This window comes from uncultured Roseobacter sp. (assembly GCF_947495275.1).
In the GTDB taxonomy this organism is placed as follows: Bacteria; Pseudomonadota; Alphaproteobacteria; order Rhodobacterales; family Rhodobacteraceae; genus Roseobacter.
Genome location: NZ_CANLYL010000010.1, coordinates 55,785 through 111,074, shown reverse-complemented (window position 1 = coordinate 111,074; position 55,290 = coordinate 55,785). Strand labels below are relative to the sequence as shown.

General features: G+C 56.4%; 60 protein-coding genes (1 of these 60 cut by a window edge). 28 read left to right on the top strand and 32 right to left on the bottom strand.

The window, feature by feature from the left end:
* Positions 1 to 258: 258 nt before the first annotated feature.
* Positions 259 to 504, bottom strand: a complete 246-nt coding sequence (locus Q0802_RS17700) for an accessory factor UbiK family protein (RefSeq protein ID WP_298920719.1) — start codon at positions 502 to 504, stop codon at positions 259 to 261.
* 94 nt (positions 505 to 598) lie between these two features.
* On the opposite strand from Q0802_RS17700, the gene lgt reads away from it, so the two are divergent.
* The 5 genes from lgt to Q0802_RS17675 all read left to right on the top strand — a co-directional run bounded on the left by lgt (position 599) and on the right by Q0802_RS17675 (position 4,806).
* Complete coding sequence (lgt, locus tag Q0802_RS17695; protein ID WP_298920717.1) at positions 599 to 1,483, top strand: prolipoprotein diacylglyceryl transferase; 885 nt, start codon at positions 599 to 601, stop codon at positions 1,481 to 1,483.
* Entirely contained in the window at positions 1,480 to 2,538 is a 1,059-nt protein-coding gene (locus Q0802_RS17690; RefSeq protein WP_298920846.1) for an SAM-dependent methyltransferase, read from the top strand. Before lgt ends, Q0802_RS17690 begins: the two co-directional genes overlap by 4 nt.
* On the top strand, positions 2,535 to 3,290 hold the full coding sequence (pgeF, locus tag Q0802_RS17685; protein WP_298920714.1) for a peptidoglycan editing factor PgeF: 756 nt from the start codon (positions 2,535 to 2,537) through the stop codon (positions 3,288 to 3,290). Before Q0802_RS17690 ends, pgeF begins: the two co-directional genes overlap by 4 nt.
* Positions 3,291 to 3,586: 296 nt before the next feature.
* Positions 3,587 to 3,733 (top strand): hypothetical protein, encoded by a 147-nt coding sequence (locus tag Q0802_RS17680; protein ID WP_298920712.1) that lies wholly within the window; start codon positions 3,587 to 3,589, stop codon positions 3,731 to 3,733.
* Positions 3,734 to 4,035: 302 nt separating this feature from the next.
* On the top strand, positions 4,036 to 4,806 hold the full coding sequence (locus tag Q0802_RS17675; protein WP_298920711.1) for a Hint domain-containing protein: 771 nt from the start codon (positions 4,036 to 4,038) through the stop codon (positions 4,804 to 4,806).
* Between the two features lie 10 nt (positions 4,807 to 4,816).
* Here the strand turns inward: Q0802_RS17675 and Q0802_RS17670 are convergent, their stop codons facing one another.
* A complete protein-coding gene (locus Q0802_RS17670; RefSeq protein ID WP_298920710.1) occupies positions 4,817 to 5,317 on the bottom strand; it encodes an Lrp/AsnC family transcriptional regulator in 501 nt (166 codons plus the stop codon).
* A gap of 197 nt (positions 5,318 to 5,514) precedes the next feature.
* Between Q0802_RS17670 and trxB the strand changes: the two genes are divergently transcribed.
* Both trxB and Q0802_RS17660 read left to right on the top strand, forming a co-directional pair.
* Positions 5,515 to 6,498: a thioredoxin-disulfide reductase gene (gene trxB / locus Q0802_RS17665; RefSeq protein WP_298920708.1), complete on the top strand. Its 984-nt coding sequence runs from the start codon at positions 5,515 to 5,517 to the stop codon at positions 6,496 to 6,498.
* Between the two features lie 172 nt (positions 6,499 to 6,670).
* Positions 6,671 to 7,990 (top strand): cytochrome P450, encoded by a 1,320-nt coding sequence (locus tag Q0802_RS17660; RefSeq protein WP_298920707.1) that lies wholly within the window; start codon positions 6,671 to 6,673, stop codon positions 7,988 to 7,990.
* A gap of 42 nt (positions 7,991 to 8,032) precedes the next feature.
* Here Q0802_RS17660 and Q0802_RS17655 read toward each other — a convergent pair whose 3' ends face one another.
* The 3 genes from Q0802_RS17655 to Q0802_RS17645 all read right to left on the bottom strand — a co-directional run bounded on the left by Q0802_RS17655 (position 8,033) and on the right by Q0802_RS17645 (position 9,632).
* Positions 8,033 to 8,914: a PhzF family phenazine biosynthesis protein gene (locus Q0802_RS17655; RefSeq protein ID WP_298920706.1), complete on the bottom strand. Its 882-nt coding sequence runs from the start codon at positions 8,912 to 8,914 to the stop codon at positions 8,033 to 8,035.
* A gap of 75 nt (positions 8,915 to 8,989) precedes the next feature.
* Positions 8,990 to 9,214, bottom strand: a complete 225-nt coding sequence (locus tag Q0802_RS17650) for a DUF1150 family protein (RefSeq protein ID WP_298920703.1) — start codon at positions 9,212 to 9,214, stop codon at positions 8,990 to 8,992.
* A 4-nt stretch (positions 9,215 to 9,218) separates the two neighbouring features.
* Positions 9,219 to 9,632, bottom strand: coding sequence for an Hsp20 family protein (locus tag Q0802_RS17645; protein ID WP_298920701.1), 414 nt, complete (start codon positions 9,630 to 9,632; stop codon positions 9,219 to 9,221).
* 159 nt (positions 9,633 to 9,791) lie between these two features.
* Here Q0802_RS17645 and Q0802_RS17640 point away from each other — a divergent pair, with 159 nt between their 5' ends.
* The 3 genes from Q0802_RS17640 to Q0802_RS17630 all read left to right on the top strand — a co-directional run bounded on the left by Q0802_RS17640 (position 9,792) and on the right by Q0802_RS17630 (position 11,656).
* Positions 9,792 to 10,016, top strand: coding sequence for a DUF465 domain-containing protein (locus tag Q0802_RS17640; RefSeq protein ID WP_298920699.1), 225 nt, complete (start codon positions 9,792 to 9,794; stop codon positions 10,014 to 10,016).
* Between the two features lie 91 nt (positions 10,017 to 10,107).
* Positions 10,108 to 10,596 carry a 5-(carboxyamino)imidazole ribonucleotide mutase gene (gene purE / locus Q0802_RS17635; protein ID WP_298920697.1) on the top strand — a complete coding sequence of 163 codons (489 nt, stop codon included), beginning with the start codon at positions 10,108 to 10,110 and terminating at the stop codon, positions 10,594 to 10,596.
* Positions 10,589 to 11,656, top strand: coding sequence for a 5-(carboxyamino)imidazole ribonucleotide synthase (locus Q0802_RS17630; protein ID WP_298920695.1), 1,068 nt, complete (start codon positions 10,589 to 10,591; stop codon positions 11,654 to 11,656). Before purE ends, Q0802_RS17630 begins: the two co-directional genes overlap by 8 nt.
* An 8-nt stretch (positions 11,657 to 11,664) precedes the next feature.
* Here Q0802_RS17630 and Q0802_RS17625 read toward each other — a convergent pair whose 3' ends face one another.
* Together Q0802_RS17625 and Q0802_RS17620 are read right to left on the bottom strand one after the other, a co-directional pair.
* Positions 11,665 to 12,810: an alpha-D-ribose 1-methylphosphonate 5-triphosphate diphosphatase gene (locus Q0802_RS17625; RefSeq protein WP_298920844.1), complete on the bottom strand. Its 1,146-nt coding sequence runs from the start codon at positions 12,808 to 12,810 to the stop codon at positions 11,665 to 11,667.
* Positions 12,791 to 13,582, bottom strand: coding sequence for an alpha/beta fold hydrolase (locus Q0802_RS17620; protein WP_298920693.1), 792 nt, complete (start codon positions 13,580 to 13,582; stop codon positions 12,791 to 12,793). The genes Q0802_RS17625 and Q0802_RS17620 overlap by 20 nt, the downstream gene beginning before the upstream one ends.
* A gap of 72 nt (positions 13,583 to 13,654) precedes the next feature.
* Here Q0802_RS17620 and Q0802_RS17615 point away from each other — a divergent pair, with 72 nt between their 5' ends.
* Positions 13,655 to 14,110: an NUDIX hydrolase gene (locus Q0802_RS17615; RefSeq protein WP_298920692.1), complete on the top strand. Its 456-nt coding sequence runs from the start codon at positions 13,655 to 13,657 to the stop codon at positions 14,108 to 14,110.
* Here Q0802_RS17615 and Q0802_RS17610 read toward each other — a convergent pair.
* The 5 genes from Q0802_RS17610 to Q0802_RS17590 form a co-directional block, all read right to left on the bottom strand.
* Positions 14,076 to 14,924, bottom strand: a complete 849-nt coding sequence (locus Q0802_RS17610; protein WP_298920690.1) for a DMT family transporter — start codon at positions 14,922 to 14,924, stop codon at positions 14,076 to 14,078. The two genes, Q0802_RS17615 and Q0802_RS17610, sit on opposite strands and share 35 nt — an antisense overlap.
* A 179-nt stretch (positions 14,925 to 15,103) precedes the next feature.
* A complete protein-coding gene (locus tag Q0802_RS17605) occupies positions 15,104 to 15,589 on the bottom strand; it encodes a response regulator (RefSeq protein ID WP_298920689.1) in 486 nt (161 codons plus the stop codon).
* Positions 15,590 to 15,671: 82 nt separating this feature from the next.
* Complete coding sequence (locus Q0802_RS17600) at positions 15,672 to 16,415, bottom strand: ATP-binding protein (protein ID WP_298920687.1); 744 nt, start codon at positions 16,413 to 16,415, stop codon at positions 15,672 to 15,674.
* A 78-nt stretch (positions 16,416 to 16,493) separates the two neighbouring features.
* Complete coding sequence (locus Q0802_RS17595) at positions 16,494 to 17,984, bottom strand: extracellular solute-binding protein (RefSeq protein WP_298920685.1); 1,491 nt, start codon at positions 17,982 to 17,984, stop codon at positions 16,494 to 16,496.
* Positions 17,985 to 18,085: 101 nt separating this feature from the next.
* Positions 18,086 to 18,391, bottom strand: a complete 306-nt coding sequence (locus Q0802_RS17590; RefSeq protein ID WP_298920684.1) for a hypothetical protein — start codon at positions 18,389 to 18,391, stop codon at positions 18,086 to 18,088.
* Positions 18,392 to 18,460: 69 nt separating this feature from the next.
* Here Q0802_RS17590 and Q0802_RS17585 point away from each other — a divergent pair, with 69 nt between their 5' ends.
* Positions 18,461 to 20,038: an ATP-binding protein gene (locus Q0802_RS17585; RefSeq protein ID WP_298920683.1), complete on the top strand. Its 1,578-nt coding sequence runs from the start codon at positions 18,461 to 18,463 to the stop codon at positions 20,036 to 20,038.
* A gap of 41 nt (positions 20,039 to 20,079) precedes the next feature.
* Complete coding sequence (locus Q0802_RS17580; RefSeq protein WP_298920682.1) at positions 20,080 to 20,514, top strand: response regulator; 435 nt, start codon at positions 20,080 to 20,082, stop codon at positions 20,512 to 20,514.
* 136 nt (positions 20,515 to 20,650) lie between these two features.
* On the opposite strand, the gene groL is transcribed toward Q0802_RS17580, so the two are convergent.
* The 3 genes from groL to Q0802_RS17565 form a co-directional block, all read right to left on the bottom strand.
* The gene (groL, locus tag Q0802_RS17575; protein WP_298920680.1) at positions 20,651 to 22,294 is read right to left on the bottom strand and encodes a chaperonin GroEL; all 1,644 of its coding nucleotides are present in this window, start codon (positions 22,292 to 22,294) and stop codon (positions 20,651 to 20,653) included.
* Between the two features lie 67 nt (positions 22,295 to 22,361).
* Positions 22,362 to 22,649 carry a co-chaperone GroES gene (locus Q0802_RS17570; RefSeq protein WP_298920679.1) on the bottom strand — a complete coding sequence of 96 codons (288 nt, stop codon included), beginning with the start codon at positions 22,647 to 22,649 and terminating at the stop codon, positions 22,362 to 22,364.
* A 191-nt stretch (positions 22,650 to 22,840) separates the two neighbouring features.
* Positions 22,841 to 23,518, bottom strand: coding sequence for a DUF2161 domain-containing phosphodiesterase (locus Q0802_RS17565; protein WP_298920677.1), 678 nt, complete (start codon positions 23,516 to 23,518; stop codon positions 22,841 to 22,843).
* Positions 23,519 to 23,614: 96 nt separating this feature from the next.
* Here Q0802_RS17565 and Q0802_RS17560 point away from each other — a divergent pair, with 96 nt between their 5' ends.
* From Q0802_RS17560 to Q0802_RS17530, 7 genes are all read left to right on the top strand, one after another.
* Positions 23,615 to 23,968: an MmcQ/YjbR family DNA-binding protein gene (locus tag Q0802_RS17560; RefSeq protein ID WP_298920675.1), complete on the top strand. Its 354-nt coding sequence runs from the start codon at positions 23,615 to 23,617 to the stop codon at positions 23,966 to 23,968.
* An 89-nt stretch (positions 23,969 to 24,057) separates the two neighbouring features.
* Complete coding sequence (locus Q0802_RS17555; RefSeq protein ID WP_298920672.1) at positions 24,058 to 24,978, top strand: manganese-dependent inorganic pyrophosphatase; 921 nt, start codon at positions 24,058 to 24,060, stop codon at positions 24,976 to 24,978.
* Positions 24,979 to 25,077: 99 nt separating this feature from the next.
* The gene (locus Q0802_RS17550) at positions 25,078 to 25,950 is read left to right on the top strand and encodes a TIGR01459 family HAD-type hydrolase (RefSeq protein WP_298920670.1); all 873 of its coding nucleotides are present in this window, start codon (positions 25,078 to 25,080) and stop codon (positions 25,948 to 25,950) included.
* A gap of 90 nt (positions 25,951 to 26,040) precedes the next feature.
* Positions 26,041 to 26,484 (top strand): MaoC family dehydratase, encoded by a 444-nt coding sequence (locus Q0802_RS17545; protein WP_298920669.1) that lies wholly within the window; start codon positions 26,041 to 26,043, stop codon positions 26,482 to 26,484.
* Positions 26,485 to 26,561: 77 nt separating this feature from the next.
* Entirely contained in the window at positions 26,562 to 27,494 is a 933-nt protein-coding gene (locus Q0802_RS17540; protein ID WP_298920667.1) for a bifunctional riboflavin kinase/FAD synthetase, read from the top strand.
* On the top strand, positions 27,491 to 27,961 hold the full coding sequence (locus tag Q0802_RS17535) for a YcgN family cysteine cluster protein (protein ID WP_298920665.1): 471 nt from the start codon (positions 27,491 to 27,493) through the stop codon (positions 27,959 to 27,961). Before Q0802_RS17540 ends, Q0802_RS17535 begins: the two co-directional genes overlap by 4 nt.
* Positions 27,961 to 28,995, top strand: a complete 1,035-nt coding sequence (locus tag Q0802_RS17530) for a beta-eliminating lyase-related protein (RefSeq protein WP_298920663.1) — start codon at positions 27,961 to 27,963, stop codon at positions 28,993 to 28,995. Before Q0802_RS17535 ends, Q0802_RS17530 begins: the two co-directional genes overlap by 1 nt.
* Here the strand turns inward: Q0802_RS17530 and Q0802_RS17525 are convergent.
* Together Q0802_RS17525 and Q0802_RS17520 are read right to left on the bottom strand one after the other, a co-directional pair.
* Entirely contained in the window at positions 28,981 to 29,775 is a 795-nt protein-coding gene (locus Q0802_RS17525) for an alpha/beta hydrolase (RefSeq protein ID WP_298920661.1), read from the bottom strand. The two genes, Q0802_RS17530 and Q0802_RS17525, sit on opposite strands and share 15 nt — an antisense overlap.
* Entirely contained in the window at positions 29,772 to 30,371 is a 600-nt protein-coding gene (locus Q0802_RS17520; RefSeq protein ID WP_298920660.1) for a 2-hydroxychromene-2-carboxylate isomerase, read from the bottom strand. Before Q0802_RS17520 ends, Q0802_RS17525 begins: the two co-directional genes overlap by 4 nt.
* A 114-nt stretch (positions 30,372 to 30,485) precedes the next feature.
* Between Q0802_RS17520 and Q0802_RS17515 the strand changes: the two genes are divergently transcribed.
* Positions 30,486 to 31,505: a ribose-phosphate pyrophosphokinase gene (locus tag Q0802_RS17515; protein WP_298920659.1), complete on the top strand. Its 1,020-nt coding sequence runs from the start codon at positions 30,486 to 30,488 to the stop codon at positions 31,503 to 31,505.
* A gap of 159 nt (positions 31,506 to 31,664) precedes the next feature.
* Here the strand turns inward: Q0802_RS17515 and Q0802_RS17510 are convergent, their stop codons facing one another.
* The 6 genes from Q0802_RS17510 to Q0802_RS17485 all read right to left on the bottom strand — a co-directional run bounded on the left by Q0802_RS17510 (position 31,665) and on the right by Q0802_RS17485 (position 37,575).
* Positions 31,665 to 32,081: a F0F1 ATP synthase subunit epsilon gene (locus tag Q0802_RS17510; protein ID WP_298920658.1), complete on the bottom strand. Its 417-nt coding sequence runs from the start codon at positions 32,079 to 32,081 to the stop codon at positions 31,665 to 31,667.
* A gap of 12 nt (positions 32,082 to 32,093) precedes the next feature.
* Positions 32,094 to 33,518: a F0F1 ATP synthase subunit beta gene (atpD, locus tag Q0802_RS17505; RefSeq protein WP_298920657.1), complete on the bottom strand. Its 1,425-nt coding sequence runs from the start codon at positions 33,516 to 33,518 to the stop codon at positions 32,094 to 32,096.
* A gap of 19 nt (positions 33,519 to 33,537) precedes the next feature.
* Positions 33,538 to 34,413: a F0F1 ATP synthase subunit gamma gene (locus Q0802_RS17500; RefSeq protein WP_298920656.1), complete on the bottom strand. Its 876-nt coding sequence runs from the start codon at positions 34,411 to 34,413 to the stop codon at positions 33,538 to 33,540.
* Between the two features lie 11 nt (positions 34,414 to 34,424).
* Positions 34,425 to 35,963 carry a F0F1 ATP synthase subunit alpha gene (atpA, locus tag Q0802_RS17495; protein WP_298920655.1) on the bottom strand — a complete coding sequence of 513 codons (1,539 nt, stop codon included), beginning with the start codon at positions 35,961 to 35,963 and terminating at the stop codon, positions 34,425 to 34,427.
* Positions 35,964 to 36,524, bottom strand: coding sequence for a F0F1 ATP synthase subunit delta (locus Q0802_RS17490; protein WP_298920654.1), 561 nt, complete (start codon positions 36,522 to 36,524; stop codon positions 35,964 to 35,966). It lies immediately after the preceding gene.
* A gap of 316 nt (positions 36,525 to 36,840) precedes the next feature.
* Positions 36,841 to 37,575, bottom strand: coding sequence for a class I SAM-dependent methyltransferase (locus Q0802_RS17485; protein ID WP_298920652.1), 735 nt, complete (start codon positions 37,573 to 37,575; stop codon positions 36,841 to 36,843).
* 62 nt (positions 37,576 to 37,637) lie between these two features.
* On the opposite strand from Q0802_RS17485, the gene gloB reads away from it, so the two are divergent.
* A complete protein-coding gene (gene gloB, locus Q0802_RS17480) occupies positions 37,638 to 38,405 on the top strand; it encodes a hydroxyacylglutathione hydrolase (RefSeq protein ID WP_298920651.1) in 768 nt (255 codons plus the stop codon).
* Between the two features lie 175 nt (positions 38,406 to 38,580).
* Positions 38,581 to 40,902: an ATP-dependent Clp protease ATP-binding subunit ClpA gene (gene clpA, locus Q0802_RS17475; protein WP_298920650.1), complete on the top strand. Its 2,322-nt coding sequence runs from the start codon at positions 38,581 to 38,583 to the stop codon at positions 40,900 to 40,902.
* A 127-nt stretch (positions 40,903 to 41,029) separates the two neighbouring features.
* On the opposite strand, the gene Q0802_RS17470 is transcribed toward clpA, so the two are convergent.
* The 3 genes from Q0802_RS17470 to Q0802_RS17460 form a co-directional block, all read right to left on the bottom strand.
* Complete coding sequence (locus Q0802_RS17470; RefSeq protein ID WP_298920648.1) at positions 41,030 to 42,967, bottom strand: peptidoglycan -binding protein; 1,938 nt, start codon at positions 42,965 to 42,967, stop codon at positions 41,030 to 41,032.
* A 2-nt stretch (positions 42,968 to 42,969) separates the two neighbouring features.
* A complete protein-coding gene (locus Q0802_RS17465) occupies positions 42,970 to 44,154 on the bottom strand; it encodes a biopolymer transporter ExbB (protein WP_298920646.1) in 1,185 nt (394 codons plus the stop codon).
* A gap of 75 nt (positions 44,155 to 44,229) precedes the next feature.
* Complete coding sequence (locus tag Q0802_RS17460; RefSeq protein WP_298920644.1) at positions 44,230 to 44,760, bottom strand: gamma-glutamylcyclotransferase; 531 nt, start codon at positions 44,758 to 44,760, stop codon at positions 44,230 to 44,232.
* Between the two features lie 65 nt (positions 44,761 to 44,825).
* Between Q0802_RS17460 and Q0802_RS17455 the strand changes: the two genes are divergently transcribed.
* Positions 44,826 to 45,830, top strand: a complete 1,005-nt coding sequence (locus Q0802_RS17455; protein ID WP_298920641.1) for a DUF2125 domain-containing protein — start codon at positions 44,826 to 44,828, stop codon at positions 45,828 to 45,830.
* On the opposite strand, the gene Q0802_RS17450 is transcribed toward Q0802_RS17455, so the two are convergent.
* The 6 genes from Q0802_RS17450 to Q0802_RS17425 form a co-directional block, all read right to left on the bottom strand.
* Entirely contained in the window at positions 45,827 to 46,624 is a 798-nt protein-coding gene (locus tag Q0802_RS17450; RefSeq protein WP_298920639.1) for an extensin family protein, read from the bottom strand. The genes Q0802_RS17455 and Q0802_RS17450 overlap by 4 nt on opposite strands.
* The gene (locus Q0802_RS17445) at positions 46,621 to 47,541 is read right to left on the bottom strand and encodes a prephenate/arogenate dehydrogenase family protein (RefSeq protein WP_298920637.1); all 921 of its coding nucleotides are present in this window, start codon (positions 47,539 to 47,541) and stop codon (positions 46,621 to 46,623) included. The genes Q0802_RS17450 and Q0802_RS17445 overlap by 4 nt, the downstream gene beginning before the upstream one ends.
* Positions 47,538 to 48,623 carry a histidinol-phosphate transaminase gene (hisC, locus tag Q0802_RS17440; RefSeq protein ID WP_298920635.1) on the bottom strand — a complete coding sequence of 362 codons (1,086 nt, stop codon included), beginning with the start codon at positions 48,621 to 48,623 and terminating at the stop codon, positions 47,538 to 47,540. The genes Q0802_RS17445 and hisC overlap by 4 nt, the downstream gene beginning before the upstream one ends.
* 71 nt (positions 48,624 to 48,694) lie before the next feature.
* Positions 48,695 to 50,113, bottom strand: coding sequence for a saccharopine dehydrogenase NADP-binding domain-containing protein (locus Q0802_RS17435; RefSeq protein ID WP_298920633.1), 1,419 nt, complete (start codon positions 50,111 to 50,113; stop codon positions 48,695 to 48,697).
* A 75-nt stretch (positions 50,114 to 50,188) separates the two neighbouring features.
* A complete protein-coding gene (rpsD, locus tag Q0802_RS17430) occupies positions 50,189 to 50,809 on the bottom strand; it encodes a 30S ribosomal protein S4 (RefSeq protein ID WP_298920631.1) in 621 nt (206 codons plus the stop codon).
* A 131-nt stretch (positions 50,810 to 50,940) separates the two neighbouring features.
* Positions 50,941 to 51,525, bottom strand: coding sequence for a DNA-3-methyladenine glycosylase I (locus tag Q0802_RS17425; RefSeq protein ID WP_298920629.1), 585 nt, complete (start codon positions 51,523 to 51,525; stop codon positions 50,941 to 50,943).
* Positions 51,526 to 51,656: 131 nt separating this feature from the next.
* On the opposite strand from Q0802_RS17425, the gene Q0802_RS17420 reads away from it, so the two are divergent.
* The 4 genes from Q0802_RS17420 to Q0802_RS17405 form a co-directional block, all read left to right on the top strand.
* Positions 51,657 to 52,499, top strand: a complete 843-nt coding sequence (locus Q0802_RS17420; protein WP_298920627.1) for an EAL domain-containing protein — start codon at positions 51,657 to 51,659, stop codon at positions 52,497 to 52,499.
* A 161-nt stretch (positions 52,500 to 52,660) separates the two neighbouring features.
* Entirely contained in the window at positions 52,661 to 53,836 is a 1,176-nt protein-coding gene (locus Q0802_RS17415; protein ID WP_298920625.1) for an acetyl-CoA C-acetyltransferase, read from the top strand.
* Positions 53,837 to 53,964: 128 nt separating this feature from the next.
* A complete protein-coding gene (phbB, locus tag Q0802_RS17410) occupies positions 53,965 to 54,687 on the top strand; it encodes an acetoacetyl-CoA reductase (RefSeq protein WP_298920623.1) in 723 nt (240 codons plus the stop codon).
* Between the two features lie 290 nt (positions 54,688 to 54,977).
* Positions 54,978 to 55,290 carry the beginning of a transcriptional regulator GcvA gene (locus Q0802_RS17405; RefSeq protein ID WP_298920842.1) on the top strand. 629 nt of this gene lie beyond the right edge of the window, so only the first 313 of its 942 coding nucleotides appear in the window; its start codon is at positions 54,978 to 54,980; its stop codon lies off the right edge, out of view.

Genomic DNA, 55,290 nt, shown 5'->3' with positions numbered 1-55,290 from the left:
CGACGGCCCCCAATGCTAGGTGCCTACTCTACAGACCGGGGCGAGCCCCCGTGCCTATACAAGATATGGTGAGGTCAGAAGCGGATCATGGCAACCCTTTTCTTGTGGGTAACCGCAATAAGTTGTGGATGAAGCGAGTACCCACCCCAAAATGTTACCATTCTTAACAAATGGTGAACAAATCCGGCGAGAATGGCCGACTTTTGCGCCTAGAAGTTAACGCGCAGCCGCCCTCGGTGAAGAATAAGTAATGGGGTCTTAATCTGGTTTGCTCTCAAGCGCATCAAGCCGGGCCTTCAGAGCTTCATTCTCTTCACGTGCTTTTTGCGCCATCGCGCGAACCGCATCGAATTCCTCTCGGGTGACGAAATCACGATCAGCAAGCCAGCGATCCATCATGCTCTTCATCGCTGTTTCTGCTTCATCACGTGCGCCCTGAGCCACGCCCATCGCATTCGTCATCAATTGAGAGATATCGTCGAAAATCTTATTGCGCGTTTGCATCTGTCGCCTCCGGCTGTTCACAAGTGCTATATGGTGCCAAAAGCCTGCTCCTGCAAGGTTGACTTCCCCATGATGCCGCAGGCAAGGATGCGGCATGCGTGCCCTGCTGCCTTTCCCCGATATCTCACCGGAGATCTTCTCGATCTCCATCTTCGGATTTGAGCTGGCGCTGCGCTGGTACGCGCTGGCCTACATCGTTGGCATTCTGATCGGCTGGCGCCTGGCTGTTCTCGCGGTAAAGACGCCCCGCCTGTGGCGAAACGACACCGTTGTCATGACCCCGACCCAGATCGAGGATTTGCTGACCTGGGTGATCGTGGGCGTCATTCTCGGGGGACGATTGGGATATGTTGCCTTCTACCAACCCGCCTATTACGCGCAAAATCCCGGTGAAATTCTCGCTGTATGGCAAGGGGGAATGTCATTTCATGGCGGTTTGCTCGGTGTCATTCTGGCCGGCTTTCTCTTTACACAACGGCATCGCATTCCACGTTTAAGCGCGGCAGATGTCATGGCGCTTGGTGTGCCGCCTGGGCTTTTGTTGGGACGCCTTGCAAATTTCATCAATGCGGAGCTATGGGGACGACCCACTGATCTGCCGTGGGGCGTTGCCTTTCCAACGGAGGCGGCACAGCATTGCCCCGCCGTGGCGGGGGTCTGCGCACGACATCCATCTCAGCTTTACGAAGCAGGACTGGAGGGCCTGTTGTTAGGCGCCATTCTGATCTGGCTGGTGTGGCGCCTTGGTGCGCTGAAAACGCCGGGCTTCGTCGCTGGCGTTTTCTTTGCAGGTTATGGCTGTGCCCGACTTGCCGTCGAATTCGTTCGTCAACCCGATGCGCAGTTCATCACGGATGGCAATCCTCTGGGGCTGGTCTGGCACCTTTCAGGATGGGGGCTCACAATGGGCCAAATCTTGTCTCTCCCCATGATACTCCTTGGGATATGGCTGATCACAAACGCGCGCCGCAGCTCATGAACCTGCGCGATGTCCTTCTGATGCGCATCGCACAAAACGGACCCATCAGCCTTGCCGACTATATGGCTGAGTGCCTGTTACACCCAACCCATGGGTATTACACCTGTCATATGCCTTTCGGTGTCGAGGGCGATTTCATTACCGCCCCGGAAGTTAGTCAAATGTTTGGCGAGTTGATCGGTCTTTGCCTCGCGCGATGCTGGATGGAACAAGGACGTCCCCAGCAATTCACGCTCGCCGAACTTGGCCCCGGCAGAGGCACGCTGATGGCCGACGCACTTCGTGCGACACGCGGGATCGACGGGTTTCATGAAGCGGCACGTATCACTCTGATTGAAGCATCGCCCCGGTTGAAGGTGCTTCAACAGCAAATGCTCTCAGACTATGAGATTGACACTCTCGGCTCCGTTACCGATCTGCCGGACAGGCCGCTGTTTGCGATCGCCAATGAGTTCTTCGACGCTCTGCCCATCCGGCAATTTTCCCGTTCCGAGACAAATTGGCGTGAAACCCAAGTCGGCGCTCAGAATGATCAACTCGTCATGGGCTACGGCCCTGAACTGCCGCAGCCTGCCCTCGCCCATCGCCTTGCGGAGACCAAACCAGGAGATGTGGTCGAAGATTCGCCCGCCGCAGCTCCGGTGATCCATGAGGTTGGCGGCAGGATCGCCCAACATGGCGGGGCGGCCCTGATCATTGACTATGGCGCATGGCGCAGCCTTGGGGACACGTTCCAGGCCGTCAGGGCGCACCAGCCTGCCGACCCCCTTGTCGATCCCGGTCAGGCAGATCTCACAGCCCATGTTGACTTCGAAGCGCTGGCTGAGGCGGCCCCTTGCGCGCATACACGGCTAACACCTCAAGGCGTTTTCCTGGAGCGCCTGGGCATTACCCAAAGGGCGCAATCGCTTGCAGAGCACCTTAGCGGTCCGGCGCTTGAGACCCACATCGCAAGACATCGACGCTTGACGCATCCAGATGAAATGGGAAACCTGTTCAAAGTGATGGGCTTGTTTCCGAATGACGGCCCTCCCCCACCCGGGTTGGAAAAATGACACTAGAGATTCTCACTTCCGATAGCCTGTCGCCGCTGAAACATGGATTCTTCACGCGGCGCGGCGGGGCGTCGTCGGGTGTTTTTTCAGGCCTCAACTGCGGACAGGGAAGTTCCGATCAATCGGAGATCGTCGCTATCAACCGCGCGCGTGTTGCAGAAGCGATGGGTGTGACACCGGATAACCTGTTGGGTGTCCACCAGATACATTCGGCCGAGGCAATAACCGTATCGGCTCCCTTTTCCGAAAAACCGCGTGCCGATGCGTTGGTGACCGATCAACCGGGGCTGGCTCTTTCGGTCCTCACCGCAGACTGCCAGCCGGTTCTTTTCGCAGACCCCCAAAAGCGTGTGATCGGCGCGGCACATGCCGGCTGGCGCGGCGCGCTGGATGGCATCCTGGAAGCAACCATTGATGCAATGTGTGCCCTGGGCGCCGAACGCTGGAATATCTCTGCAGTGATTGGCCCCTCCATTTCGCAATCAGCCTATGAAGTTGGTCCGGAGTTCTTCGATACGTTCATGTCCGAGGATCCTGCCCATGCCCAGTTTTTTGCGCAAGGCCAGGGCGATAAGCTCCAGTTCGATCTCCCGGCATTTGGGTTGTCCCGTCTGCGTCAGGCAGGCATTGGCAGAGCCGAATGGACGCGACACTGCACCTATTCTGATGCAGACCGCTTCTTTTCCTACCGGCGTGCGACCCATGCAAAAGAGGCTGACTACGGGCGCCTGATCGCAGCCATCTCTTTGTAAACTTGACGCAAAATGGCAGAAATGTGGCCCAATGAGCCACCAAGCCGCCCCAGTTGCCGTGGACAATCCTCCAGATCAGAGGGGATTGGCAACGCTTTATCAACTTCAATGCGCAAGAATCATAACGAAATCACGCGAAACCCAAGATTAAGGCATTTCGTCCATATTCGCGGAGAATATGAAGATCATTTTGCTAAATTTTTTGCGGTCTTGCCAAAAACCAGCCCAATTGATCGGGCAATTTGAGGGTCGAGAAGAGGCAGTTACCTAGTTACAAAAATACGCAGGATCAAATCATGAAAACCAATGCAAAATTCGTCCAATCGATCATCAAAACGGCCGCTGAAGCCGAAGTAACAATGCCATGGACACGCGGCCCCCGTAGGGCCGCGTTTGTCGCAAAACGTGACGAGGCAGAAAAGGAGCGCCGCCAGATCGGATGATCGCGCGCCCTGCAAACGAACACCAGAACACTTACACCTCCAAATGCGACTGCCCCCTGACGACGAATCGTTGGGGGGCGGTTTTTTTTAGAATATGGCGGCACGATCGGCATTTCTGGAAACAAACCTATTAATCTGAAACGATTGCCGTTGTTCAAATGCCAATAGGCCAGCCCTTTTGACAGGAAGTGCCATGAACAGCGACACTTCTTTCTCACAAACACGAAAGCACAGGATTTGTCCTTTCCGTGCTCGTCGGTGGGGGCCGATACGGGACGTGATCTGCCTGAGAAGGTGAGCGCATGACCAAGACCCACCCCGTCAACGGCCTTCAAATTGGCCCGCAGGATCAAGATTTGACGGCCGCTATCCCAAACAGGGCGATCAAACCATCATCTCTTGGCGTGCGCATGGTCGAAATCAAAGCGCTTCGCACCGATGGAAGCATCGTCGTTGGGCAACGCAAGATACCGATGCTCCCGCAGTTTGACACCGCATTTTCAGCCTTCTCGCGCGGAACTTTACTGCAAACCGAAACAGGTGTTGTGGCCGTCGAAGACCTCTGCCCCGGTGACCGCGTAATGACGGCGGAAGGCAAGGCAAGCCAAATCACCTGGATTGGCTCCGCGACTTTTTCCGGAACGGATCAAAACCAACCTCTGTCACTCACGCGCATCATGGCCGGCAGTTTCGGGGTCACGCGACCAGACAGCTTTCTCAGCCTGGGCCCGTCCGCGCGATTGCTACAGACGCCCCCACATCTGCGCGGCGATGTAGCCAGCAAATCCATGATGACACCCGCGAACACGTTCGTCGAAGGTGTAAATGTGATCGATGTAACACCGCCATCGCCGATCCGGTTGTTCCATTTGGGTCTACAGCAACATACCGCGGTAATTGCGAGTGGCCTGGAAATCGAGAGCTTTCATCCGGGCCCCCATCCGCTCCGCGCTCTTTCGCACACATTAAGAGAGGTCTATATGTCTCTCTTCCCGCACCTGTCACAGATCAATGACTTCGGTCCCATGCGATATGCGCGTGCGGCAGATTCACTTGACCAAAACGCCGCCTGAGCTTTCAGGTTCAGGCAGAGTTGCTCAAGCGCTCTTCCAGCACATCAAAGGGAACGCCGGGTTCATCTTTGGCGCCGCGGATAACCAATGATGTCTTGACGCTGGCAACATTGGGTGTCGTCAACAGTTCACCCGTCAGGAACCGCTGGAAACTGGACAGATCGGGGGCAGCGCATTTGAGGATAAAATCCACCTCTCCGTTCAGCATATGGCACTCTCGCACGAGCGGCCAAGCACGACATTTGTTTTCAAAAACCGTCAAATCGGCTTCCGCCTGACTGGCCAATCCGACCATCGCGAAGACCTGAACCTCAAAGCCAAGCTCGCGCGCATCGACATCCGCGTGATACCCTTTGATATAGCCAGCCTCTTCCAGGGTGCGCACCCGCCTCAAGCAGGGGGGGGCCGATATGCCGACACGTTTTGCCAATTCCACATTGGTCATTCGGCCGTCGGCTTGCAGTTCCGCCAAAATTTTACGATCAATCGAATCCAGACCAGTTCCAGCCATTGAGTCCCCAGATTTTTCGGTTGTTATACCACCACCCGAGTAGTGCGCAATAATGTTTCGCAAATGCGCAAGATTCTTTCCCAGCATCCAGTCCGCTGCAAGGCAGAGTTGCGGCAAACGCCGTCACGCAAGGGGTTTAAGAGCGGTCTGCGTCTCTATATATCCGGTATTGCCGGCATGATTTCTAGGGGAACCAAATGACCGATACAAGACAAACACGCGTCCTTATTATCGGGTCCGGGCCCGCAGGATATACCGCAGGGGTCTATGCCAGTCGCGCCATGCTGAACCCGATACTGGTTCAGGGGATTGAGCCCGGCGGGCAGCTGACGACAACCACCGAAGTGGAAAACTGGCCCGGCGACACCGAAGTTCAGGGGCCGGACCTCATGATCCGCATGCAGGAACATGCCAAGGCGATGGGTACGGAAATTATCGGTGACATCATCACCGACCTGGATCTTACGAAAAGACCTTTTGTCGCCCGAGGCGACAGCGGCACCACCTATGAAGCCGATGCGGTGATTCTGGCAACGGGTGCACGTGCCAAGTGGCTGGGGTTGCCTTCGGAAGAGAAGTTCAAGGGCTTTGGCGTATCGGCTTGTGCGACTTGTGACGGGTTCTTTTACCGAGGCCAGGAGATCGTCGTCATCGGAGGGGGCAATACCGCCGTTGAAGAGGCGCTGTTTTTGACCAACTTCGCATCAAAGGTCACATTGGTCCACCGGCGCGATGAGTTGCGCGCCGAAAAGATTCTGATCGACCGTCTGATGAAAAACCCAAAGATCGAGCCTCTCTGGTTTCACGAGTTGGACGAAGTTGTTGGCACAGAAAACCCCTTGGGGGTCGAAGCCGTCCGAGTGAAGCATACCAAGACAGGTGACATTACCGAAATCCCCGCAAAGGGGGTTTTCGTGGCCATTGGTCATGCGCCTTCCAACGAGCTGGTCAAAGACGTTCTTGAGACCCATATGGGCGGCTATGTAGTCACCAAACCTGACAGTACAGAAACCTCGATCCCCGGTGTTTTTGCAGCGGGTGATTTGACAGACCACAAATACAGGCAGGCTGTGACATCAGCGGGCATGGGGTGCATGGCAGCGCTCGAAGCGGAGCGTTTTCTGGCGGAACAGGAAGATGCGCAAGAGGCAGCCCCGCTTAGCTATAGCGCAGCCGAGTAAACATCTTCTGGCCGCGCGCCGCCAGAGGGCGAAGCTCGACCAGATTTCGCCGCCGTCCCGTAGCCGTTGCGTGCGTACGGTAGGTTAAGGCACCACAAACCTCGCGACAGGATAAATCATCAGGCATCCGCCCCGGGTGCATTGAAGATTTTCCTGCTCCGCGAGGTTTCTCATGCCCACCAAAGCCGCCCTGTCGCATATTCCCGGACCGCCGACACCGCCCATTGTCGGCCACACGCTCACCATCGCGCGCGACAGCTACGGCACGCAGCAGGACTACATTCAACGCTACGGGCCCGTCTACAAGACCAATATGCTGGGAGTTTGGCGGGTTAATCTCTGTGGTCCCGATGCTTTGGAAATGGTGCTGATGGATCGTGAGCGCATTTTTTCCTCTGAAGGCGGGTGGGACGCGCTCAAACGAATTTACCCCGGTGGCCTGCTGCTTCAGGATTTCGACCATCACCGACGCAATCGGCGGATCATGACAGCCGCCTTTCGCGCATCTGCCATCAAAGACTACAGACTGCGTATGACCGAAGCGATGGACAGCTTGTTGGCGGCCTGGCCCATCGGGACCCCCTTTTGCTTTTACACCGCGATCAAGGATCTCACCTTGCGCATGGGAGGGGCTGTTTTCATGGGGCTGCCGCTGGACGGTGATCTGGCCAAAGACGTCAATCGCGCCATCCGCGATGAAATCCGCGCCTCTCTCGCGGTAATCCGCCAGCCCCTGCCTTTCACCCCAATGTGGCGCGGCGTGCGCGGACGTGACTTTCTGCGGCGAACCTTCCGCGCGCTGATCCCGGAGAGGCGCGCGAATGGAGGCGATGACTTTTTTTCGCAGATGTGTCTTGCCCGGGACGAAAACGGCCAAAGCTGGAGCGAGGACGAAATTCTGGATCAGTTCAATCTGCTGATCATGGCGGCCCATGACACCACGGCGACCACGCTTTCTGTCATGATAGCAGCATTGGGAGAACACCCGGAGTGGCAGGCCAAGCTGGCACATGAGGTCGCGTCATTAGGCAAGGGCGAACTGGACGAAGATGCTCTTTCGAAAATGACCCAGACCAACAATGTCTTTCGCGAAGCGCTGCGCCTTGTCCCGCCCGTTCCGTTTATTCCGCGTCTTGCAACACGCGATTTTCACTGGAACGGCTATGACATTCCCGCGGGGACTTCGCTGGCGCTGAACCCCGGGGTGACAATGCTGTCGCCGGAGCTTTACACCAACCCCACCAAATTTGATCCTGATCGCTTTGGACCAAAACGTGTCGAGGACCGGAGCCACAAGTTTGCCTGGACGCCATTCGGCGGCGGCGCCCACAAGTGCATCGGCATGCATTTCTCGACGCTTCAGGTAAAGCTCTTCATGGCCACTTTGCTGCGAAAAAACAGAATTCATCTGCCAGGTCGTGCACCGGTCTGGCAACGCATGCCCATTCCAAAACCCAAAGGGGGTTTGCCAATCATACTGGAGCGCGTGTGAGCACTGGCAAGCCGCGTGAGGCTTCAATCTGCACAGCAAGGACTACGACACGGTCGGCAAAAACACTTGGCCAGACATCACGATGGTACCCTGCCCCGATACCTCAACACCCCTGATATCATCTCGCGAGCCCAAGATACGGACGGTGGCCATACCCGGTCGACCCATACCATGCCCTTGTTCGGCAACGAATTCCCGGTCGGGGAGCAGACCATTTGCCCATAGATAACAAGCCATTGCGCCGGTCGCAGAACCAGTGAAGGCGTCTTCTGGCGGGCTGGGCGGGGCCAGTAACAATCTGGCGAAGGTATCCCCATGCGACGTCGCACCCGACAAGGTGACCCAGAAAGGCTCCATCGCATCAACGTCTGGCGCGCCGACATGAGCCGCGTACCGCTTCATGGCGTCGGTATCGAGACGTAGCCCTGCCAGTGTCTCGACATCCCTCACGACCGTGACGCAAAAGGGCAAGCCCGTTGAAACGATCTGCGGCGTGCCCAGGATATCACCCGGTTCCAGCGCGCCAACGGGAGCCACAATCTCAGCAGGCACATGCGCGCCAAATACCGGTGCTACCTGCGTCATTGTCACCCGGCCATCTGACACATTGACCGGAATGATCCCTGCCTGAGTCTCCAGTTTCAGATCGCCATCAGCAATCAAACCGCGGGCATGCAATGCGACAACGGTGGCAACTGTGGGGTGTCCAGCAAAGGGGATTTCGCGGCTGGCCAGAAAATATCGCACGCGAAAGTCCGCAACTTCGGAAGGACCCGTAAAGGTGCATTCGACCAGAGACGTCTCGCGCACATAAGCCATGCATGTTGCGTTGGATAGCGCGGCGCCGCCATGAACCACCGCACATCCGTTGCCACCAAATATCTTGTCAGTGAATGCGTCCACCCAATCGAATTGGAAGTCCATTGTCTCTCCCGCCCATCAAAAAAGGCCGCAGGTTTCTGCGGCCTCATCCAAGGATTTCACTTCATCTGGCGCAGGTCAATGCACCGCGACGGGCGCGTAGTCATGTTGCCGGGCCAGCTGAAAGGCAAGTTTGCGGTTAGCAACCAGGGCCAACTGCTGACCATCGCTGTCGTGCACCGCATAGAGCTGATCAAGATCACCGGCCTGATCTCTAACCTCAGAGGGCAGTTCGGTCACATCTACCGCTTTGACGTAAACGATCCGATTGTCAGCCGGTGCTGTTTCAAATGGTTGTTCCATGTCTTTACCCTTTCTTGATGCTGATCGTCTGGACGACCGTTTGCGGTTTGGCGCGCGTCAAATCGACGTGTAGCAGACCATTCTCCATCACGGCTTCGCCGACATCAACGCCATCGGCCAGAACGAAACTCCGCTGGAACTGACGCGCGGCGATGCCTCGGTGCAGAAATACACGACCTTCGCTGTCATCCGCTTGGCGTCCCCGGATCACTAATTGGCGATCTTCCACCGTGATCGACAGATCACTTTCAGCAAAACCCGCCACGGCGAGGGTAATGCGATAGGAGTAGTCGGAAGTTTGTTCGATATTGAAGGGGGGGTATCCTTCATTTCCGGATTTCGCGGTGCGTTCCAGAAGCCTTTCAAGCTGTTCAAACCCCAACATATGGGGATAGGAAGCCAGAGTCATTTTCGTCATGCGACACGTCCTCATCAGCCAAGCGACAGTCAGGTTCGGGCCCCGGATCGGCAACCCGTGTTATAAATATGGGTAGCAATCGGCTTCGACGCAAGGGCTAGGCGGTAGGATGGTGAATGCTTATTATAGAAAGCAGGAAAGCAACGGAATCACGCCATCATGAATGCCCCCACCGATCTGTCGATGAAAACCGACGAAGTGCTGCGCGTCGAACTTGAAGTATTCAGACGCGAACACAGGGATCTTGATGAAGCCATCCAAGCGCTCGTGGAAAAGGGTATGGGCGATCAACTCACCCTGCAACGCCTCAAAAAACGAAAACTGCGTCTGAAGGATCTGATCGCTCAGATAGAAGATCGCCTCACACCGGACATCATTGCCTGAGCGGATTTTTCAGGCAACTTACCCGCATTGCCATAGGCCTGCGTTTGGCTATAGTGCCGCTTCCAGAATTCGGGCTGAGGGGGCCTTTCACATGACCAGACCCGCTGTGGGGATCATCATGGGCAGCCAATCCGATTGGTCCACCATGCGAGAGGCTGCCGACCTTCTCGACAGTCTGGATGTGAGCTATGAGACGCGGATTGTCTCGGCTCACCGCACACCGGACCGGTTGTGGGACTATGGAATGACCGCCGTGGAACGGGGATTGCAAGTCATCATCGCAGGAGCGGGCGGGGCCGCGCATTTGCCTGGAATGATGGCGTCAAAAACCCGCGTGCCCGTCATTGGGGTTCCGGTTCAGACCAAGGCGCTTTCCGGTGTGGACTCGCTCTATTCCATCTTGCAAATGCCACGCGGATATCCGGTTGCCACCATGGCCATCGGTGCCGCCGGTGCCACAAACGCCGGTTTGATGGCTGCAGGTATCCTGTCTTTGCAGGATGAAGCGCTGGCCAAACGCCTTGATAAGTGGCGTGCCGATTTATCCGCTTCCATTCCAGAGGCGCCATCAGATGACTGAAGCACTTTCGATCGGTGCAACCATTGGCATCCTGGGCGGAGGCCAATTGGGGCGCATGTTGTCAGTAGCCGCCGCGCGACTGGGTTTCAAAACGCATATATTCGAGCCCGGAACCAACCCGCCGGCAGCAGATGTCGCCCACAAACTGACAACCGCAGAGTATGACGATACCGCGGCTCTGACTCGATTTGCTCAGAACGTCGATGTCGTCACTTATGAATTTGAGAACATACCAACCACGGCCCTTGATGTGATCGAGGCGATTGTGCCGATCCGGCCCGGACGCGAGGCATTGCGGGTCAGTCAGGATCGCCTGATCGAAAAGACATTTCTGCAAGATCTGGGGCTTCGCGTAGCACCCTTTGCGGATGTGACCAAGGAAGCAGAACTTGAGCTTGCGGTGGGGAAAATCGGGATGCCCTCTATCCTAAAAACCCGCCGGTTTGGCTATGATGGCAAAGGGCAGGCGCGCATAAAGAACTCCAATAACATTGGACAAGCCTGGGCTGATATGGCCGGTCAACCCGCCGTTCTGGAAGGGTTCATTTCCTTTACGCATGAGGTCTCCGTCATCGCGGCCCGAAGCGCTCAGGGTGATGTCGCTTGTTTTGACCCCGGCGAAAACGTGCACCGAAACGGAATATTGCACACCACAACAGTCCCGGCCCGGTTGAGTGCCGGACAACGGACAGATGCAGTCTTGATGGCTGCGAAAATCCTGAACAGATTGGATTATGTGGGCGTTCTGGGTGTTGAGTTATTTGTTACGGCCGACGGGCTGATCGTCAATGAGATCGCTCCGAGGGTTCACAATTCCGGTCATTGGACTCAGAACGGTTGCGCTGTTGATCAGTTTGAACAACATATTCGGGCGGTCGTTGGGCTACCCTTGGGCGACGGCACCCGGCACGCTGACATTACCATGGAAAACCTCATCGGAGATGACATGGATCGGGTACCGTCCTTGCAAAAAGAGGGTAACTGCGCGCTGCACCTGTATGGTAAGGCGGAGACCAAACCGGGGCGGAAAATGGGCCATGTAAACAGAATACGCGGCTAAGATTCGCTTTACATGAACCGGTTTGCGATTTCTCCGGACATGTAGCTGAATTGCCCAGCCGCCAGCGTCGCAGCAACCCTGTAAGATTTCTCCTCCAAAATCACGATATCAGCGCGTTTTCCCGGCGACAGATCACCACGATCAGACAAGCCTAATATGTCAGCAGGACCTTGCGAGATCAGCCGCCAACAACTGGCGAAATCCCCGATACCGCTCTTTGCCAGCATCAGCGCAGCCCGTCTGGGGCTTGGGTAGTGGTAGTCTGACGCCAGTGCGTCACACAATCCCATCGAAATCAGTTCCACCGCCGAGGCATTGCCTTTATGCGATCCCCCCCGCACGACATTTGGCGCCCCAAGGATCACCGCTTCGCCGTTATAACGCGCGGCTTCCGCTGCCTCGATCGTTTCAGGAAATTCAGAAATGTCGACCCCGCGCGCATGCCAGACCTCTCGGTCGATAGGGCGGGATTCATCGTGACTGCCCATACGAACGCCCATCGCCCGAAGTTCTGCGCAAAGACGGTCCAGTGCCGGTGGCACTTCGGCGGATCGCGCGTGAAGACCGAGCATCATCGCAAAGTGCTGATCCGGATTGCGGCCAGCCTTGAGCGCCTGACCGACCATGCGGGGCGGTTGCCGTCCCTGGGACAACCGATCATGCGGCAGATGATCATTGAAGACCACGTAGTCGACACCCCAGTCGGCGATTTGTTGTGGTAGTTGCGCGTGGAGATCCAGCAGATGGGTCTCAAATCGTAGTTGGGCCTTTAGATCGGTGACCAGCGTTGGGGCCGTTTGACGGATCGCATCGAACACATTCTCCGCAAACTCCGGCCCGCGCAGCCCGCCCTCCCAGCTGACAAACTGCGCCAAAACAGCCGTTGTGATGCCGTTTGCAGCAAATTCGGCCTCCGCTGCGATCAGACCTTCGGCCATTTGCTTCATCGCGCCGCGCCGTGGGGCAAGATGACGCTCGAATCCATCTCCATGAATATCGACAATTCCCGGCAGCACCAGAAATCCGCTCAGATCGATTTTGCGCCCATCCGAGGCATCTACAATCCGACCATCCGATAGGTAAACGTCCGCGGCACGCAGGCCCTCCGGCCCGAGAACCTGCCCCCCCGTCAAATCAAGGCTTACCAATGAAATCCCCTACATCCGGGACGCAACTGCCATCCGGACAGCCCAGCTGCAACAAGACAGCATCAAACCATGTCAAAGATCGATCAAATGCGCCTGTCTTCAAAAAGGAAATCGTTTGGGCGATAACGCGCGGATTATTCATCATGAACGTATGGGTCACGGGCAATACAAGATGGTCTTTCATACCCTCGACCCTGGTTGACGCGACGGACACTTTACCATCGTCACGGCCCGGTAAAATGGACGAAAAGTAGGGGTTCAAAGACTGATCCCCCGCAATCACGCCAAGCTCAAATGTAACGGCAGGCAAGCGGCGGGGCAGATCACCGGGCTCCGTTCCCAGTTGCGCGCCCGCGGGGCCGTTGATCCAATCAAAGGCTTCGACCTCATCAAGCGCGTCAACGACCTCGCTGCCCTGATTTGGTGGGGCCAGCATAACGACCCTCCCGATCCGGTCTGGGGCAGTATCAGCAACCCACTGGCGCACCAGAATACCGCCCATCGAGTGTGTGACAAAATCAACCGACCCACGCGGTCCGCAACGCGCAACAGCGTCCGGGATGGTGCGCTCGACCAATTCCGCAACGGGTGCCTCTGTTGACGGGTATCCCGGGCGCACGACTTTGTAGCCTTCGGCCTCCAAAGCGGCCTCCATTATCGCAAACGAGAATTCGGTTCGTGCCAGGCCATGAAGCAAAACCGCACACCGCGCCTCGGCACTGGCCGCGACCAAAACAAATAGGACTGCCCCGACAATCGTGTTTACGTAGTGATCCATAGCCTTGAGATAATGCCCCTTGGCGCTTTACAACAGTCTGACGTTACGCGCTTTTACAGAAAGCAGAACAATATGCCACCAAATCCTGTTCGTCTGGCCACCAGAGCGGTAATTGTGCACAAACATCGGCTTTTGCTGGTCAACGCTTGGCCCGCTGGGCGTAGTACCTTGCTCTGTGCGCCCGGTGGCGGTGTCGAGTCGGGGGCCTCATTGCCCGACAATCTTGCCCGGGAGGTCCGGGAAGAAACGGGGCTGACCGTTCGCGTTGGCGCGCCTTGTCTGATCAATGAGTTTTATGATCCCCGCAGTAGCTTTCATCAAGTCGAGGTCTTTTTCAGATGCGCTATAGTGGGGGCAGCGACGATACCGGAAGACTGGCAAGACCCTGAAAAGATCGTCTCAGATCACATCTGGGCCAGTGAACACGAAATATCTGACCTAAACGTCAAACCCGACAGCCTGGCCATCATCGCATTCGAAAATGACCACGCGCTCAGCTACGACGCGCTTGAGCCGATTGTGCTGTGACCGCAATTGCGATCCCACCGATAACCAGCAATGTGGCAGCCGCAATCAAGGGAGTGATGACCTCCCCAAGTATCAAGGCGCCCCCGATCAACGAAATTATCGGCACGCTGAGTTGAATAACCGCCGCGGAACTTTGCTGTAGTCTTGGTAGTACAGAGTACCAGAGTGCATATCCAAGTCCCGAAGTCACCCCGCCGCACAGAATGGCCAGAGCTACGCCGGTGGCCGTTGTTCGCGCAGCCAAACCAACCAAAACGATTGCCAGAAAAGGCAAACACAACAAGAAATTTGCGGTGGTTGCGGCAAGCGGATCAGGAGAGGATCTTCCGGAAATGGTGTAAGCGGCCCATCCCAATCCTGCGATGATCATAAAAGACGCGCCAACAATGTCAGAGTGGCCGCCCGCCCCTGGCCAAAGCGCCAGAAGCAACCCGCCAAAAGCGATTGTTGCACCGGCAATTTGCCGGGGTTTTGGCGTCGCGTTGGTTAGTGCGCCATGCGCGAACATCGTAACCTGAACGACACCGAATAGGATCAACGCCCCCAGCCCGGCGTCCAGCGTCAAATACGCCAAAGAAAACCCGGCCATGTAAGCGGCCAGACTTACAGAGCCGATCAAGCGTTCACGCCGAAAAAATTGCACTTGCCCACCGCGAGCTGTCATAAGCATGCCCAAAACGATGGCTCCCGCAAGAACCCTGAGTAACGCGAAACTGCTTGGATCAATGTGACCGCCATCAATGGCAAGCCGTGTCAGGATTGAATTTGCTGCAAAAGCAATCATTGTCAGTGACGTCAGGATTATCAGGCGCATCTTTCCGCAATAGCTCTAATGTCTTCTTGCGCCAAGGCACCAAGCGTCACGGTTCAGTTATCGCGGGTTTCACATTGCTGCGCGCAATCAGATTGACGCCCTCTTATACAGCCATGCATCGCTCAGATTGACGTGCCGCTCTTCCGTGCTCACACTGACAGCAACGAGGAGCGATCTTGCTACATGTGGCGCGATGGTTCCCCTGACTGATTGCGTTGAACCAGCAGATCGTATTTGGCGCCAAATAATGCGTCGAACATAATCGGCTCCAAATAATCACTGCATAATTCGTCTTTTGGCACTACACCTTGGCAACCGACCTCCCGTGCGGCGGCTTCAAGACCTGGTTCAACTTGTCCCGTGATCATCAACTTCGCAGCATCCAGACCGCTCCGGCTCCTTCGAATGGCAGCAAGGGCGTCAAGGCCATTCCCGACCGGAAGCCTATGGTCGATCAAGAACAGGTCGTAACTTTCCGTGCGCAGGGCTGCTTCAAATTGAGAGAGGTTGGCAACTTCTTCCAAATCGAGCAGCAAACTTGTTTCGGACAATGATCGCCGCAAGCGAGCTCTGTCAAAGGCGCAATCATCAAGTATCAAGGTCCTGACGGACGCACGTGACGCAGCGAATGCCGCAACGGTTGAGAACTGGGTGTCAATGTACATAGGCATTCTGCCTTTGATATCTGTTTGAATAAAGGCCAACCACTTACATGAATCCGTCGACCAAGATTTTTGTTAGGGATACTCAGGGGCTGCCAACTGCCAATCGGACTTCAATCGTGGTCCCACGCCCCTCTTGGTTTTCCGAGATTGAGATACGACCATCGTAGAGCTGTGCGATTTTCCGAGCGATCGCGAGCCCCATGCCACTGCCCTCCACCTCGTCGCGCGGACGTAAAGTCGTCATCGCCCCCAAAACGCGTTCGTGGTAGCCCGCTGGAATGCCGGGCCCATTGTCCCGCACGGATAAAACAACATCTTCACGGTCGCGGTAACTCGACACCACAATTTTGCCCAAGCTGCGATCATGATGTTTAACAGCGTTAGAGATCAGCGCCGTCATGAGTGTCATGATATCTCTCTCTCCGATCGTCACCACTTCGCAATCCAAGGCGCGGACGACCGTGAAACCCGATGGCATCGGAATTTCCTCTAGAACCTCCGATAACGCGGCATCGATATTCACGTCTTCGACATTCTGCATCCGCCCCACACGCGAAAATGTCAGCAAGTCGACAAGCATTCTGTCCAACCGGCCCGTGTGCTTGTTCATCAACTCAATGCTTTCCGCAACGGATCCATCTATCTTTACACCTGCCTCGGTAAGATCTTCGGCAATCCACTGAGGAAGCTCAATCAACGCTCGGACGGAATTTCTCACGTCGTGGCTGATCAAATAGATGAAATCTTCAAATTCCTTGGAAGTTTCGAGCGAAGTTTCCGCAGCGGATGAAGATTGGGATGCGCGCAATGTGGCATTTGTGTTCATGTGAGCTTCGTCCTCGGTTTTGACGTCAATTGGCAACTTAGCAGCCCGCACTGAACACACCATTAACAGCAGCGCGTGTTAGCTAGGTTGGACGTCGCGCAGATGACGGGCGACCTCGGTAGGATACTTGGCCCTGAGTTCTTGCCAGCGACGAATTTGTTCTGATCGGCCGGCGCGACTGGTGATCATTTCCCACAGCTGCGAGGTCCTTACAAGGGCCTCACTTGGCGTCGTTTCGCCACGAAGCGCATCCGCAAGCGCTTCTTCAAGCACACGAAAATACTCCGGCTGATTCATCAAGAACAGATCAGGCATCGCACCTCTCAAGCTGGATTTATGCACTTTCAGAAACGCATCCGAATAGACATCCCTTATGACTGGGTCCTCATAGTGTTCCGGTCGGATCGGGTCAAAGAAACCCCCTGCTTCTCGCACCGCTCGTGTCGACATCTCGGGCGTGGATGCAAAAAGCGAGAACAGATAGGCGACTTCCGGTCTGGACGAGGCACGGCTGACGACATAGCTCCACCCCCAATTGAAAAATGGGATAGGCACCGGTTTCCCGCCTGCTCCGATTTCTCCCCCTGGTGTAGGCCCGTAACAGAGCTTTCCGCGCAATGCCGAACCTTGTGCGTTGTAGAACTTCTGCGCACCTCCCCAACCAATATTACAGTAGGTTTTTCCCTGCGAGAAAAGCTCCCAATTCGCCGTAAAACGCACCTTTTTCGCGTCAGGGTGCAAGTAAGCGCTCGACCGGATCATATCTTCGAGTGCCGCTATGCCCGCCGGGGCGTCAATTTGAGGCTCCATCTGTTCAGAGAAGGGCCACATGCCATAACCATGGAACCTGGACCACCATTCCCAAGCCAGATACCCCTGACTACGCAGTAACAAACCGCCCCACAAATCCTGATCCGGTCGGTGAAACCAAGCCATCTGTTGGTCCAGCTCCGCCCAGGTCTTGGGAACTGCCAATTCCATTCCATAGGCATCCTGAAACGCAGCTCTTTCATTAGGGTTTTCAATAAGTTCTTTAAGATAAAACATGAGGTAGACATCGCCATCCGCCTGGAAACCATAGAGCTTGTCGTCAAAGCGATCGCCAATGTCATATAAAATCCCTCTCCTGAAATCGGCAGGTTCATAGATTTCGGCAAAATCGTTCAAAGGCTGGATCACGTCTGACGCCACGAGGTCAGGCAGTCCGTAGGTTGCAGGCAAAGCAACATCAAAGCGTCGTTCCTCGGCCATTACCTCCAGAGCGATCTGTGTGTTGAGCTTCTCGGCCGGAACCCCGCGGAGCTTGACCTTCACTTTTGTCATCTCGGTAAACGCAGATGCAATTGGCGCAAGGTTTTGCTCTGATCCGTTTGGAAACAGCACTTCCAATTGCCCCGGAACCCCCCCTACAAGGCCACGCACCCACTCCGCCACGTCCACGTAAAGAGGTTTGGACGCCGTCGCTCGCGCCAATTGCGGGACCATGGAGGTAGCCCCCAACGCGAGCGCTGACCGCATCAATGTTCGGCGGCACATCCGTGGAGCAGCAACAGGCAGGCGATAGGGCATGAGAAACTCCGCAATTGAATTTGCTCATCCTATTGGGGTTTGGCTTAAGATGGGTTTAAGTCTTGCTGTGGTAGCGATTGACGATGAAAGTTTCACAAGCTTCATTGCCAGATCGACGGCCCGCCTTGTCCGGCATTGTCGCGCGGTTGAGATTTTTGTTTTTCCTCATTGCAGGGCTCACGCTTGCGGCCTGCATGGCCAGCGTCATTCAGCTGCGCAACATAAAGACCGCGCATGCCGAGCTCACAGAAGACGCGCTTCCACTCCTGATCGAAACCCAGAAGACAGAACGCGAGCTCAGCGATATGTTCGTCGCTCTTGAACGCGCGGCCGTGGCGCCGGATGTCAATGATCTTGCCGACGCCAAACAGGACTTTCAAACCAAGGTTGGCTCGCTGCGAAACCATGTTGCACAAGTCGTTGAGGCATTCGGATCATCTGCCCTTGGTGACCGGTTGGCAGATCATCTTAACGCCTTGGAGGCATCCGCTGATCGCCTTCTGACTTCCCAGAACACGTTATTTGCAGCTCAAAGCGAGATCGACGCTCATAAAAAAGCACTTAACGCGATCAGAATTGCCGCGCGTGACAATCTTCGAACACTGAACTTCGGCACAACGGTCGGTATCGAGAATTTGCTGAGCCAGGCGCGGCAGGATAACGCTTCTGTCACCGGTGCGATCGATCAATTGTTCTCCGAATTGTTTCTGACCTCGCTGAATCTGGTCAGCTTATCGATGGATATCGAATCGACCATAGATTTGGCAGCGCAGGACCGATCCAACAGCACGATTGAGGAGTCCAAACTTCTTGCCGTGACACTGAAAACCAAACTACGACGGATCACGGCCCTGCTCGCTCAACTTGAATCAGGGGCAGAACGGGCCGAGCTGGCAAAATTGGCCATAGAGTTGGATGAGGTCATTTTGGCGGATGGGGGTCTGGTTGCTCTTGGTAACGCAACGGCTTCACACCTGTCGGAACTTGCTGCTCTTCGGGATGCCAAGTTGGAGATGGTCACGGAACTATCTGAATTTATCTCCACGCTTACCAATCAAGCCACGCTTCGTGTTGCAGAGAAGTCGATTAGTCTGAACAAGGCGACGCAGTTGATGACAACCGTGTTGCTACTTTCCTTTGTGGGTGTGCTCGGCGCAGTTGTTGCAGGCAACTCCTTTATTGTCGAGAAACAGATAAATCGCAGAATGCGTGGGTTGGAGCGCTCCGTCCATGCGATCGCAGGTGGCGATCTCACTCATCCGATCGACGTGAAAGGTGACGATGAGTTGGGCGATATCGCCAGAGCGCTGATTATCTTCAAGGAAAACGCGGAGGAATTGAGACGATCAAATGTTGATCTGGAAAGATTCGCCTATGTTGCAGCTCACGATCTGCGCTCACCTCTTCGTGCAGTGCATGATCTGGCCGAATGGACGTTGGAAGATTCTGACAACCAGTTAACAGACGAGAGCAACAACTACCTGCATCTCCTTCAGAACCGGGCCAATCGGCTCGACCGGCTCCTGTCCGATCTCCTGAACTATGCGCGTGCAGGTCAAGAGAACGAGAACATTTCGCCTGTTCGGATGCAGGATATGATAGAGCAAATCTCGACAATGCTGGATCCGCAAAACACGTTCCGCATTGACTATGTTGGGCCCTTGGATTCAACGAACACTCTTTCGACGCCGTTGGAACAAATTCTGATCAATCTTGTCTCCAATGCGATCAAACATCACGACAAGAGCAATGGAACAGTTACCATTTCAGCAAAGCTGCTCGGAGACCGGATCGTTGTCACAGTGGCAGACGATGGCCCGGGCATCCTGAGGGAATATCAGGACAGAATATACAATTTGTTCCAGACACTTAAACCACGCGATGATGTCGAAGGAAGCGGATTGGGATTGGCAATCATACGTAAACTTCTTGAACGCTATAAGGATCGCATCGAATTAAAGTCCGACCCCGAGAAAACGCGTGGCTCACAGTTCTGTTTTGATTTGCCGGCAACAGCCGTAGCCTTGCACGAAGTTGAAGCTGACGCAGCCTAACCGAACCCGTCTCAGCGCATCACAATCAGAAAGGTTACCACATGCAAAACGCGACCAAGGAAGCGACCTTCTTGCTGGTGGATGATGATGAAATCAGCATCATGGCGATGAAACGCGCCCTCAAGAAACTCAAAATCGTCAACAAAACAATCGTTGCGAAAGACGGACAGGAGGCATTGGACATCCTGAGAGGCTCAGCCGATCAGCATGGCACCCTGCCTCCCTTCATCGTGACGCTGGATTTGAATATGCCCAGAATGAATGGTCTGGAATTTCTTGAGACCGTCCGGTCAGATCCAGTCCTGAACCGGATCGTCGTCTTCGTCTTCACAACATCGGATATGCCGCATGACATTCAGTCAGCATACAGCCAAAATGTGGCGGGCTATCTGGTAAAAGAAAATCCCAGTGAAACTTTTTCAGAAGCGCTTGAAATGTTGGGGAGCTACTCCCGGATCGTCGAACTTCCGGCCTAGATATGCGTCTTCGGGGAGCGCGATACGGTAGGTCTAATTCTGTCAATTCCCGAATTTCCGAACCCAAAATTGCATAAGGTTTCAATGAAAAAGGGCCCGCCTTTCGGCGAGCCCTTCAGAACAACTACAGGCGTTATTACATCATGCCGCCCATGCCACCCATGTCAGGCATGCCGCCACCTGCTGGCGCGCCTTCTTTGGCTGGCTTGTCCGCAACCATGGCTTCGGTCGTGATGAGAAGACCGGCAATGGACGCGGCATCCTGAAGCGCATGACGCACAACTTTGGCCGGATCGATCACTCCGAAAGCGAACATGTCACCATATTCCTCGGTCTGAGCGTTGAAGCCAAATTTGGCATCGCCGCTTTCACGAATCTTGCCTGCAACCACAGAACCATCGACACCGGAGTTTTCGGCAATTTGACGGAGCGGCGCTTCAAGCGCTTTGCGAACGATGGTGACGCCGACATTCTGGTCGTTATTGTCGCCAGTAAGGCCTTCGAGTGTTTTACCCGCTTGAACCAGCGCAACACCGCCGCCAACGACGATACCTTCCTGAACCGCAGCGCGCGTGGCGTTCAATGCGTCGTCAACACGGTCTTTGCGCTCTTTCACTTCGACCTCGGTCATGCCGCCCACGCGGATCACAGCAACACCGCCTGCCAGTTTGGCAACGCGTTCTTGCAGCTTTTCACGATCATAATCCGACGTGGTTTCTTCGATCTGCGTGCGGATCTGAGCAACACGTGCTTCGATCTCGGCCTTCTCGCCTGCACCGTCAACGATGGTCGTCTCGTCTTTGGTGATCTGCACTTTCTTGGCAGAACCCAGCATGTCCATGGTCACGGACTCAAGCTTCATGCCGAGATCTTCAGAGATCACCTGACCACCTGTGAGAATCGCAAGGTCCTGCAGCATCGCTTTGCGGCGATCGCCAAAACCAGGCGCTTTCACAGCAGCGATTTTCAAACCGCCACGCAGTTTGTTCACAACCAGAGTTGCCAGCGCTTCGCCTTCAACGTCTTCTGCAACGATCAGCAGAGGCTTTTGCGACTGGATGACCTGCTCCAGCAGCGGCACCATGGGCTGCAAAGAAGACAGTTTTTTCTCGTGCAACAGCACGATGCAGTCTTCCAGCTCTGTTGTCATCTTGTCGGCGTTGGTGACAAAGTAAGGAGAAAGGTAACCGCGGTCGAACTGCATGCCTTCGACAACATCGGTTTCTGTTTCCAGACCTTTGTTTTCTTCAACGGTAATAACGCCTTCATTGCCGACTTTTTGCATCGCGCCAGCAATTTGCTGACCGATTTCAGCTTCGCCGTTGGCGGAGATCGTGCCAACCTGCGCAACTTCGTCACTGTCGGAAACAGGGCGGGAGGCCGCTTTGATCGCTTCGATCACTTTTGAAGTTGCCAGATCGATACCACGCTTGAGGTCCATCGGGTTCATGCCGGCGGCAACTGATTTCATGCCTTCCTTGACGATTGCCTGAGCGAGCACAGTGGCGGTGGTTGTACCGTCGCCTGCTTCGTCAGCTGTGCGAGAGGCCACTTCCTTGACCATCTGCGCGCCCATGTTCTCGAACTTGTCTTCCAGCTCGATCTCTTTGGCAACGGAAACACCGTCTTTGGTGATGCGCGGTGCACCGAATGATTTGTCGAGAACCACGTTGCGGCCTTTTGGGCCCAGCGTGACTTTGACCGCGTCCGCAAGGATGTTCACACCCTTGAGCATACGGTTACGGGCATCGGTGTCGAATTTGACGTCCTTAGCAGCCATGTTGTTTTCTCCTCTTGAGAATATCTATCTTGAGTTCAGCGATTGACGATCAGAGCAGCGCGCGGGCTTACTCGATGATCCCCATGATGTCGCTTTCTTTCATCATCAGCAGTTCTTCGCCATCGAGGGTAACTTCCGTGCCGGACCATTTGCCGAACAGGATTTTGTCACCGGCTTTCACAGCCATCTCGATCAGCTCACCGCTGTCCTTGCGCGCGCCTTCGCCACAAGCGACAACCACACCTTCAGAAGGTTTCTCTTTTGCGCTATCGGGGATAATCAATCCGCCAGCAGTTTTCTCTTCGCTTTCCGTGCGGCGTACCAGCACGCGGTCATGAAGCGGTTTCAATGCCATCTTTGCAGCTCCTTAAGGCTCAAAGTTACTCCCATTGATCCGAACGACATTTCCCAGCGCCCGGACCGTTATCACTCACTACCTTCGAGTGCTAACGGCGCATAGCTAAGGACGGACCCAATGCGAGTCAACAGGTATGATCGGAAAAAATGTGCGGAATTTCTTCGTTTGGGTGGTCTGGCAGGATTTGGCTAACGGCCAAGCAAATTCCCCGCCTTTGAGACGGCCTTGGCACCATCTGGCTTCAAGCCATAGACACCCTTTTCAACCCTTTCAAACCAACCGTAGTGGTCATCCCGCATCATGCGCGTGGCGTTTGTCACGCCGGTCGCACGTGCCGCATCTGCACCTTTGCAGGCACCGACCTCATAGAGATAGAGCGCCAGTTTCAAGGCATCCTGCCGATAAGCGGTCACCAAACCTGCGCGTGTTTGTCCCCCGTCGTTTGGATCGCCAACACGACGGGCAAATTCCCGCAAAAGCGCGTCAGACCGTCGCTTGTTTTTGCGCGGGGCATAGGGGCCGGGATCACAGTGCACCTGAACGAGACCATCCGAGAGCCTGATGGTGATCAAGCCAATACCGAGGCGGCGCGCCAACTTGACATTGTCCTTGACGGCCTTTGCAAATCTTTTCCCGGTTTGATGCTGAACCGCCAGATAGACATCTTCTGTAATCGACAAACGATCTATGCATTGGTGAAACAGGGCCAGAGAAAACCCAAGCTTCAACTCCACGATGACGGCAGGCTCTGCACCACGAATTGCGACCACATCAGCCGAGCCAACCTCGGACTTAACAGCGTAGCCCTGGTCTTCAAGGAAGGCCTTGATGGGCAGATACAAGTCGGTTTCTCGGACGTCTGGCAACTATTTCTCTGACTTTTGCGTATCGAATCGTTCGCATAAGTCTTCCCAGTATCCCGGCACATTGCCAGCAAGTAAAAGCCATCCTAGGCTCCTCCAATGACGAGAAATGAATTCAACGCGTTCTGCTCAGGCCTTGCGCACACCACTCACGTTGTTCAATGGGGCAACTCGGACGTCTGGAAGGTCGGCGGAAAAGTCTTTGCGATTTGTGGCTGGAACGAGGATGCCGACGCCTTTTCTTTTAAAGCTTCGGATTTGGCATTTGAAGTTCTGCGGGAGATGCCCGGGATCAGACCGGCCCCCTATCTTGCTTCTCGCGGGCTGAAGTGGCTGCAACATTTTGAGCCACCCGGTCTCTCAAATGATGAATTGAAAAATCACATCGTCGCCTCTTATGACATGGTCATCGCCGGACTAACGAAGAAGAAGCGCGCGGAATTGGGGCTATAATTCTGCGCCGCGGCGACGGTCGCGTGACAAGCGGGATCTGCATGCTATAAGGCGCAAAATTCGTCACACTCATTCCTAGGACCGCTTGTATGACCACACTTGTTTTTGGCCACAAATCCCCTGACACCGACAGCACCGGCTCTCCCATTATCTGGTCATGGTATCTGAACCAGATCAAGGGTGTCGAAGCCAAACCTATCTTGTTGGGCGAGCCAAACACCGAAGCCCTCTTCGTCCTTGATCGCTGGTCGCTTCAGAAACCTGAGATTATCTCTGACCTTGCAGCTGATACGCCGGTTGTCATTGTCGATACGAACAACCCGGCGGAGCTGCCGGACAACATCAATGATGCGGACATAAAAGGCATCATTGACCACCATGCCCTGGTGGGCGGCTTAAAAACGAAAGGCCCCATTGATATTCGCATCGAGCGTTTGGCCTGCACCGCCACCATCATGTGGAAAATGATTGGCAAGGACGTCGCGCAGATGCCACCTGCAATCCAGGGTGCCATGCTGTCTTGCATCCTCAGCGATACGCTGGAATTCCGCAGCCCCACGACCACAAATGAGGACAAGGCGATCGCCTGGGATCTGGCGCAGGCGCTGGATATCAATATTTCCGAATACGCGTCAGAAATGTTTGCGGCCAAATCCGACGTCTCTGCGTTTTCCGAAGCCGAGCTGCTTCGCATGGACAGCAAGGAATACGAAGTTGGCGGCAAACAGTTCCGGGTTTCTGTGCTTGAGACAACATCGCCCAAGATGGTTCTGGACCGCAAAGAGGCGCTGATGGCCGCAATGCCTGGCGTTGCAAGCGATGACGGTGCCGATCAGGTGCTGCTGTTCGTGGTCGACATCCTGAACGAAGAAGCCACGCTGCTCGTCCCTAATGATCTCGTAAAATCCGTCGCCGAACAGAGTTTCGATGTGGCGGTGAGCGGAGATACCGTGGTGCTTCCCGGCGTTATGAGCCGCAAAAAGCAGATCATTCCGAACCTCAAAGTTTGAAGCATCAAAGCCTGCGGTATCCGTCGCAGGCGCATGTGCGGGCAGGTCAACCAAGTTGGTGATGTTCTGCCTGACGCCAACGAAGGAACACCGCCAGCCATGACACGCATTATCAAGAACCTGACTGACATCGCGTCGCAATATGACGCCCTGTTCGTCGATTTGTGGGGCTGTGTGCACAATGGCGTTGCCGCGCTGCCGGAGGCTGTTGCGGCGCTGCAAGCCTATCGCGCAACCGGTGGCAAGGTGGTTTTGGTGACCAATTCTCCGCGTCCGCGCGCGGGTGTTGAAAAGCAGCTGGTCACCTTCGGGGTGCCCGATGACAGTTGGGATACGATTGCAACTTCGGGTGACAGTGCGCGTTCAGCCATGTTCAGAGGCATCGTGGGCGAAAGAGTCTGGCACATCGGATATCCGGGCGACGAACGGTTTTTCGAACCCATCGGGGTCGTTGAAGACCCGGTAAATGTGCGATCCGTTCCGTTGGAAAATGCCGAAGGCATTGTTTGCACGGGTCCCTTCGATCCCCTCGCCGATCCCAGTGTCATGCGCCCGGAATTTCTGATGGCGAAGCAGCGTGGGCTCAAGCTTCTTTGTGCCAACCCTGACATCGTCGTGGACCGGGGCGAACAGCGCGAATGGTGTGCCGGTGCTCTGGCGCAGCTTTATTCTGAGATGGGTGGCGAGAGCCTGTACTTCGGCAAACCGCACCCACCGATCTATGATCTGGCGCGGCGGAGGCTCTTTGCACTTGGCAACGACATCCCTGATCATCGCATTCTGGCAATCGGCGACGGGGTGCTGACGGACATTGCGGGTGCCATGGGCGAAGACATCGATTCGCTTTTTATTTCAGGTGGCCTCGCAGCGTCTGAAACAAAAACAAGTGCAGACCCTGATCCGGAAGCGCTAACTGCTTATCTGGAAAGGGAAATATCCAACCCAACCTATACAATAGGTTACCTACGCTGACCTATTTTCCCCTTGCTTTTCTGCGCTTGCGAAGTAATTAAGTTTCAACAATTGCACCGCAATGATCAGAAAATTACCGGAAGGGTCATCATGTTGGACAATCTGCCCCGCGGAACGATTTGCATCGAAGACATCGAAATGGGCATGTCCCGCCATTTGCAGAAAGTAATCACCGATGAGGATATCGAGATGTTCGCCCAGATCTCGACAGACCGGAACCCGGTGCATCTGGATGATGACTACGCACGCGATACGATCTTTGAAGGACGTATCGCGCATGGGATGCTGACAGCCGGGCTTATCTCCGCGGTCATCGGCGAACAGCTGCCGGGGCATGGCACGGTCTACATGGGCCAGTCACTCAAATTTCTCGCGCCCGTGCGACCTGGTGATCTGGTTTATGCCGAAGTGAAGGTCATTGATATCGAAATGGCCAAGCGTCGTGTGAAGCTGGAGTGTCATTGTTCGGTTGATGGCAAGAAAGTCCTGATCGGCGAAGCGATGGTTATGGCTCCGTCGCGCAAATTCGACTGACCCGGCATTTGAAATCGGGATAATGCCGGTGCTCAGACCGGCTTGCGTGTCTTGCGTGGTGCGTTTACCCAAGGCGCATGAGAACCATCCGTGACTACCAGTTTGTTGCGCCTGACGACCGCGGTGCCAGCGCGGCGATCGGCAATTTTGACGGCGTGCATCTGGGGCATCAGTCAGTTATCGACATCGCCCGCTCAGCCGAACCCGCAGCACCGCTAGGTGTTGTCACCTTTGAACCGCACCCCCGCGTTTACTTCGCACCATCCTCCCCCCCCTTTCGCCTGATGAGCCGGGAGGCGCGCGCCAGTCGCCTTGAAAAACTTGGCGTTGAGCGGCTTTACGAGTTGAACTTCAACGCGGCCCTCGCGGCGCTGGCACCGGAGGAGTTTGCTCAACGGGTCATTGCTGATGGGTTCGGGCTGCGGCATGTCATCGTTGGCGCGGATTTTTGTTTTGGAAAGGGTCGTGCAGGCACAGCCACCGACCTGCTTGCCTTTGGTCAAACCATGGGCTTTGGCGTCACAATTGCCCCGCTGATTGCGCAATCCGATAAAACAATCTCCTCCACCGCCATCCGGAAGGCGCTGAGCGTCGGCGACCCCAGATTGGCCGCCAGCATGTTGGGACATTGGCACCGCATCGAAGGGCCGGTCATCGGGGGCGAACAACGGGGACGTGAACTTGGATACCCAACAGCAAACATGTCCATAGACGGGCTGCATCCTCCGGCGTTCGGTGTCTATGCGGTTCTCGTCGATGTTCTCGATGGGCCACATACCGGCAGCTACCAGGGCGTGGCATCAATGGGTGTGCGCCCGATGTTTGGTGAAAACCGACCCAATCTTGAGACCTTCATTTTTGATTTCCAGGGCGACATCTACGGCGCACAACTTTCGGTTGGTCTGGTAGAACACCTCCGACCAGAAGAGACCTTTGACAGCCTTGACGTCCTGATTACACAGATGGACGCCGACAGTGCCACGGCACGCCAGATTTTGAGCGCGCTGTGACTGACCCAATTGACCGAAATGGCCTTGCGGATCGGTTTTGGGAACGCAAGCCCCTTGGCAAGCTGAGCCAGAGGGAATGGGAATCTCTTTGTGACGGCTGTGGCAAATGTTGCCTCAACAAACTGGAAGATGAGGACAGCGGCGCGGTCGCCCTGACCCGGATCGCCTGTCGCCTGCTGGACGATTCCACCTGTCGCTGCGCGCATTATGAAAACCGGCATCAGTTCGTGCCGGATTGCATCGTGTTGAAACCGAACAATCTGGACCGCCATGCCTATTGGATGCCCGAAACCTGCGCCTATCGGTTGTTATGGCAGGGCGACCCCCTGCCCGATTGGCACCCGTTGATCAGCGGCACGTCACAGTCAGTTCATGACGCTGGCGTTTCGGTGCAGGGCTGGACATTAAGCGAATTCGATATCCCGGAAGATGAATGGGAAGACCATGTTATTGAGGAGCCGACCTGATGTTTTTTGCGTCTGACAATGCAGGAGCCGCACACCCGAGGGTCATGCAGCGGGTGATGGATGCAAATGCCGGCTACGCGATGCCCTACGGGGCCGATCCCATCATGGATGAGGTGCGCGACAAGATACGCGAGATCTTTGAGGCGCCCGAAGCCGCCGTCTATCTGGTCTCGACCGGAACGGCGGCGAATGTTCTGGCACTCGCCTGCCTTTGCAAACCATGGGAAACGATCTTTTGTTCGGAAGTGGCGCATATTCAGGAAGACGAGTGCAACGCGCCCGAATTCTATAGCGGTGCGAAACTCAGCCTTGTCCTCGGCGGCGACAAGATAACCGCGGACGCGCTGCGCGCGCGGATTGAGATGGAAAACACCCGCGGGGTTCATGGGCCGCAACGCGGACCCGTCTCCATTACCCAGGTGACGGAGCGCGGCAGCCTCTATTCGCTGGAAGAACTGAACGCGCTGACCGAGGTCGCCAAATCATATGATCTGCCGGTGCATCTTGACGGGGCGAGGTTCGCCAACGCCCTTGTCGCCCTGGGGTGTTCGGCGGCGGAGATGACCTGGAAAGCAGGCGTCGATGCCGTGAGCTTTGGCGGCACAAAGAATGGGTGTCTTGGCGTCGAAGCGGTTGTTCTCTTCGATCCCGAGAAAGCCTGGGAATTCGAGTTGCGGCGTAAACGCGGTGCCCACCTCTTTTCCAAACATCGCTATCTGTCGGCGCAAATGGCAGGTTATCTTGAGGGCGGAACCTGGCTTCAAACGGCCAGGGCTGCGAATGAGAATTGCGCCCATCTCGCCAAGGGTTTGCAGGAAAAAGGGGCTGAATTTCTTCACGCGCCGCAGGCCAATATGATATTTGCGCGTTTCCCGCGCCGTCTGCATCAACGTCTGCATCAAGCCGGGGCTGTCTATTATATGTGGGGATGCACTCTGGAAGGTGACGATCCTGATGAAATGCTGGCGGCGCGTTTTGTCTGCGACTGGTCGATCACAGCAGACCAGATAAACCAGTTTCTAAGTCACTTCTAGGAGCTCGGAAATTTCCGCAGCCACCGCTGCCGGATGGCTAATGGGCGACATGTGCCCGGCCCCTGAAATGGTGACACGCCGCGCGTTTGGCAGGCGCGCTGCGAGGCTTTGATGAATCGCATCTATCACGTCAGCCGTGTGCTCCCCCTGGATCAACAGGCAAGGCATATGCGCCCTGCCAAGGGCACCCTTTGCGAGCAATCCGGGTTCATCATCGATGATCGCGGGTGACTGCCCCGGCACCAGATGCATCCGGTCGGCCATGTACTGACGGGTTGTGCAGGGAATATCGTCCCATTTCGTGCCGTCCCCCCAAAACCGGTTGAATAGACGTGCGGCGCGCATCTCGTCTCCGCTTTGCAAGGCCGTGAAATAAGGTTCGGCCTCCACCTCATGTGCTTTGACACGCTCTGGCGCGTCGGCGATCGCTGCGGCAATGAAAACCGGCTCGATGAGCGTGAGGCTGCGCACAAGCTGCGGATGCTCAACGGCCAGGCGAAGGGCGATGGTTGCTCCAAACGAATGCCCGATGACATCCATCGGCTCGGACAATTGGCTTAACGCGGCGTCGGTACAAAGCTGATGCAGGTCGTTTTCACCGTCCCATCGCGCGCTTTTCCCATGCCCGGGCAAATCAATGGCCACAAGCCTCAAACGATCGCCCAAGGCGTCGCCAACGCCGCGCCAGGCACCGGAATGCCCGAGGGTGCAATGAATGGCCAGCGCGGCACGGAGGCCATGTCCGAAATAACGAACATGCGGGCGAAACTCTTTGGTCATACCTTTCCAGCGAGATGAGCCTCCAGGTCGTCAATGCGATCCTGGCCCCAGAACCGCTGGCCGGCATCGGTCACATAGAAGGGTGAGCCAAACACGCCCTTGTCCACCGCTTCTTCGAGGTTGGCGGCATAGGTTTCCGCACCTACAAGCAATCCGCTGTCCGCCAATGATGGGTCAAACCCGGCCTCCTCAAGACACCCCCTCACAACACTGTCTTCGGCAATATCCTTCTCGTCGGACCAGACAGAACGGCAGATGGCAAACATCAGTTTGCCAAGATCACCACCCCCCGCATTCTGTGCGGCGATAAATGCATAGGATGAGGGAGCCGCGTTGGTCGGCCAATGGGCCGGTTGCAGATTGAGCGGTAATTCCAGCAGGGCTGCCTGACGCACCAGATCCAGCGCACGGTATTCGATACGGTTGGGGTGGCGATCCTTGGGGGGCGTGCCCCCTGTACGCGAAAACAGCGCCATGATGTCCAGAGGTTTGTACGTGATCGTGGCGCCATGTTTCGCGGCGACCTCTTCAACACGATTCCCGGCTAGGTAGGCATAGGGAGAAATGGTAGAAAAAAAGAGATCAATATGTGCCATTTTAGGGCTCCTTGAGGGCGCGTGGTTCTTTGCCGATTGGTAAGGCCGTGTTAGGTGAAGTCAACATCACGAATCTGTCACATTTCCCTGTTGCTGCTCCTGGAAACCTCCCCCATGCCCCACGTCCAAGAACCCAAGCTGATCTCTGGCAATGCCAATATGCCGCTAGCCAAAGCCATCGCGCGCCGCATGTCGATGCACCGTGGCATTCAGACCCAACTGGTCGATGCGAGGGTCGAGCGGTTTAACGACGGCGAAATTTTTGTTGAGGTTTTCGAGAACGTGCGGGGTGAGGACATGTTCATCCTTCAGTCGACCTCCAACCCCGCGAATGACAACTTGATGGAATTGCTGATCATGGCAGACGCCCTGCGGCGATCGTCAGCGGCACGTGTCACGGCCGTACTGCCTTACTTCGGCTATGCCCGACAAGATCGCCGTACCAAGGCGCGCACGCCGATCACGGCAAAGCTAGTGGCCAACATGCTGGTTGGAACCGGCATTGAACGGGTGCTGACGATGGATTTGCACGCCGCACAGATTCAGGGCTTCTTTGATATCCCTGTGGACAACCTCTATGCGTCCCCGATCTTCGCATTGGACATCAAGACGACCTTCAAGGACCGGATGGGGGAGCTGATGGTGGTATCACCGGATGTGGGCGGTGTCGCCCGGGCGCGTGAGCTGGCCAAGCGGATCAATTCTCCGCTCGCCATTGTGGATAAACGCCGAGAAAAGCCCGGTGAAGTTGCAGAAATGACAGTGATCGGCGATGTGACGGGTAAAACCTGCCTGATTGTGGACGATATTTGCGACACGGCTGGCACCCTGTGCAAAGCAGCCGAGGTCTTGCTGGCGAAAGGCGCGAAGGAAGTGCACTCTTACATCACCCACGGCGTGCTGTCCGGGCCGGCCGTGGAGCGGGTCACCAGTTCAGTGATGAAATCACTGGTGATCACCGATTCCATCGCTGCGACGGAACCAGTGAAGGCCGCGTCAAACATCCGCATCGTGCCGACGGCACCGGTCTTCGCACAAGCGATACTGAATATCTGGAGCGGTACTTCTGTGTCTTCTTTGTTTGAAGCAGACACGTTGAGCCCGATATACGATGGTATGTACGCAGCCGAGTAAGCTTTGGCAGCCCGCTCTTACGCTGATCTGAGACGTAGCTGACAACGCAAGCTGTGGCTTGCCCGCCAAGAACAGTTTGCCCCGATCTAGACCGCCAAATCAAAAAAGGCCCCGCGATTGGCGAGGCCTTCTTGATTGTCTGGAATGGGTTGCTCGACGTCAGAGACCGATGTGATCGCCCACTGCCACCATGTCCGCGAGCAGTTTCGCCGCATCGTCAACGGGCCCGGGCTCATTCACAAAAACCTCCTTGGCCTTTGCGTGCGCTTCTTCCGCCTCTTTGACGAGCTCTGCATGTACATCTGCGGAAACTTCATCACGCGGCATCGCACGTTCAGCCAGAACTGAAACACCCGTCGCGGTGATTTCCGCAAAACCGCCCGTCACGACGTATTGCGTTGTCCCGTCAGGGCCCTCTGCCGTGAGCAGCCCGGGGCGCAGCGTTGTAATGGTCGGCGCGTGGCCTGCCATTGCGGTCATATCCCCGTCAGCGCCCGGAATCTGAACCGATACGACCTGCGCAGAGGCAAGCCGCCGCTCGGGCGAAACCAGGTCAAATTGCGTCGTATCTGCCATCAATCCGGCTCCTTAAGCAGCGTCAGCCGCCATTTTTTCAGCTTTCGCTTTCACTTCGTCGATGCCACCAACCATGTAGAAGGCACCTTCCGGCAGGTGGTCGTATTCGCCAGCCACAACCGCTTTGAAGCTTTCGATGGTGTCGGCCAGCGGCACCTGCACACCGTCGGACCCGGTGAAGACCTTCGCCACGTCGAAGGGCTGCGACAGGAAACGCTGGATTTTCCGGGCACGGGCCACGGTCAGCTTGTCCTCTTCGCTGAGTTCGTCCATGCCGAGGATCGCGATGATATCCTGAAGCGACTTGTAGCGTTGCAGGATACCCTGAACGTCACGGGCAACCTGGTAGTGCTCCTCGCCAACAACGGCCGGGTCCATCAGGCGCGACGTGGAGTCGAGCGGGTCAACGGCCGGGTAGATACCCAGCTCGGAGATGGCACGCGACAGAACGGTTGTCGCGTCAAGGTGCGCAAAGGAGGTCGCAGGTGCAGGGTCGGTAAGGTCATCCGCGGGCACGTAAACGGCCTGCACGGAGGTGATCGAACCGGCCTTGGTCGAGGTGATGCGCTCTTGCATCTGGCCCATGTCGGTGGCCAGCGTCGGCTGATAGCCCACAGCAGAAGGAATACGGCCGAGCAGAGCGGAAACCTCGGAACCTGCCTGCGTGAAGCGGAAGATGTTGTCCACGAAGAACAGAACGTCAGTACCGGACTGATCGCGGAACTGCTCGGCCAGCGTCAGACCTGTCAGGGCCACACGCATCCGCGCACCGGGAGGTTCGTTCATCTGACCGTATACTAGGGCCACCTGGGAGTTTTCCAGGTTTTCGGGGTCGATCACGTTGGATTCGATCATCTCATGGTAAAGGTCGTTGCCTTCACGAGTCCGTTCACCCACACCCGCGAACACCGAAAAGCCCGAGTGCACCTTGGCGATGTTGTTGATCAGTTCCATGATGAGAACGGTCTTACCAACGCCCGCACCGCCGAAGAGGCCAATTTTACCACCCTTGGCGTAGGGAGCCAGCAGGTCGATCACCTTGATCCCGGTTTCCAACACTTCGGAGGTTGTGGACTGTTCCGCAAACTCCGGCGCATCCTGGTGGATCGAACGTTTCTCAGACGCGTTTACCGGGCCCTTTTCGTCAACAGGTTCGCCCACAACGTTCATGATCCGACCCAGCGTGGCGTTACCCACCGGGATCGAGATCGGACCGTCCGTGTCGGTCACTTTCTGACCGCGCACGAGGCCTTCGGTGGAGTCCATCGCGATGGCGCGCACTGTGTTCTCGCCGAGGTGCTGTGCGACCTCAAGGATCAGACGGTTGCCGTTGTTGTCTGTTTCAAGCGCGTTCAGAATCTCCGGCAGGTGATCCTCAAATTGAACGTCAACGACCGCGCCGATGACCTGTGTAAGTTTGCCGACTGCATTTGCCATGTCGTTTCTCCGGTTTGTTCTACAGCGCTTCCGCGCCGGAAATAATTTCGATCAGCTCGTTTGTGATGACAGCCTGACGGGAGCGATTGAACTCGATGGTCAGCTTGTCGATCATCTCGCCCGCGTTGCGCGTCGCGTTGTCCATCGCCGACATGCGCGCGCCCTGTTCCGATGCGCCGTTCTCAAGCAGGCCTGCAAAGATCTGCGTGGCAACGCCACGAGGTAACAAATCCGCAAGGATTGCTTCTTCGGACGGCTCATAGTCAAAAAGCGTCGAGGCCTCGTCGCCTTCCTCCGCCTCGAAAGACGCCGGAATGATCTGCTGCGCAGTCGGGATTTGGCTGACCACGTTCACAAACTTCGAGTAGAAGAGTGTGGCCACATCAAACTCACCCGCATCAAACCGACCCAACACATCCTTGGCGATGCTTTGCGCGTCTGTATAACCGATGCGCTTCACTTCGGTGAGATCAACATGGCCGATGTAGTATTGGCCATAGTCGCGCTTCATCTGATCGCGGCCTTTCTTACCGACCGTGAGGATTTTCACCTCTTTGCCTTCGGCCATCAGTTTGGTCGCATGGGTACGCGCGAGTTTTGCGATATTGGAGTTGAAACCGCCGCACAGACCTCGTTCGGAGGTCATCACGATCAGTAGCTGCACCTGATCACTGCCCGTTCCGGACAGCAGTTTCGGCGCAGAATCTGACCCGCCGACGGAAGCCGCGAGCCCCGCCATCACGGCATTGAACCGTTCGGTATAGGGACGCGATTGTTCCGCAGCTTCCTGAGCGCGGCGCAGCTTTGCAGCTGCAACCATTTGCATCGCTTTGGTGATCTTGCGGGTCGATTTGACCGACTCGATCCTGTTTTTTAGGTCCTTAAGACTGGGCATGGGCCTACCTCTTAAGCAAAATCAGCGGCAAATTCGTCGAGAGCAGCCTTGATGCTATCGGCCAGATCGTCTTTCACCTTGCGGTCGTTATTGGTGATGTCGTCCAGCAGAGCCTGATGTTTGGCGCGCAGATGTGCCAGCATGCCCGCCTCGAAACGACCGACTTCTTTTACGTCGACCTTGTCAAGGTAGCCGTTGGTGCCCGCGAAGATGACGCAGACGATTTCGGCGTTTGTCAGCGGCGAATACTGCGGTTGCTTCATCAGCTCGGTCAGACGCGCACCCCGGGCCAGCAACTGCTGGGTGGAAGCGTCAAGGTCAGAGCCGAACTGAGCGAAGGCCGCCATTTCGCGGTATTGCGCGAGGGACAGTTTCACCGGACCCGCCACCGAAGACATCGCCTTGGTTTGCGCCGAAGACCCCACGCGGGAGACCGACAGACCGGTGTTCACGGCGGGGCGGATGCCCTGATAGAAAAGCTCGGTTTCAAGGAAGATCTGACCGTCGGTGATCGAAATCACGTTGGTCGGAATAAAGGCCGACACGTCGCCACCTTGGGTTTCGATGATCGGCAGAGCTGTCAGAGAGCCGTTACCCGCGTCGTCACCCAGCTTCGCGGAACGTTCCAGAAGGCGGGAGTGGAGGTAGAAAACGTCGCCCGGGTAAGCTTCGCGTCCGGGTGGACGGCGCAGCAGCAGGGACATCTGACGGTAGGAAACCGCCTGTTTGGAAAGGTCATCATAGATGATCAGCGCGTGGCGGCCATTGTCGCGGAAATGCTCGGCCATCGCGGTCGCGGAGTAAGGTGCCAGGAACTGCATCGGCGCAGGCTCAGAAGCGGTCGCGGCCACAACGATGGAATATTCGATCGCGCCTGTCTCTTCGAGCTTCTTCACAAGCTGTGCCACGGTCGAACGCTTCTGACCGATCGCAACATAGACGCAGTAGAGCTTCTTGCCCTCGTCGTCACCTGCCGCATCGTTCACAGACTTCTGGTTCAGGATCGCGTCAAGCGCCACAGCTGTTTTGCCGGTTTGACGGTCGCCGATGATCAATTCGCGCTGGCCACGACCGATCGGGATCATCGAGTCGACGGCTTTGAGGCCGGTCGCCATGGGTTCATGTACCGACTTGCGCGGGATGATGCCCGGCGCTTTGACGTCGGCAACGCCGGTTTTCTTGGCACCGATCGGGCCTTTGCCATCAATCGGATTGCCCAGACCGTCCACGACGCGACCCAGCAGTTCGTCACCTGTTGGCACGGACACGATGGAGTTCGTGCGCTTGACCGTGTCGCCTTCTTTAATGTCGCGGTCAGAGCCAAAGATCACCACACCGACGTTGTCGGATTCAAGGTTGAGCGCCATGCCCTGAATGCCACCGGGGAATTCGACCATTTCACCGGCCTGAACATTGTCCAGACCATATACGCGGGCGATACCGTCACCGACGGAGAGCACGCGGCCCACTTCGGCCACTTCGGCTTCTTGACCGAAATTCTTGATCTGGTCCTTCAGGATCGCAGAAATCTCTGCTGCTTGGATACCCATTTATCCGACCTCTTTCATTGCATTCTGGAGGGAATTCAGTTTCGAGCGGATCGACGTGTCGATCATGCGCGAACCAACTTTGACAACAAGACCGCCGATGAGGCTTTCATCAACGGTCGCATTGAGTGTTACGGTTTTACCTGTGGAGGCTTTAAGCGTCTTGGCGAGTTTGTCGGCCTGCGTTTTCGTCAGTGCCTTTGCCGAGACGACATCCGCGGTTACTTCGCCTTTTTCGGCGGCGATAATATCGCGAAGAGCGGTGACCAGCTGTGGAAGCACAAAGAGGCGACGCTTCTGCGCCATGAGCGAAAGCGTGTTGGAAAACGTCTCCGACAGCTTCATCTTCTTGGCGATCGCAGAGATTGCAGCGCCTTGCTCCTCGCGGGAATATATCGGTGAATGGATCAGGGCCCGAAAATCGTCGCTGTCGCCCAAGGCGGATTGCAATGCTTCAAGATCGGCCTCCAGGGCCTTTACCGCTTTGCCGTCCTTGGCAATCTCGTAGACCGCCGTGGCATAACGCCCGGCAATGCTCGTGGAAATCGAAGCTGGTTCTGACACGTCCACCCTTCCGATGTTCTGGCCCCGGATATGCGAATAGATCGCGTCACCGAGAGTGTTGGCGCGGCTTGAATTTACTCAAGACGTCGAAATCAGCGGTGATGTAGCAGAGAGGATCACACCCCGCAACATGAGATCGCGAAGTGCGGATTATGCTCTTTTCTCATGTTTTCAGCAGCTTGGCAAAGGTGCGACGGTTTGGCCCCGAAGAAAAATTAACAAAAGACGCGTTTGCGAGGCCAAATTCCGATTCCCAATCGCAAAAATCGAGCAAAATGTCAGTCAGTGAGCAGATGCTCGCATCCGGCCTTAACCGTTAAATCGGCTTGGCGGTCGGCTCCAGAACCGCTGACGGGTTGAGGCGGCGCGCCTTCTGAACCTTTCCCTTGGGTGGATAAACAAGCTTTGTCGCCTCCACCATGAAAGCGCCGCCAGCCATCATCGTCGGCATCCGTCGTCCGAATTTTTCAAAGGCCGGTCCGGATTTCATCCAAATGCGTTTGGAGGATGGCACCTGATAAAGAGCGCCTGCATGCCATTCGGGCAAAAACTGATGTTTGCGCAACTGCGTTTCCAACTGGGATGGTGAATAGGGACGCCCGAACCCAAAAGGCGTGCGGTCCCGACGCGCCCAGAGCCCAGCGCGGTTGGGAACGATAAACAATGCGCGCCCCCCCGGCCCAAGCACCCGCCAGCATTCCTCCAGGAGATCATAGGCGCGTTCTGAGGTCTCCAACCCGTGCAGAACGACCAGCTTGTCCACATGACCGGTTTCCAGGGGCCAAAGGGTCTCTTCGGTCAATACGGAAACATTCGGAAGCCCGGGGGGCCAGGGCATCACACCCTGCGGCCCCGGCATCAGCGCGATCACGCGGCGGGCCTCTTTCAGATACGGTCGCAGCAATGGTGCGGCAAATCCATAACCCGCAACCGTTTGCCCCTTGGCTTCCGGCCAAATCTCAAGCATGCGCGATTGCAAGCTCGCCTGAGCGGCGCGGCCCAGGGCGGAGCGGTAATAGAAGTTGCGCAAATCCTGCACGTCCAGATGCATTGCAGCCCGTCCCGGTATCGGTCACTCTGATGGCAGTTTCGCAAACCATGAGGAAAATGACCATGCCCATTGAGATCGTGACCGTCCCCTGCCTGTCGGACAATTACGCCTTCTTGGTGCACGACAGGGCCTCGGGCCGGACGGCTTTGGTGGACGTGCCGGAAGCGGCGCCGATTCTGAATGCCCTCAGCGCACGGGCCTGGCGACTGGATGAAGTCTGGTTGACCCATCATCATCCTGATCACGTACAGGGGCTTGCGCGCGTCCTCAAAGATCACCCTGCGCAGGTCACGGGCGCTGGCGCCGACGCCCATCGCTTACCGCCTCTGAATCGGCGGGTCGGCGATGGCGACACCTTTGACTTTGCCGATCAGTCGGTTTTGGTGCTAGATGTGTCCGGCCATACGCGCGGACACATCGCGTTTTATGTCCCCGGCGCGGATGCCGCCTTTACCGCAGACAGCCTGATGGCGCTTGGATGTGGGCGGCTATTTGAGGGCGCCGCAGATCAAATGTGGGATAGCCTGACAAAGTTAATGTCTTTGCCACAAGGGACACAGATATTTTCAGGACATGAATACACCGCGTCCAACGCTAAGTTTGCGTTAACCATTGATCCCGATAATCCTGAACTTATATCAAGAAGCAAGGAGATAGCGACGGCCCGCGCCGCTGGTATTCCGACCGTTCCTTCAACCCTCGCACAGGAAATGGCGACAAATCCGTTTCTGCGTGCCTCTAACCCTGACATTCGCCACCGTCTGGGTCTTCCAGATGCCACCGATGTTCAGGTTTTCGCTGAAATCCGTGCCCGCAAGGACGCTTTCTAACGCCTATATTGCAGCCTTTCATGTCGCTTTCACATAAATTGTGACCGCGAAATCAAAGAAAAAACTTGAAGAGGGGCTGCGATCAACCAAACTCTAACACTATGAGGCCATGGTTGGCTGAAGGATCTGCTTGAATCGGATCCGCCACCGACCCCGATCAGAAGGAGCGCTTATTGTGCCTTCATTTTCGACCACACTGGAACAGGCAATTCATTCTGCGCTGGCCTTGGCCAATGCACGTCGCCATGAGTTTGCAACTTTGGAGCATCTATTGCTCGCCCTTATTGATGAGCCGGACGCGACCCGGGTGATGCAAGCCTGCAGTGTCGATGTGGATGATCTGCGCGCGACACTTGTGGAATTCGTCGACGAAGATCTCAGCAATCTGGTGACGGACGTTGACGGCTCAGAAGCGGTACCCACCGCCGCCTTCCAGCGGGTCATTCAGCGCGCGGCCATTCATGTGCAATCCTCCGGGCGCACAGAGGTGACGGGCGCGAACGTGCTTGTCGCGATCTTTGCCGAAAGGGAAAGTAACGCGGCCTACTTCCTGCAGGATCAGGATATGACGCGGTATGACGCGGTTAATTTCATTGCGCATGGCGTCGCAAAAGACCCCGCTTTCGGCGAACCCCGTCCCGTGTCCGGCGCGCCAGAGAGCGAGGAGGAGACCCAAGGTGTCACCGAAGGGGAGAAAAAGGAAAGTGCGCTCGAAAAATACTGTGTGGATTTGAACGCCAAATCACGCGAGGGGGATATCGATCCGCTCATCGGGCGCGATGCGGAAGTCGAGCGATGCATTCAGGTGCTGTGCCGTCGCCGCAAAAATAACCCGCTGCTGGTTGGCGATCCCGGTGTTGGCAAAACTGCCATTGCAGAAGGGCTTGCACGCAAGATCGTTGGCGGCGAGACACCAGAGGTTTTGGAAAATACCACGATCTATTCGCTTGATATGGGCGCGCTCTTGGCGGGCACCCGCTATCGCGGTGATTTCGAAGAACGTCTAAAAGCAGTTGTCGCAGAACTGGAACAACACGAAGACGCAGTTCTGTTTATCGACGAAATTCACACGGTGATCGGTGCGGGTGCCACATCCGGCGGCGCAATGGATGCGTCAAACCTTTTGAAGCCCGCGCTCGCGGGCGGCAAACTTCGCACAATGGGCTCCACGACCTACAAGGAGTTCCGCCAGCATTTTGAAAAGGACCGTGCGCTGAGCCGCCGGTTCCAGAAAATCGATGTGAATGAACCCTCTGTCGAGGATGCGGTGAAAATCCTGCGCGGATTGAAGCCCTATTTCGAGGATCATCACTCAGTCAAGTATACGGCAGATGCGATCAAATCCTCGGTGGAGTTGGCGTCTCGCTATATCAATGACCGGAAACTCCCCGATTCAGCCATCGACGTGATCGACGAAGCGGGCGCTGCGCAACATTTGGTGGTTGCCGCCAAGCGCCGCAAAACGATTGGCACAAAGGAAATTGAGAATGTGGTTGCCAAGATTGCCCGCATTCCGCCGAAAAACGTGTCCAAGGATGACGCGGAGGTTCTGAAGGATCTCGAGGGCTCTCTGAAGCGTGTGGTCTTTGGACAGGATAAGGCGATAGAGGCACTCTCATCTGCCATCAAATTGGCGCGTGCGGGTTTGCGTGAGCCAGAAAAACCAATCGGTAACTATCTCTTTGCGGGGCCAACTGGCGTCGGGAAAACCGAAGTGGCCAAGCAACTGGCGGACACTCTGGGGGTCGAGCTGTTGCGGTTCGACATGTCCGAATACATGGAGAAACACGCCGTAAGCCGGCTGATTGGTGCACCCCCGGGATATGTCGGATTTGATCAGGGCGGTATGCTGACAGATGGCGTCGATCAGCACCCGCACTGCGTACTCTTGCTCGACGAAATGGAAAAAGCGCATCCGGATGTCTACAATATTTTGTTGCAGGTCATGGATCATGGCAAACTGACCGATCACAATGGACGTACTGTTGATTTCCGTAATGTCGTATTGATCATGACATCAAATGCCGGTGCCGCAGAACAGGCCAAGGAAGCAATCGGTTTCGGTCGTGATCGTCGCGAGGGTGAGGATACCGCCGCAATCGAACGCACCTTTACGCCGGAATTCCGCAACCGACTGGATGCCGTCATCAGCTTTGCACCGCTGCCGAAGGAAGTCATTTTGCAAGTGGTTGAAAAGTTCGTACTGCAATTGGAAGCTCAGTTGATGGATCGCAATGTAACAATCGAACTTACCAAACCTGCTGCGGAATGGTTGGCTGACAAAGGATATGATTCCAAAATGGGCGCGCGTCCCCTTGGCCGTGTCATTCAAGAGCATATCAAAAAGCCTCTTGCCGAGGATTTGCTGTTTGGCAAGCTTGCCAAGGGCGGCATTGTGAAAGTCGGCATCAAAGGCGGAGAAATTGATCTCAAGATCGATGGCCCCGACAAACCGCGACTGTCAGGCGACAAACCACCGCTGCTGACAGCGGACTAACCCGCCACAGCTTGTTACGCAATTCTCCCGCCCTGAAGAACATCAGGGCGGGTTCTTTTGCCTTACATCCAATGTCTGCGCCGTTAAGCTTTTTCGCGCTGGATGTAACTCGGCAGTGAAATACTGGCTATTTCTCGGTAAACTTAAGCTCGATCCGTCTGTTCTGAGCCCGCGCTTCTTCGTTGTCGCCTAAAGCAACTGGCTGAAACTCACCAAATCCGTTTGCGGCAAGCCGGTTGGGCGGAATACCCAAAGCGCTGACCATATATTTCACAACCGACAACGCACGCGCCTGGCTTAATTCCCAGTTATCGGCAAATTGGCCGAAACCCGATAGCGGCAAGTCATCAGTGTGCCCATCGACGCGGATGATCCAATCAATTTCCGGTGGGATATCACCCGCCACACTTGCCAAAATACGCGCAACTTTTGCCACCTCATCCTGACCGGCAAGAGAAAGCGTGGCGCTGGCGGGCTCAAACAGAACTTCGGAAGAGAACACAAACCGATCACCCTCAATGCGCACCCCCTCCTGCCGACCCAAAACATCTCTCAACCGACCGAAGAATTCTGATCTGTATTGCGCGAGATCCTTGGTCTCCTCAGTCAGCCGCGCAGCCTCTTCCGCCAGACGGGCAGCTTCCTCTTCCAGTCTCAGTCGCTCGGCTTCTTCAAGCTGGGCACGGCGCCGTTCTTCTGCGGCAACCCGCGCCAGCGCGGTATTCAGATCAGACCCCAGAGATTGAAGGCGGACCTGAGAGGCGGCATCCCGCGCCACCGCGTCGTCCAGCAATGCTTGTAAGTCGCCCAGTTGGGTTCGTAGTGCGGCCACCTGCTGGTTCAGCAACTCGGCTTGTCTTTGCGCATCTGCACTGATCGTTTCCTCCTGCGCCAGGGCGCGTTGCGCCTCGGCCAGCAGCGCTGCGCGACGCTCCGTTTCCGTCGTCGTATCCTCCGCCAAGGTTTGCGCCGCGAGCTTGGCTGCCAATGCCAATGCCAATTGCTCGCGCAACCGCTTTTGCTCTGCTTCAAGATTCTCTTGTGTGGCTTGCGCGCTTTCAATTGTTTCCTGATCGGCCAAGGCTTCGGTTTCGACAGCCCTCAGTTGCGCCGCCAACGCCCGTTCAGCCTCACGCAGAGCGCGCGCCTCTTCGGCCGTGGTTTCAACCGTTTCCGCCAGACCTTCTGCGCGCAGCAATGCGGCTGCCAATTGCGCATCAAGATCATTTTCCGCAGCCCGCGCCGCAGCCAACAATGTCAGAGTGTCCTCAGCCTCCTTGCGCTGCGCCTCCAGGGCCAACGTCATTGCCGTTAGCTCCGCATCCGCATCCGCAAGCCGGTCCCGCAGCGCTTCGGCAGCGGCGGCTTCCGCCAATCGAGCAGCTTCTTCATCACTCAACGCCTGCGCGGTCGATTCAAGCTCGGCAGACAGCGCATCAACCTGACCCTCAACCTGAGCATTGCGTGACCGCAGATCAGCGACAAGCGCAGCCAAGGCTTCGCGGCGCGCAGCCGCCAACCGCGCTGCCTCGACCTGAGCATCGATTTCCGTACGTGCCGTCGCCAAGGCAAGGTTCAGCGCTTCCTGCTCGCTTAACAATTCCACCTGGGTGCTTTCGAGCGCATCGCGCCTCTCTTCCAGTGACGCAACATCCCGAAGGGCTGAATCACGTTGTGAGATCAGGGCCGCAACCTGTGCTTCGAAACTGGTAATTTGTGTCTGGGCCTCCAGAAGCGCCGTTGTCTGAGCATCGCGGGTAGCGATCAAAGAAGCGATGCGGGCCTCCGCATCATTCAAATTCGCATCCAGCGCGCCAATGCGTTTTTCAAGATTTGAGTTGGTCTGTTGCTCCAACCCCAAGGCCTGCGCCAGCGCGGCCACCTCACCCGCCAATTGATCTAATTCCGATTCCTGCCCGGTGATCCGCTCCGTCAGAACAAATTGCACAACCATGAAAATGGTCAGAACGAACATCAGGACAAGCAGCAACCCTGTCATCGCGTCAACGAAACCCGGCCAGATCGAGGCCTGAAAGCGGGCACCGGTACGTCGTGACAAGGCCATTGTCAGTTCCCTTCGGGTTTTGACTTCATGGCAGAACGGGCGCGTCGCGGGCTCAACGCATCGGTCAACCGGGAGATATCCATGCGCAATTCTGCCATGCTCTCCTGCCGGCCCGCGGAAATCTCTTCGAGAATACGGAGCATCTGCACGTCGATTGAACGGAGCCGCATGCGGCTCTCTGCATCAATTCCATCGCCTTGGCTCTGGTTCTCCAACACTGTTATGAGACGCTCCTGCCCCGCCGCGACCCGTTCAAGCGCTGCCCCGGACGGATCAGGTCGATCCATCCGATCGGTCATACGTTCGATGGATGTCGCCAGCGCATCTAGCCGCTCCTGAACCTGACCCCGGCTGACGTCCGTCTCTATGAACATCTGCTGGAGCACTTCCATCTGCTCGGCCATATGGTCCACAACCCCTGCCAGAATGCTCTGATCGCTGGTGGCGTCGTCTCCAGACGAAAACCCCACGCGTGTGATGGAACTGAGCCACTCTTCGAGCTCACGGTAGAACCTGTTCTGTCCGTGTCCGGCAAAAAGCTCAAGCAAACCGACGATCAGTGATCCGGCCAGCCCCAACAGGGAGGAGGCAAAGGCAACGCCCATGCCGCCAAGCTGTGTTTGCAGCCCGCTCATCAGTCTGTTGAAGACCTCGACACCGCCCTCACCCTCTTCCGGAGCGAGGCTGCTGATGGTTTCCACGATCGCCGGAACTGTTGTTGCGAGCCCATAGAAGGTTCCCAGAAGGCCTAGGAAAATCAGCATGCTGACAATATAGCGCGTAATCTCGCGCGCTTCCTCGATCCTGTTCACAACGGAATCAAGGATGGAACGGGTAGAGGATGCGCTGACCTGCATGCGTGCCCCCCGCGAGCGCAGCAGGGAGGCCAGAGGGGCCAGCAATTGTGGTGCCTTGATGCTACTGTCTAGGCTGTCGGTGGCGAAGCGTTCGATCCAACGGACCGACCCAATCAGTTGGAAGACCTGATAGAAACAGGCGAACACACCGATGATGAACACAAAAATGATGAAGCCGTTGAGGTAGGGGTTGGCCTCAAAAACCGGCAGTACACGCGGTAACGCCAGAAAGCTGCCAAACCCGGACAGCGCAAGGACAATCAGCATCAGCGAAATTTGCCGCACCGGCTGCGAGAAAACCGGTCGTACCTCGTGGTCTGGCAATGCCATGCGCTCTTGCTCCTGCGCGTTATTGTTCTGCTCTTGCGGCAGCTTACACTGAAATGCGCCGCCAGCGCCAAGGATTTATGCGGTCAGGTGGCGGACCCGTTGGCTGAGCCATTCCAGATCAGGATCATGCAATCCAATCTCTGTCAGATGCGCGGCGGTGTTGTAGAGGTACTCGGTATTCGGGCCCATGCCACCCTTGGCAGTCGAAATGATTTGTGCCTGCTGTTCCAATGGCATTCCGCCACAATACTGCACATGATCCGGGTTGATCACGTAGCACAGCGCCTGCACCCTGCGCCCATCGGTTAGATCAATGTCAAGCTCACGCTCAAGATAGGCGGATGAGATCAACTCCCGTTCCCGCAGGTAGCTGAGTGTCGTGGCTTCCTGCCCCGATGCAACCGCCAGCGCCACACCTTCGCAGGCATGTGCCGGTTCCTCGTCCAGCGCCAGCACCAATCCGGGATGTTCTTCCGTGCCACGGTGGTGAATGGACCACATACAGAACGACCGCGCATAGCCGGGCAGCGTTGCTACAACCTGCTCTGCCACTTCGAAACCGGGATTCCACAGGAGGCTGCCGTATCCGAACACCCACATTGTCATCTTGCTGGTTCTCCTTGACTGCATTGCGTAAACCTCAATTCAGCGGAAAGGGAAAGGGCTGTGTAATGTGGCGTCTGATCCGGTTTGTTTTGCTCGCGGCATTGGCAGTAAGTGGTTGGTGGGCCTTCGCCACCTTTGGGGCGGTGCGAGGTATCGACCAATGGCTCGCTCAACGGCAGGTCGACGGCTGGCAGGCAGAAACCTCCGCCATTGGCTTTCAGGGATTTCCCAGCCATGTGCATCTCCTTCTGAGGAACTTGACGCTGGCCGATCCGTCAACGGGCGTTGCTTTAGACACCTCAGTTTTGGAACTCCGGGCACCTGTCTGGGCTCCTGGCGATATTCGCATTGTCCTGCCCGGTGATCCGATTTTGTTGGCAACCCCTGAAGGGCGCGCGCGTCTCTTGGTACAAAAAGGGCGCGTCGATGTTTCTTTGAAACCCAAGATCGCGATGGCGTTGGAAAAGATGAAAACATCTTCAGACGCCTGGCTTCTGGATAGCGTTGCCGGTGATTTCCTGGCGGGCGGAAAATCGCAAATGGTCTTACATCAGGATGAAGAGATACCTGAAAAATACGCCCTCAATCTGCGCGTTGACGCTTTGCGTCCGGGAGAGATTCCCCGCGCGGCCCTTTTCATCCCGCAGCATTGGCCGGTCAGTTTTGACAGTTTCAACGCCAGACTCTCGGTCACATTTGATCGGGTTTGGGACATATCAGCGTTGGAGGTTTCTCGTCCACAGCCGCGCCAGATCATCATCGACCAGGCTGAAGCGGCCTGGGGCGCGTTGCAATTGCGGTTTGCGGCGAGCCTCGATATCGACCCGGACGGAGCCGCGACCGGAACTGTCAAGGTGCAAGCCCGCAACTGGCGAACCATGCTGGTTCTGGCCGAAAATGCGGGCGTTTTGCCGCGCGCCCTGCGACCGCAGTTTGAACAAGCGCTCTCCGCCCTCGCCGGTCTTGGCGGTAACTCTGAGGCGCTGGATTTGACGCTCACACTCAACGACGGGCTGATCTCTGTCGGGTTTTTGCCGCTCGGTCCCGCGCCACGTTTCATATTGCGCTAGCGGCAATAGGTCCCGGAACGGTATCGGGCAGTGTCAAAATGGAAGTGATCACGATGATGGCTGTCGGCGTTGGGACCCAGCACCGTCCCAAACGGACCACAGGCACCACGGTGAAGCCTGCGCATGACCTGGCTGGTTTCACGCGCGGTCCATCCCTTTAATACCGTAATCGTGGACCCATCCCGCAGCTGAAAACCCGAAATATCAATCGCGCGCCCTTTTCCATGCTCTGAGATACGCGCGCCTTTTTTGTTATTCCGGGTTCGGCATGCGTAATGTGCAGCAACGCGCAGGCTCTTGAGTCCGCCCCCATTTTTTTGAAGCGCGGGTTTGGCCGTGTTGTCCACCCAGGATTTGAGTGCGCGCGCGGTGTCGCAATCCATCACTGACCGTTGGCTCAGGCTCACGCCGGATACCGAGCGGACCCGCACGGCCTGAGCCACACCGCACCCGGAAATTCTGCCCGGCTTGGGACCGAGGACCTCTCCTTGCAAATCAAGGTCACCGCAGACCGCGCCCTTGGCTCGCAGCTTTCTTTGTTTTCGTGCCAGACGCTTGACCGCACGTGTCCGCATTTTCGGGCGCAATGAGGTTTTTGGCGCAATTCCAGTTGGCAGTGCTGCCTTTGTCGCCGCCGCGCGCTCCGGTGCTTCGATTGCGCCGGACCCGTCGAGGGCAAGCGGCAACGAACCGCTTGCTGTGGACCCCGGCCGCCCAACAGGACGTTTGACCGCCTCTGGCGCAGCAACTGCGACGCCGGCCAGAAACGTGAAAAGGAACGCAAGGGTCTTCATTTGGGTTGTTTCACGCGACCGAAATCCGGTGCATCCGTATCTTGTCCTGCCTCGATGATCCCACGACGGATCGCACGGGTCCGAGTGAAATAATCATGCAGGTGATCCCCGTCGCCGGTTCGGATCGCACGCTGCAAGGCAAAAAGCTCTTCGGTGAAACGCCCCAGAATTTCCAGTGTCGCGTCCTTGTTGGTCAGAAACACGTCCCGCCACATGGTTGGATCACTCGCAGCAATCCGGGTGAAATCACGAAAACCCGCAGCGGAATATTTGATGACTTCACTGTCTGTGACGCGGCGCAGGTCGTCTGCCACGCCAACCATCGTGTAGGCAATCAAATGCGGCGCATGGCTGGTGACTGCCAGAACCAGATCATGATGGTCAGCGTCCATTTCTTCGACATTGCTGCCGAGCCCTTCCCAAAACGCGCGCAATTGCGCCAAGGCGTCCCTGTCTGATCCTTCAACAGGCACCAGCAAGCACCAACGATTGTCAAAAAGCTCGGCAAACCCTGAGTCCGGACCAGAATGCTCCGTGCCCGCCAGAGGATGGCCCGGAATGAAATGCACATTATCTGGCAAATGCACGCAGACATTTTCAATCACGTCTCGTTTGACGGAGCCCACATCGGTAACCGTCGCGCCCGGTTTCAAAAAGGGTCCAATCTCGGCGGCGACAGACGCCATCGCACCCACCGGCACACAGAGCACCACCAGATCGGCTCCTTCTACCGCCTCCGCCGCGCTTTCGCAGACCCGGTCGCAAAGTCCGATCCGGCGGGCGGTTTCGCGTGTCTCGGCGCTGCGCGCAAAGCCCGTGACTTCGCCTGCTAATGATCTCCTCTTGCTCGCCCAGAACATGGACGAGGCGATCAATCCCAATCCGATCAGCGCAACACGGTCGTAGATGGCGCTCATTCCACCCCCTTAAAGGAGGCCAATGCCTCCAGCACACGGCTGACATCTTCCGCGCGCCCTACCGTAATACGCAAGGCGTCCGGGAACCCATAGCCTTTCACCAGGCGGACCAGAATACCCGCATCCTTGAGGTGCTGATCAGCGGCAAGCGCTTCGGGCTCATTCGCAAACCGCGCCAACACGAAATTGGCCTGGCTTTCGTCACAAGCTATCCCAAGCTGGCGCAACCCGCCAGTCAGGCGCACCCGTTGCTCTGCGTTTTCCTGCAAACAGGTATCGACGAAATCGCGGTCGCGTACGGCCCCTTGCGCCCCGGCCAGTGCCACCGACGACAGGTTGAACGGCCCACGCACACGGTTCAGCACGTCGATCACATGTTGTGCCGCATAGCCCCAGCCAACCCGCAGACCACCCAGCCCGTAGAGTTTGGAAAAGGTGCGTGTCATCACCACGTTTTCGCGCGCCTCCACAAGGGTCGCACCCCCATCGTAGCCGTCAAAGAATTCCGCATAGGCACCGTCCAGCACCAGCAGGCAATTTGCGGGAACCGCATCAGCCAGCCGCGTCACTTCCCCCATGTCGAGCGCAGTCCCGGTGGGGTTGGCCGGATTGGCAAGGTAGATCAGCCGCGTTGCGGGGGTGATCTTTTCGATGAGTTTGTCGACATCCACGCGCCGGTCCGTTTCCGGCGCAACGACCGGCGTGGCCCCCGCGGACAGGGCAAATATCCGGTACATCGAAAAGCCGTGCTCCGGGTAGAGCACTTCGTCTCCTTGCCCGGCGAATGCCAGCGCGAGCAAGGTCAAAATCTCGTCCGATCCAACACCGCATATGATACGGTCCGGGTCCAGCCCATGTACATCGGCAATCGCTGACCGTAATCCCGCATGATCCGTTGTGGGATAGCGATGCAGCCCTGCGGCGGCCTCGGCAACAGCAGAGATGGCTCTTGAACTGGCGCCGAAGGGGTTTTCGTTGGAACTGAGTTTCAGCGGATCGGCCTGCCCGTCGATACTGGACGCCCCGCCCTGATAGAGAGCGATATCCATGATACCGGGTTGCGGGCATAGGGATGTGGTCATCGGGTCGTCTCCTGTCCGGCGGACCTTACCGAGGTGCCGCGCGGTCTGCCACCGTCATCTGCACGATTGCCTCAACTGGCCAGAACATTGCGGAATTGCCACGGATCGCTTTCGTCAATGTCTTCGGGGAAAAGCTCCCAGCGGTCCTGAAGCGGCGTCCAGTCGGTGTAATGCGCCTCCACCGGGCCAAGATAGGGCCGTTGCACGTCCAAACAGCGAGCGTGGTCCATTTCGTCGGTCTCGACAATCCCGGCATTCGGGTTTTCCAGCGCCCAGACTATGCCCGCCAGAACCGCGGATGTGACCTGTAAACCGGTGGCATTTTGATAGGGAGCCAGCGTCCTGGTTTCCGCATTGGACAGACGCGAGCCGTACCACAGGGCGTTTTTCTCATGCCCGTAAAGCAGCACGCCCAACTCATCGATGCCTTCAACAATCTCATCTTCTTCAAGAATGTGATGCACCGTTTGCTGACGACCGGATCCGAACATTTCATGCAGGGACAGGACCGCGTCGTCACTCGGATGATAGGCGTAGTGGCAGGTCGGGCGGAATTCCGGCGCCTCCGCCGGACCAACGGTATAATAATCCGAGATCGACACCGCTTCGTTATGGGTGACCAGAAAACCGAACTGCGGCCCGGGCGTCGGACACCAGGTGTGCACGCGCGTGATCGCGCCGGGACGCTCCAGCCAGATTGCGGACTGGCAGCCCGTATCATAGCTGTGGGCATTGTCGGGCATCCATGTCTCATGCGTGCCCCACCCCAGTTCGGCGGGTTGGAAACCTTCAGAAATGAACCCTTCGACAGACCAGGTGTTGACAAAAGTACCGCGCGGGCGCGGCGCGTGGCGGGCCTGCGTATCCCGCTCCGCAATATGAACGCCTTTGACGCCCAGTGACTGCATCAGCGCCCCCCACGCCGCCCGATTTGTCGGCGCCTCAACATCACGTCCGGTGTCTTTTGCCAGTGTCAGCAGCGCCTCTTTCACGAACCAGCTCACCATGCCCGGATTGGCCCCGCAGCAGGACACTGCCGTTGTCCCGCCCGGATTGGCGGCTTTCTCATCGCGGACCTTCTGGCGCAGCGCATAGTTTGTGCGCTCGGCATTCTCACTGGTCTCGAAATAGAAACCTTCCCAGGGTTCGACCACCGTATCAATGTAGAGCACGCCCAGTTCACGACAGAACTTCATGAGATCAAGCGAAGATGTATCAACGCTCAGGTTCACGCAGAACCCCTGGCCAGCGGCAAAATGCCCACCAAGGACCTCACGGTAATTGTCGCGCGTGATCTTGATCTGCTGGTGACGCACGCCGCGTGCGTCCAGAAAGTCACCCACGCTTTCATTGGGCTCGATGACAACCAACTGCTCCGGGTCATAGTCGAAATGCCGTTCAATCAGCGGCAACGTACCGCGCCCGATAGATCCGAACCCGATGATGACAATGGGACCGTCAATGCGGCCGTAGTTTGGATAGTTGGTCATATCGCCCCCCATAAACAAGAAAGGGCCGCGCTGGCATGATCCGGCGCGGCCCCAAAGCAATGATTGCGAGGAACCTTAGTTCTTCGCGTAGAATTCCACGACGAGGTTTGGTTCCATCATGACAGGGTATGGCACGTCGCCCAGAGCAGGTGTGCGCACGAATTTCGCCGTCATTTTGGAATGGTCCGCCTCGACGTAATCAGGCACGTCGCGCTCGGGCAATTGTGTCGCTTCGAGCAGCACAGCCAGTTGTTTGGAGCGGTCGCGCACTTCGATCACGTCGCCTTCCTGAACCCGATAGGAAGGAATGTTGACCTTCTTGCCGTTCACTTTGACATGGCCGTGATTCACGAACTGGCGCGCCGCGAAAACGGTTGCCACGAATTTCGCGCGGTAGACAACGGCGTCCAGACGACGCTCCAGCAGACCAATCAGGTTTTCACCGGTATCGCCCTTGACGCGTTCGGCTTCGGCGTAGATGCGGCGGAATTGCTTCTCGGTCAGGTCACCATAGTAGCCTTTGAGCTTCTGCTTGGCGCGCAACTGGATACCGAAATCGGAAAGTTTGCCCTTGCGGCGCTGACCGTGCTGGCCGGGGCCATATTCGCGGCGATTCACCGGGGATTTTGGACGGCCCCAGATGTTTTCGCCCATGCGGCGGTCGATTTTGTACTTGGCAGACGTGCGTTTTGTCACGGCTGATCTCCTTCTATGTGGCCCCGAGGGGCGTGAAGGGCGTTGTCCTCTGGCTTGCACCTGACAGGCTGTCCCTTGCGGGAGCCACCAACACCAATGAAGCCGCGCTTATACGCGTGTTCGGGACAGAGTCAACGGCTCTTTGTGCGCGCCAATTCTGCAACCTCGGCATGTCGATGGCAGCTCACCAAATGATCGTTAACCATCCCGACAGCCTGCATGAAGGCATAGACAATTGTGGGGCCACAGAACCGAAAGCCCTCTTTCTTGAGATCCTTTGAAATCTGCGTGGACAGCGGAGTAAATGCAGGCACTTCATCCGCAGATGCCCACCTATTTTCAAGCGGCGTGCCACCAACATAATTCCATAAAAATGTATCGAAGCCCTCGCGCGCCTCGATTTTCTGCCACACGCGCGCATTTGAAATCGTCGCCTCGATTTTTCCTCGGTGCCGAATGATCCCTTTATCGGCCAGCAAATGTGTAACCTCATCCGCTCCCCATCCGGCCACGATGTCTGGTTGGAATCCGGCAAATGCCGTCCTGAAATTCTCCCGCTTTTTCAAAATCGTGAGCCAACTCAAGCCCGCTTGAAAACCATCAAGAACCAGCTTCTCCCAGAGTGCGCGACTGTCATACTCGGGCACCCCCCAATCCGTATCGTGGTACTCCAGATAGATTTTTTCGGGCCCAGCCCATTCGCAGCGCGTTTTCATATTTCTCTTTTGTTTACCATATTTTTCAATGCATTAAAGCATATATTAAATTAGAACAAAATGAGAATATTAACCCGGGTTTAGCGTTTTAGGCTGCAAGGTGTCAAAAGCAGATCAGTTTGAGGAAGACGATGCCCGGACACAGAAAGAAAATACTGGCAGACGTACCACCCGGCGCCGAAAGCCCGCTGAGCTTTGCAGTATCGAAACGGGATCAGAACACGATCGACATGGTGGCCGAGGCGATCAAGAACAAGCAGGTGCTGCTTGCTTTCCAGCCCGTCATGCAGGCTCGCGCGCAAGGCAAAGTCGCATTTTACGAAGGGTTGATCCGCGTTTTGGATTACACTGGCCGGGTTATTCCGGCGTCTGACTTCATGGACACCATCGAAAATTCCGAACTTGGCCGTCAGTTGGATACGCTTGCCCTCGGTCTTGGTTTGCGCGCGCTAAATGACAATCCGGGCCTGCGGCTCTCCATCAATATGTCGGCACGGTCGATTGGGTACCAGCAATGGAACCGAACGTTAGACCGCTGGCTGACCCGCAATGACCTTATTGCCGAAAGGCTGATTCTCGAAATCACCGAGAGCTCCGCGATGATGGTCCCGGAACTTGTCGTTGATTTCATGGACCGTTTGCAAATCGAAGGCATCTGCTTTGCCATGGACGATTTTGGCGCAGGCTATACCGCATTGCGCTACTTCAAGGATTTTTTCTTCGATATCCTCAAGATCGACGGGCAGTTTATCCGCGGCATTGCAAACGACCCGGATAATCAGGCCATGACATCGGCCCTGGTATCTATTGCCCGCCACTTTGACATGCTCACCGTTGCGGAGTTCGTCGAGAACAAAGAAGACGCCGAAACGCTTGTAAGAATAGGCGTTGATTGCCTGCAAGGTTTCCACTTCGCCGCGGCCACGACCCGCCCTCACTGGCTACGCGACGCGGCAACTCAGAAAGCCATGTAGTCAAGAACGCGCCGATGCACGGTTGAAACTCAACTGCTCAGTTGGTTGCTGAGCACAATTGGATGCGTTATGGGTTCGCCAATGAGTGGTGGGGGATATCGGCCTTAATTTGAAGGCCAGCCCAGTTTGCCCCTGCCTAGAACTGGCAAAGGACCAATCACATGACGAATGTCGTTATCGCCTCCGCCGCACGTACTGCCGTCGGCAGTTTTGGCGGCTCGTTCGCAACCACGCCCGCTCACGATCTTGGCGCCGCCGTTTTAAAGGAAGTTGTGGCGCGTGCCGGTGTCGACGCGTCGGAAGTTTCCGAAACCATTCTGGGTCAGGTTCTGACAGCAGCCCAAGGCCAAAACCCGGCCCGGCAAGCGCATATCAACGCGGGGTTGCCTCAGGAAAGTTCTGCCTGGACCATCAACCAGGTCTGCGGGTCCGGCCTTCGGTCCGTAGCGCTGGCGGCACAGCACATTCAACTGGGCGATGCCTCGATTGTCGCGGCCGGTGGTCAAGAGAACATGACACTTTCACCCCATGCGGCCAGTCTTCGCGCCGGACATAAAATGGGCGATCTGAAATACATCGACACGATGATTCGGGACGGATTGTGGGACGCATTCAATGGCTATCACATGGGTCAAACCGCCGAAAACGTTGCTGAGAAGTGGCAGATCGGTCGCGATCAGCAAGATGAATTCGCTGTCGCTTCTCAAAACAAGGCGGAAGCCGCCCAGAAAGCCGGCAAGTTCGCCGATGAAATTATGGCCTTTACGGTGAAGGGCCGCAAAGGAGACACCATCATCGATCAGGATGAATACATTCGTCACGGTGCGACAATGGAAGCGATGCAGAAACTACGCCCTGCATTCACCAAAGACGGATCCGTAACAGCTGCAAATGCCTCCGGCCTCAATGATGGTGCGGCAGCTGCGTTGATGATGTCGGCCGACGACGCTGAAAAACGCGGGATCGAACCTCTCGCACGGATCGCGAGCTACGCGACAGTTGGCCTTGACCCTTCGATCATGGGCGCCGGCCCGATTTACGCAAGCCGCAAAGCGCTGGAAAAGGCGGGCTGGAAGGCTGAAGACCTTGATTTGGTTGAGGCGAACGAAGCCTTTGCAGCGCAGGCTTGCGCGGTCAACAAGGACATGGGCTGGAATCCGGATGTTGTAAATGTGAACGGTGGGGCCATTGCGATTGGCCATCCCATCGGCGCTTCCGGCGCGCGCATTCTCAATACACTGCTCTTCGAAATGAAGCGACGCAACGCCAAGAAAGGCCTCGCGACATTGTGCATTGGCGGTGGCATGGGTGTCGCAATGTGCCTTGAGCGCCCTTAACTAAGTGACGGGCGGCGTTTCGCACACCGCCCGACCTCCACCTCAAACCAACATTGGTTGCGTAATAAAGTTGCGCAACGACCATTAGGCGCGTAACAACATTGCCAGAAAATAAGGAGAATCCGACTATGTCCCGTGTCGCACTTGTCACCGGAGGCAGCCGAGGGATCGGCGCCGCAATTTCCAACGCCCTGAAAGACGCAGGTTATTCCGTCGCGGCAACCTACGCCGGCAACGACGAAGCCGCCGCAAAGTTCACCGACGAAACGGGAATCAAAACATATAAATGGAATGTGGCAGATTATGAGGCCAGCAAAGCGGGCCTCGCCTCTGTCGAGGCAGACCTTGGACCAATTGACGTGGTCGTCGCCAACGCGGGTATTACGCGCGATGCACCCTTCCACAAGATGACGCCAGAGCAGTGGCAGGAGGTCATCGACACCAATCTGACAGGCGTCTTCAATACGGTGCATCCGATCTGGCCCGGCATGCGCGAACGCAAATTTGGCCGTGTCATTGTGATCAGCTCAATCAATGGCCAAAAAGGTCAATTCGCACAGGTAAACTACGCCGCGACCAAAGCGGGAGACCTAGGCATTGTGAAATCTCTCGCGCAGGAAGGTGCGCGTGCAGGCATTACCGCCAATGCAATCTGTCCGGGGTATATCGCGACTGATATGGTGATGGCTGTACCGGAAAAGGTACGCGAGTCGATTATCGCCCAAATCCCAGCCGGTCGTTTGGGCGAGCCCGAAGAAATCGCAAGATGTGTCGTATTCCTGGCGTCCGATGATTCCGGGTTTGTGAATGGATCGACCATTTCTGCCAATGGTGCGCAGTTCTTCGTCTGAATTCAGTTCTGCGAAGCAACGGGCCGGTCATTGCGACCGGCCCTTTTTTTGTTTCGTAAGATCACCGCAGTGAGGCGAAAAGCCAATGCCATGCATCCCGCAAGGCCTGCGCACGCTCTTCATGAGCTTTGTGAATCGCGTCACGTGTCCCGCTTGTTGTGGTCGCTTCAAACATGCCCAGTCCCCGTCAATTACTTCAGCGTTTCTGATCTGACATGAATATGTCACTTATGTTGATGGCGTACAAACGAGACTTTACGCAGCTTCAGTTAAGTTTTACTTATGTGAATATGCATCGCAAGCTCCCCCCGCTAACCGCTTTACGTGCCTTTGATGCGGCTGCGCGCCACATGTCATTTGCGAAAGCCGCAGATGAGCTTTCTGTGACACCGGCTGCATTGAGCTTTCAGATCAAATCACTTGAGCAGCATTTGGGCGCACCACTCTTCCAACGATTGAACCGCGCAGTTGAATTGACCGAAGCGGGAGCAACGCTGGCCCCGGGAGCCGCCGAGGGTTTTCAGGTTTTGGGCCAAGCATGGCGGACCACGCAACGCCTCCAGGATACGCAAACCCTGACGGTTACCGCCGGACCTGCCTTCA

Excerpts from the sequence above, each read along its gene's own strand:
- Q0802_RS17700 (WP_298920719.1), bottom strand. The coding sequence starts at position 504 with ATGCAAACGCGCAATAAGATTTTCGACGATATCTCTCAATTGATGACG.
- lgt (WP_298920717.1), top strand. The coding sequence starts at position 599 with ATGCGTGCCCTGCTGCCTTTCCCCGATATCTCACCGGAGATCTTCTCG.
- Q0802_RS17690 (WP_298920846.1), top strand. The coding sequence starts at position 1,480 with ATGAACCTGCGCGATGTCCTTCTGATGCGCATCGCACAAAACGGACCC.
- pgeF (WP_298920714.1), top strand. The coding sequence starts at position 2,535 with ATGACACTAGAGATTCTCACTTCCGATAGCCTGTCGCCGCTGAAACAT.
- Q0802_RS17680 (WP_298920712.1), top strand. The coding sequence starts at position 3,587 with ATGAAAACCAATGCAAAATTCGTCCAATCGATCATCAAAACGGCCGCT.
- Q0802_RS17675 (WP_298920711.1), top strand. The coding sequence starts at position 4,036 with ATGACCAAGACCCACCCCGTCAACGGCCTTCAAATTGGCCCGCAGGAT.
- Q0802_RS17670 (WP_298920710.1), bottom strand. The coding sequence starts at position 5,317 with ATGGCTGGAACTGGTCTGGATTCGATTGATCGTAAAATTTTGGCGGAA.
- trxB (WP_298920708.1), top strand. The coding sequence starts at position 5,515 with ATGACCGATACAAGACAAACACGCGTCCTTATTATCGGGTCCGGGCCC.
- Q0802_RS17660 (WP_298920707.1), top strand. The coding sequence starts at position 6,671 with ATGCCCACCAAAGCCGCCCTGTCGCATATTCCCGGACCGCCGACACCG.
- Q0802_RS17655 (WP_298920706.1), bottom strand. The coding sequence starts at position 8,914 with ATGGACTTCCAATTCGATTGGGTGGACGCATTCACTGACAAGATATTT.
- Q0802_RS17650 (WP_298920703.1), bottom strand. The coding sequence starts at position 9,214 with ATGGAACAACCATTTGAAACAGCACCGGCTGACAATCGGATCGTTTAC.
- Q0802_RS17645 (WP_298920701.1), bottom strand. The coding sequence starts at position 9,632 with ATGACGAAAATGACTCTGGCTTCCTATCCCCATATGTTGGGGTTTGAA.
- Q0802_RS17640 (WP_298920699.1), top strand. The coding sequence starts at position 9,792 with ATGAATGCCCCCACCGATCTGTCGATGAAAACCGACGAAGTGCTGCGC.
- purE (WP_298920697.1), top strand. The coding sequence starts at position 10,108 with ATGACCAGACCCGCTGTGGGGATCATCATGGGCAGCCAATCCGATTGG.
- Q0802_RS17630 (WP_298920695.1), top strand. The coding sequence starts at position 10,589 with ATGACTGAAGCACTTTCGATCGGTGCAACCATTGGCATCCTGGGCGGA.
- Q0802_RS17620 (WP_298920693.1), bottom strand. The coding sequence starts at position 13,582 with ATGGATCACTACGTAAACACGATTGTCGGGGCAGTCCTATTTGTTTTG.
- Q0802_RS17615 (WP_298920692.1), top strand. The coding sequence starts at position 13,655 with ATGCCACCAAATCCTGTTCGTCTGGCCACCAGAGCGGTAATTGTGCAC.
- Q0802_RS17610 (WP_298920690.1), bottom strand. The coding sequence starts at position 14,924 with ATGCGCCTGATAATCCTGACGTCACTGACAATGATTGCTTTTGCAGCA.
- Q0802_RS17605 (WP_298920689.1), bottom strand. The coding sequence starts at position 15,589 with ATGTACATTGACACCCAGTTCTCAACCGTTGCGGCATTCGCTGCGTCA.
- Q0802_RS17600 (WP_298920687.1), bottom strand. The coding sequence starts at position 16,415 with ATGAACACAAATGCCACATTGCGCGCATCCCAATCTTCATCCGCTGCG.
- Q0802_RS17595 (WP_298920685.1), bottom strand. The coding sequence starts at position 17,984 with ATGCCCTATCGCCTGCCTGTTGCTGCTCCACGGATGTGCCGCCGAACA.
- Q0802_RS17590 (WP_298920684.1), bottom strand. The coding sequence starts at position 18,391 with ATGGTTTCGCAGCGAGCCAACCTTGGTTTGAAAGTCCTGTTTGGCGTC.
- Q0802_RS17580 (WP_298920682.1), top strand. The coding sequence starts at position 20,080 with ATGCAAAACGCGACCAAGGAAGCGACCTTCTTGCTGGTGGATGATGAT.
- groL (WP_298920680.1), bottom strand. The coding sequence starts at position 22,294 with ATGGCTGCTAAGGACGTCAAATTCGACACCGATGCCCGTAACCGTATG.
- Q0802_RS17570 (WP_298920679.1), bottom strand. The coding sequence starts at position 22,649 with ATGGCATTGAAACCGCTTCATGACCGCGTGCTGGTACGCCGCACGGAA.
- Q0802_RS17560 (WP_298920675.1), top strand. The coding sequence starts at position 23,615 with ATGACGAGAAATGAATTCAACGCGTTCTGCTCAGGCCTTGCGCACACC.
- Q0802_RS17555 (WP_298920672.1), top strand. The coding sequence starts at position 24,058 with ATGACCACACTTGTTTTTGGCCACAAATCCCCTGACACCGACAGCACC.
- Q0802_RS17550 (WP_298920670.1), top strand. The coding sequence starts at position 25,078 with ATGACACGCATTATCAAGAACCTGACTGACATCGCGTCGCAATATGAC.
- Q0802_RS17545 (WP_298920669.1), top strand. The coding sequence starts at position 26,041 with ATGTTGGACAATCTGCCCCGCGGAACGATTTGCATCGAAGACATCGAA.
- Q0802_RS17540 (WP_298920667.1), top strand. The coding sequence starts at position 26,562 with ATGAGAACCATCCGTGACTACCAGTTTGTTGCGCCTGACGACCGCGGT.
- Q0802_RS17530 (WP_298920663.1), top strand. The coding sequence starts at position 27,961 with ATGTTTTTTGCGTCTGACAATGCAGGAGCCGCACACCCGAGGGTCATG.
- Q0802_RS17525 (WP_298920661.1), bottom strand. The coding sequence starts at position 29,775 with ATGACCAAAGAGTTTCGCCCGCATGTTCGTTATTTCGGACATGGCCTC.
- Q0802_RS17520 (WP_298920660.1), bottom strand. The coding sequence starts at position 30,371 with ATGGCACATATTGATCTCTTTTTTTCTACCATTTCTCCCTATGCCTAC.
- Q0802_RS17515 (WP_298920659.1), top strand. The coding sequence starts at position 30,486 with ATGCCCCACGTCCAAGAACCCAAGCTGATCTCTGGCAATGCCAATATG.
- Q0802_RS17510 (WP_298920658.1), bottom strand. The coding sequence starts at position 32,081 with ATGGCAGATACGACGCAATTTGACCTGGTTTCGCCCGAGCGGCGGCTT.
- atpD (WP_298920657.1), bottom strand. The coding sequence starts at position 33,518 with ATGGCAAATGCAGTCGGCAAACTTACACAGGTCATCGGCGCGGTCGTT.
- Q0802_RS17500 (WP_298920656.1), bottom strand. The coding sequence starts at position 34,413 with ATGCCCAGTCTTAAGGACCTAAAAAACAGGATCGAGTCGGTCAAATCG.
- atpA (WP_298920655.1), bottom strand. The coding sequence starts at position 35,963 with ATGGGTATCCAAGCAGCAGAGATTTCTGCGATCCTGAAGGACCAGATC.
- Q0802_RS17485 (WP_298920652.1), bottom strand. The coding sequence starts at position 37,575 with ATGCATCTGGACGTGCAGGATTTGCGCAACTTCTATTACCGCTCCGCC.
- gloB (WP_298920651.1), top strand. The coding sequence starts at position 37,638 with ATGCCCATTGAGATCGTGACCGTCCCCTGCCTGTCGGACAATTACGCC.
- Q0802_RS17470 (WP_298920648.1), bottom strand. The coding sequence starts at position 42,967 with ATGGCCTTGTCACGACGTACCGGTGCCCGCTTTCAGGCCTCGATCTGG.
- Q0802_RS17465 (WP_298920646.1), bottom strand. The coding sequence starts at position 44,154 with ATGGCATTGCCAGACCACGAGGTACGACCGGTTTTCTCGCAGCCGGTG.
- Q0802_RS17460 (WP_298920644.1), bottom strand. The coding sequence starts at position 44,760 with ATGACAATGTGGGTGTTCGGATACGGCAGCCTCCTGTGGAATCCCGGT.
- Q0802_RS17455 (WP_298920641.1), top strand. The coding sequence starts at position 44,826 with ATGTGGCGTCTGATCCGGTTTGTTTTGCTCGCGGCATTGGCAGTAAGT.
- Q0802_RS17450 (WP_298920639.1), bottom strand. The coding sequence starts at position 46,624 with ATGAAGACCCTTGCGTTCCTTTTCACGTTTCTGGCCGGCGTCGCAGTT.
- Q0802_RS17445 (WP_298920637.1), bottom strand. The coding sequence starts at position 47,541 with ATGAGCGCCATCTACGACCGTGTTGCGCTGATCGGATTGGGATTGATC.
- hisC (WP_298920635.1), bottom strand. The coding sequence starts at position 48,623 with ATGACCACATCCCTATGCCCGCAACCCGGTATCATGGATATCGCTCTC.
- Q0802_RS17435 (WP_298920633.1), bottom strand. The coding sequence starts at position 50,113 with ATGACCAACTATCCAAACTACGGCCGCATTGACGGTCCCATTGTCATC.
- Q0802_RS17425 (WP_298920629.1), bottom strand. The coding sequence starts at position 51,525 with ATGAAAACGCGCTGCGAATGGGCTGGGCCCGAAAAAATCTATCTGGAG.
- Q0802_RS17420 (WP_298920627.1), top strand. The coding sequence starts at position 51,657 with ATGCCCGGACACAGAAAGAAAATACTGGCAGACGTACCACCCGGCGCC.
- Q0802_RS17415 (WP_298920625.1), top strand. The coding sequence starts at position 52,661 with ATGACGAATGTCGTTATCGCCTCCGCCGCACGTACTGCCGTCGGCAGT.
- phbB (WP_298920623.1), top strand. The coding sequence starts at position 53,965 with ATGTCCCGTGTCGCACTTGTCACCGGAGGCAGCCGAGGGATCGGCGCC.